Below are 57,671 nucleotides of genomic sequence, written 5' to 3' on the forward strand. Positions count from 1 at the left end.
ATCTTGCTGTTATATTTGTGTTTATTTGTCGTTACTGAGTTGAATTTTATTGATTAAAAATATTAATGTTAAGCGCTTTATCAAAACTAGTGGTTCGTTAGATAAATAAAAAGGCCTACATATATAATGCAGGCCTTTTAGAGTTAGCTCACTTTGGGGCTAAGTCCACTTCAAAAACTTAGCAAGCCCAAAGACGACAGAGACTAAAATTGGTTCATGGTGTTGTCTTTACCTGATGCTTTCAGTGCTTGGTCACCAGAGAAGTACTCTTTGTGATCGTCACCCATGTCTGAACCAGCCATGTTCTGGTGTTTAACACACGCGATGCCTTGACGGATCTCTTTACGTTGAACATTAGCCACGTAACCCAGCATACCTTGGTCACCGAAGTACTCTTTAGCCAAGTTATCAGTAGATAGCGCAGCTGTGTGGTAAGTAGGTAATGTAATCAGGTGATGGAAAATACCCGCTTCACGTGCAGCATCTGCTTGGAAGGTTCTAATTTTCTCATCAGCTTGAACCGCAAGTTCTGTTGCATCGTAATCAACACTCATTAGTTGGTCACGGTTGTAAGCTGAGACATCTTGTCCTGCCTCTTGCATTGAATCGAATACTTGCTGACGGAAGTTTAGTGTCCAGTTAAATGAAGGCGAGTTGTTATAAACAAGTTTGGCATTTGGAATGGTTTTACGGATCTCATTAACCATGCCGCCAATCTGAGAAACATGTGGTTTTTCAGTCTCAATCCAAAGTAGATCCGCGCCATTTTGTAGCGATGTAATACAATCAAGAACACAACGCTCTTCACCTGTACCAGCACGGAACTTAAACAGACCATTTGGCAGGCGTGAAGGCTTCACTAGTTGACCATTTTGCTGGAACACCACATCACCGTTGGCAAGGTTTGCTGCATCGATAGCTTCTACTTCTAGGAATGAATTGTATTGGTCACCTAAATCGCCAGCTTCGTTAGTTACGGCAATTTTTTGTGTAAGACCGGCGCCTAATGAGTCGGTACGCGCAACGATTACGCCATCATCAATACCGAGCTCTAAAAATGCATAACGGACAGCGTTAATCTTTGCTAAGAATTCAACGTGCGGTACGGTCACTTTACCGTCTTGGTGACCACACTGTTTAACGTCAGATACTTGGTTTTCAAGCTGAATACAGCAAGCTCCGGCTTCAATCATCTGCTTCGCCATTAGGTAAGTCGCTTCTTCGTTACCAAAACCGGCATCAATATCAGCAATGATTGGTACTACGTGAGTCTCGAAGTTATCTATTTTTGCTTGAATTGCGGGCTTGTCTGCAGCGCTAGCTGTATCTAGCTGGCGAAATAAGCCGCCAAGTTCTCGAGCGTCTGCTTGACGAAGGAAGGTGTATAACTCTTTAATCAGCGAGGCTACAGAAGTCTTCTCGTGCATAGATTGGTCAGGAAGGGGACCAAACTCACTGCGAAGTGCTGCAACCATCCAGCCTGAAAGATATAAGTATCGACGTTTAGTGGTAAGCAGGTGCTTTTTAATCGAAATCATTTTTTGCTGACCAATAAAGCCATGCCAGCAACCAAGAGACTGGGTGTACTGCGATGAGTCTTTATCGTAGTTATCCATATCTTCGCGCATAATCTTTGCAGTATATTTAGCGATGTCTAACCCTGTTTTGAAACGATTCTGTAGTCGCATACGGGCTACTGATTCTGGGTTGATTGCATTCCATGCACTACCTTCTGCATTAATCAAGGTAGCGGCTTCATCGATGTTATTTCTGTAGTTTGTCATGTGTATATTCCTTTAACAATATGATTAGCGGCGATTGATTACGTTGAAAATATTAGTTAGATTTGGTTAAATAAGTCTAATTTATAGTTTTTATTCTCGGTATTTATTTTATGAATATATCTCGTATTGACCTGAATTTGTTAGTTTATTTAGATGTACTGTTACGTGAACGAAATGTTACAAAGGCAGCGGATCAGCTTGGGATCAGCCAGCCAGCCATGAGTAATGGTTTAAAAAGATTGCGGACATTGTTTGATGATCCCTTGTTGATAAGGACTAGCCAAGGGATGACGCCCACCGAAAGGGCGCAAGAGTTACAGCCAACAATAAGCGAATTAATTATTGGGTTAGAAAAAGCAGTACAGCCACGAGCCAAATTCAATGCTGCTGAAAGCGAACAAGTGTTCCGTGTAATGGCAAGTGATTATGCTGAAGCGACGCTAATTCCACCGCTTATTGCAAAACTTCGTACTGAAGCGCCAAATGTAATTTTAGACATCATGACCCCAAGTGATGTGAGTTTCCCTGATGTAGAACAAGGAAGAGTCGATATGGTTATTAACCGTTTTGACAGTATTCCACAATCGTTCCACCAAAAAGTACTCTGGAGTGATGACTTTAGCTGTTTGATTAGTAAGACTAATCCTGTATTAGAAAAGTTCTCACTCGATAGTTACCTTGAAGCAAAACATGTTTGGGTCAGTAAAACAGGGATGGGAGTCGGGGTAGGTATGGACCCGGCTGACGTGCAACGTTTAGGCTGGGTTGATGAAGCATTAACTCGCATCGGTGTACAAAGGCGAATTACCGTATTTACCCGACATTACCAAGCAGCGTGTTTGTTGGCAGAGCAACAAGATTTGATCGCAACCATACCAAGTAAAATGGCAAGACAGCATGAACATAACGACAGGGTTAGCATCGTTGCTCCGCCTTTCATTATTCAACCTATAGCACTAACCATGGCCTGGAGCCCGCTGCTACAACACAATCCAGCTCATAAGTGGATGCGACAGCTCATTACCCAAACGGCGGATAGCTTTAGTCGCGGCAAAGTGTAAGTTGAACAATTTGTACCAAAGTGATGTTTTTTTACACCAAAAAGCCACCAGTCATAAGCGTGGTGAATATCGAGCATTGCTGTTATAAATTAGATAAATGAAGCTTGCTTGATATAGGCTAAAGAATATAACGCCAATTAGGTGTAGTTAGTAAGTGGACTCGAGTGTTCAGTCGGACTTTGCAAAGGATTAAGAGGGACAACAAATGACTAAGTATATTCAAATTGGTGGCTTAAAGGTTGCTTCAGAGTTAGCGGAGCTGGTCGAAGAAGAGATTTGCCCTGGTATTGGGTTCTCCGCTGAAACCGTATGGACAAAGTTTGAAGAGCTTGTCGCTGAATTTGCGCCTATTAACCACAAATTGTTGCAAAAGAGAGAGCAACTACAACTTCAACTTGATGAATGGCATCTTGGTCATAAGGGTCAAGACTTTAACTTAGCGGCGTACAAAATTTTCTTAACCGATATCGGTTACCTAGTTCCTGAAAGAGAAGCTTTCTCTATTAGTACCGAAAACGTTGATACTGAAATTACCGAGCAAGCAGGCCCACAACTCGTGGTGCCCGTTAAAAATGCCCGTTTTGCTCTAAACGCTGCAAATGCGCGTTGGGGTAGTTTGTATGACGCGTTATACGGTACTGACGCGATTTCAGAGTCAAACGATGCAGAGCTAAGCAAAACTTACAACCCCCAGCGCGGCGCTAAAGTGATTGCGTTTGCGAAGCAGCACCTAGATACGGCAGCACCATTAACTCAAGGCTCTCATGCTGATGTAACCGCATATTGGGTTGAAGGTGATCAATTAAAGATATCCCTTGAAAATGGATTAGCAACGCAACTTGTTAACCCCGAACGTTTTGTGGGTTATATGGGGGCGGCTAAAACACCTAAAGCTATTTTGCTTAAGAATAACGGTCTTCATATTGAGATCCAAATTGATGCTGGGAGTCTAATTGGTAAAGGTGATAAGGCAGGAGTTAGCGATCTTCTCGTTGAGGCCGCTGTGACCACTATTATGGATTGTGAGGACTCTGTAGCGGCCGTTGATGCCGAAGATAAAGTCGAGATCTATCGTAATTGGCTTGGACTAATGCAAGGTAACTTAACCGCAACGTTAGCTAAGAACGGCAAAGAAATTGTTAGAGAGCTTAATGACGACAGAAATTATAAAGCGCCAAATGGTCAACACTTTGTGTTACCGGGTCGTAGCTTATTATTTGTGCGTAATGTTGGTCATTTAATGACAATCAATGCCGTATTAGATAAGCAGGGCAAAGAGGTACCTGAAGGGCTGTTAGATGGCATGTTTACCGTGCTTGCCGCGCTACATGATATTAAAGGTCATAATAACAAGCGTAGTAACAGCCGTAAGGGCTCGATAAACATCGTAAAGCCTAAGATGCATGGGCCTGAAGAGGTTAAGTTCACTTGTGATTTGTTCACTAGTATTGAAGATGCGTTAAAGCTTGCCCGAAACACGATAAAAGTCGGCATTATGGATGAAGAGCGCCGTACTACAGTCAATTTAAAAGAGTGTATTCGTGAAGCCTCTGAAAGAGTGGTATTTATTAATACAGGATTCTTAGATCGAACCGGTGACGAGATCCATACCTCGATGCAAGCAGGTCCATTTGTTGCTAAATCGACAATGAAACAGCAAAAATGGATTGCAGCTTATGAAGATTGGAATGTTGATATTGGTTTAGAATGCGGTCTGCAAGGACGTTCACAAATTGGTAAAGGTATGTGGCCTATGCCTGATGAAATGGCTGCAATGCTTGAGCAAAAGGTTGGCCATCCGCAGGCTGGCGCCAATACTGCTTGGGTTCCATCTCCTAATGGCGCGGTTTTACATTCGACGCATTATCATAAAATTAATGTAGAAGATGTGCAGAATGAACTGAAAAATCGTGATAGAGCGAGTTTAGATGATCTACTCACCATCCCACTAATGCCTAATCCATCAAAGCTATCTGCAGAGTTAAAGGCTTTTGAATTGGAGAATAATGCACAAGGCATATTGGGGTATGTCGTACGTTGGATTGATCAAGGTGTAGGTTGCTCCAAGGTACCCGATATTAATAATGTAGGATTGATGGAAGATAGGGCAACGCTAAGGATCTCTTCTCAACATTTAGCCAATTGGCTTACACACGGAATATGCACTGAAGAAGAGGTCATGACCGCGCTTAAAAAGATGGCTGCGATTGTTGATGAGCAGAACAAGGGTGATAGTAGCTACATTAATATGTCTCCTAGTTTCGATGGCATCGCATTTAAAGCGGCTTGTGATCTTGTCTTTAAAGGAACCACGCAGCCTTCTGGGTACACTGAGCCTTTATTACATGCTTATCGCATTAAAGCTAAAGCTTTAGCGCATCATTAAGCTAAAATAAAAAGCCTTAACAGCGAGCTGTTAAGGCTTTTCTATGAAAACAAAATATCTGTGTTTTACTTATACCAATCAGTATAAGAATTATTCATCGCTGTAGTCAGTGCCATAATAGCTTGCAAGTAAAACCTGCTTTAGCTCGCTAATCAATGGGTAACGAGGGTTAGCTCCGGTGCACTGATCATCAAATGCATCTTCGGCGAGTTCGTCTAGTTTTGCGATGAAGTCGGCTTCGTTGACGCCTGCTGCTTGGATTGAGCTTGGAATGCCAATCTTCTCCTTGATGACATCAATTTCTTTAAGTAGAGCCTCGACTTTTTCTTCATCTGTAACGCCTTCACCGATGGTGCCTTCAAGTTTTAAGTACTCAGCTATTTTTGCATAGCGACATAATGCTTTAGGTCTATCGTACTGACTAAAAGCCGCCTGCTTAGTCGGCATGTCAGTTGCGTTGAAACGAATAACATTACTAATAAGCAGTGCGTTAGCTAGACCGTGTGCTAAGTGGAACTCTGCACCTAGCTTATGTGCCATAGAGTGACAAATACCGAGAAATGCGTTGGCAAATGCGATACCCGCAATTGTTGCGCCGTTATGTACTTTCTCGCGGGCTAATGGGGCATTGGCGCCATGCTCGTAAGAATCTGGTAGATGGGTGAATAGCAGATCGAGTGCTTGTAATGCTTGGCCGTCACTGTACTCGTTTGCCATTACACTCACATAGGCTTCTAATGCGTGAGTTATTGCATCAATACCACCGAAAGCGGTTAGTGATTTTGGCATATCCATCACTAAATTCGGGTCAACAATTGCCATATTCGGCGTCAATTCATAATCTGCGATAGGGTACTTCATACCCGTTTTTTCATCTGTGACCACTGCAAAAGGCGTGACTTCTGATCCAGTACCTGATGTGGTGGGTATCGCAACCATCTTGGCTTTTTTCCCCAACTTAGGGAACTTGTAGATACGTTTACGAATATCCATAAAGCGTAAAGCAAGGTCGGCAAAATCGACATCTGGATGTTCGTACATAACCCATATAATTTTTGCTGCATCCATTGGTGAACCGCCACCTAACGCGATGATGACATCTGGCTGAAAGCTATGGGCTACTTTAGCGCCTTGCTCAACGATTTGCATCGTTGGATCAGCTTCAACATCATAAAATACTTCGGTTTCTAACCCTTGGATCTTGAGGATTTTTATTGTCTCATCACAGTAGCCATTGTTGAACAGGTACTTGTCGGTGACGATAAGCGCACGTTTCTTGTCTGATAGCTCTTCTAAAGCAATGGGCAAACTACCACGACGGAAGTAGATAGATGATGGAAGTTTATGCCACAACATATTCTCAGCCCTTTTAGCGACCATTTTTTTGTTAATAAGATGACTTGGCCCAACGTTTTCTGAAATAGAATTTCCGCCCCAAGAACCGCAACCGAGTGTTAAAGAGGGAGCGAGTTTGAAGTTATAAAGATCGCCGATACCACCTTGTGATGCGGGCGTATTTATTAGAATTCGTGCGGTTTTCATTCTAAAGCCAAATGTTTTTACACGTTCAACTTGAGTATCTTGATCCGTATACAAGCCAGATGTATGACCAATACCACCAAGAGTCACTAATGCTTCAGCTTTATCCATTGCATCTTCAAAATTATCAGCGCGATACATGGCTAAGAGTGGCGATAGTTTTTCATGGGCAAAGGCTTCTGCTTGGTCGATATTACTGACTTCGCCAATTAGCACCTTAGTACTGTGATGAACCTCTATGCCAGCCATTTTCGCGATGGTAGCAGCGCTTTGGCCAACGATATCAGCGTTCAAACCACCATTTTTAAGGATTACGTCTTGCATTGCAGCCGTTTCAGCAGCGTTCAGTACATAACCTCCATGGCTGGCGAAACGTTCTTTGACGACATCATAGATCTCATCAACAATGACAACGGCTTGTTCTGACGCACAAACCACACCATTATCAAAGGTTTTTGACATTAATATAGAACTAACAGCACGCTTTATGTCAGCCGTTTCATCAATGACTATCGGCGTGTTTCCAGCACCAACACCAATAGCCGGTTTTCCTGAAGAGTAGGCGGCTTTGACCATGCCTGGACCACCAGTAGCCAAAATAAGGTTGATATCCGCATGGGTCATTAATTGATTTGAAAGTGCGACAGAAGGCTCATCAATCCAGCCAATAATATCTTTCGGCGCACCAGCAGCGACAGCGGCTTCTAGCACTATTCTAGCTGCGGTTGTGGTAGAGTTTTTAGCTCTTGGATGCGGTGAAAAAATAATGCCGTTACGGGTCTTTAAGCTAATTAAGGCTTTAAATATTGCTGTGGATGTTGGATTAGTGGTTGGCACGATACCGCAGATCAGGCCAACTGGCTCAGCAATGGTGATGGTACCAAAGGTAGGATCTTCAGATAAGATCCCACAGGTTTTTTCATCCTTGTATTTGTTGTAGATATACTCTGAGGCGAAATGATTTTTAATGACTTTGTCTTCAAGTACGCCCATTCGGGTTTCAGTAGCAGCCATTTTGGCTAGCGAGATCCGGGCATCTGCTGCAGCAAGTGCAGCAGCTCTGAAGATCACATCGACCTGTTCTTGGCTATAATCGGCAAATTGTCGCTGAGCTTCAACGACTCTGCTTACCAGATTATTGAGTTCCTGTTCATTGGTAACTGTCATAGTGTGTATCCTAAAAAAATTTAGCAAAATTGGATTTTGCTAACCTTTCTCACAACTAGAATTGAATCCATGGAGAAAAATTACACTCAAATGGCCTTGTTCACTGTGATCAACTCCGCAAAAATGTTGCTATCTGTAATAAAATAACTATCTTAGCAACAAGGTGTTACATTTATGTAAACATCAGCTTTAAAAATCGATTAATAAAATTTATTCAAAGTTGTGATTTCGGTTAGAAAATCTCATTTTTGGATTTTGGATAGTTGCGTTAGAGTAGCGCAACTTTTTTATTACCAATATAGACGCGCTAAGGCGCAGAGGACAAGACGTTGGATTTAACTCTTTATGTAAAGTTTTTCTTAGGGTTAATTGCGATCATCAATCCATTTGGACTGCTGCCGGTGTTTGTAAGTTTAACTAGCCACCAAACTGAAGTTGAACGTAATCAAACCGGTAAAATCGCAAATTTTGCGGTTGTTGTGATCTTGCTAGTCACTATTTTTGCTGGCCAACATATATTAAATCTGTTCAGTATCTCTCTATCTGCCTTTAGGATAGCCGGCGGCTCACTTATTTGTATTATTGCTATGTCGATGTTGCAAGGTAAATTAGGTGAGGTTAAGCGCAACAAAGAGGAAGACCGTGAAGCATCTGGAATGGAATCGGTTGCGGTCGTGCCGTTAGCGCTGCCGTTGATGGCAGGTCCAGGCGCCATTAGTTCGGTAATTGTTTTTGCAGCTGAGCACAATAGCTTTGAGAACCTGATTGGCATGTCTATTACGGTGATCCTGTTTGGTTTGTTAAGTTTCTCACTGTTTAGAATGGCGCCGCTAATTTTTAAGGTGCTGGGTAACACAGGCATTAACGTCATTACTCGTCTTATGGGCTTGTTGATGCTTTCGATTGGCATCGAGGTTATTGGCGCCGGAATTAAAGGTCTATTTCCTGGTGTGATGGCTTAGCTGGCTCTAATTAAATAAGAAAAGCACCGTTAGGTGCCTTTTTTGTATATACCTGCTCGGTTTAAGAAGGTTAACTCACTAAAGTTCTCGATTTAACTCAATCATTGATCCTGATTTGGGGCTGAACAGGTGTTGATGCAGCCTAGCTGCAAACTCATCTGTCATCCCTGAGATATAATCCGCTATGACGCGGTGACAGTTAAGCCCTTTTTGCTGTGCTTCTTTCCAGCGCTCTTGAGTATTTGTCGGCAGTAATCGCTCTGGATCAGAGATAAACGCTTCAAACAATTCCATGACTATTTGTTGGCCTTTATATTCAAGCATCTGTATTTCGGGTTTTCGAATAACGTATTGATAAACAAATTGCTTAAGGACCTCTAATGCCTCATCAAAGTCGCTCTCAAGTGCCGCATTATATCTAAGTAAAGGCTCATTGAATTCTAAGTTTTCAACAATGGAAATAGCGGTTACAAAACCATTCACTAGGGTACCTATGGCATCTTTTCTTAAATGATGTTTACTAGAGAACAGTCTTTCACCTATTGTCGTGAACTCGTTTTTTATCCAATTATCTTGGCTCAGTTTTAGCTTGCTCTCTACATCATTAGTCCACTGCTCTCGGGTAACGATCCCCATAACAATCGCGTCTTCTAGATCATGAACCGCATACGCAATATCATCTGCCAGTTCCATAATTGAACAGTCAAAAGATTTATATTGGGTTCTGCGATGGACGGACCCAACGACAAGCTGATGAGAAAGAAACAATGCTTTATCTGCTGCCGATAATGGCGCTAATACCCAATCTAAGATCTCTAGGTCATCATCAAACAATCCTTTAACAGGAGGCCATTGAGAGGGTTTTAACTGTCTAAAGTGACTGACTTCCTTTTGTGCAAGGCTCCGATTCAGTAGGCTGTAGGGAGCAGGATACTTGAGTACACCGAGTAGTGTACGTCGGCAGAGATTCATACCATAATATTCAGTATAAGGTTCGATTCTGGTTAAGATCCTAAACGTCTGCCCGTTGCCTTCAAAACCACCATGACCGCGCATCATATAGTTAAGTGCAACTTCACCACCATGACCAAAGGGCGGATGGCCAATATCGTGAGCTAGGCACAAAGATTCTATCAAGCTCATGGAATCAAGTAATGCATCTTGTTGTGGGTGTTTTTGTTTTAGCTGAGCACGGATCCCTGTGCCAATCTGGCTCACTTCTAGCGAATGAGTCAATCGAGTGCGATAGAAGTCGTTAAGGCCGACACCAAGCACCTGTGTCTTAGCTTGCAACCGCCTAAAGGCCGCTGAGTGCAGTATGCGAGCACGATCTCGTTGATAGGGACTACGATGATCGTTGCGTCTGTGTTTGTCTTCAATTAAACGTCTCTCATGCCAAGGGGTAATATCCATGCGCCTTCCTTTGTCAGACTTATAGCAACTTATTGATATCATCTAAATCGAGTGTGAAGCTTGGGATGAAACATTCAATGAAATAGTTTACGGCTGGATTAGGATCATTTTTAAGACTCTGCTCTAATCGCTTCTGCGCGGTATTAAATTCAGTATTACCAGCCCGACGCTCTTCTAAGCATTTTAAATATGCACAAAGTGTGTCAGCTGACTTTACTAATGTCTTATATTGGCTGTCAGCATACTCACTGGTTAACAGTGCCTGATAGTCTTCTTTAAATTCTTCGGGCACCATCTCCAGTAAACGATGCTCTGCAATCGCTTCTATTTTTTTGTACTCCGCTTCTATCTCTTTATTAAAATATTTGACTGGAGTTGGCAGATCACCGGTAAGTATTTCGCTCGCATCATGAAAGATAGCAATCGTTGCTGCCTGGGTAGGGTCATAATTGCCATCAAATTTTTTGTTGCTAATGATTGCAAGGGAATGCGCTACCATAGCGACTTGAAGCGAGTGTTCTTGAACGTTTTCTGTTCTAACGTTGTACATAAGTGGCCAGCGTTGAATTAATTTCATTCTAGCTAAGTGGGCAAATAAATGGCTCATTAGTTTCCTTACATCATGTGAGAGCTTATTGAGATTATCACAATCACTTCAATAAAAAACGACCCTAAGGTCGTTTTATCGATAAAAGTAGTTCTCTCCTAGAAACGAAAAAATTTATTGTTTATATCCATCGAGGAACTCACCAAACTCACCCAGTGCTTTGGCTAATTCATCTTTATAAGGTAAGAAGACAACGCGTAAGTGATCAGGTTCAGGCCAGTTGAATGCAGTACCTTGAACTAAAAGAATCTTTTTCTCTTTTAGCAAATCGAGCACTAAACGCTCATCATCGCGTAAATTGAATTTCTTTTGATCCAGTTTTGCGAAAGCATAAAGGGCACCTTTAGGTTTTACCACGCTTATGCCTGGGATCTGATTCAGCATCTCTACACAGGTGTCTCGTTGTTCTCGCAGGCGTCCACCAGGTTGTACTAACTCTTGGATACTTTGATAGCCACCAAGCGCGGTTTGTATTGCATGTTGATTTGGTACGTTGGCACACAAGCGCATTGATGCCAACATGTCTAAACCTTCAATGTAGCTTTTTGCTGACTTTAAATTTCCTGTTAGCATCATCCAGCCAACTCGAAAGCCTGCAGCTCGGTATACTTTTGAAAGACCATTAAAAGTCACTGTTAATATGTCAGTTGACAGGCTTGCTGACGGAATATGCTCGGCGTCGTCATATACGATTTTATCGTAGATCTCATCACTGAATAGAATCATGTCATTTTGCCTGCACAATTCGATGACTTCTAGGATCAGTTCTTTTGAATATACGGCTCCGGTGGGATTATTCGGGTTTATCAGCACAATCCCTCGCGTACGCGGAGTAATTTTACTTTTAATATCATCGATATCTGGAAACCAATCTGACTCTTCATCACAGCGATAGTGTTGTGCCTTACCACCTGACAAATGGACTGCAGCGGTCCATAGCGGGTAATCTGGTGAGGGGATAAGCACTTCATCATCACTGTTTAATAAGCCTTGCATCGCCATAACAATCAGCTCAGATACACCGTTGCCGATATAGATATCTTCAATATCGACTCCGAATATGCCTTGGGATTGATAATGCTGAACGATCGCCTTTCTGGCTGAAAAGAGTCCTTTGGATTCACAATATCCCTGAGCACTTGGTAGGTTTAAAATGACATCGCGAACTATCTCTTCAGGGGCTTCAAATCCAAAGGGGGCTGGGTTACCAATATTGAGCTTTAAGATCCGGTGACCTTCATCCTCTAATCTTCTCGCTTCTTTATGCACTGGGCCACGAATATCGTAGCAGACAGAGTCCAATTTATTGGATTTGATAATGGGGCGCATCAATACCTCGAAAATGCTTTTAAAATGAGTCTATTGTCTTAACGACATCATGGAATGAACAATAACTAAAATGATTCTACAAAGATAGTGTTAAATAAGGCTGCTGTTAGCTGTTTGCACTACTGGGGGTGTTATTTTCGTACGGTATTGGAGGATAATTCTGTGGCTGTGCTCCTGGGGGAGTGTTATGTATTGCTTAGGCGTCTGTTCGCCGATTATCTTAATTAACCTTACAGTGTCAAAAATGCGTAAATGAATACAATTTATATTTGTGTAGGCCGTAATCTAGACAATAAAAAGCCAACCTCGCGGTTGGCTTAGATGAAACGCGTTTAAGCTTAGACGCGTTTCTTAAATTCGTTTGTGCGAGTATCGATTTCGATCATATCGCCAGTTTTAACGAAATCTGCAACACTTAATGTGCTTCCGCCAGCAATAGTAGCAGGCTTCATGACTTTACCTGACGTATCACCACGTGCTGAAGGCTCAGTGTAGGTCACTTCGCGGGTAACGATAATCGGTAACTCTACAGAAATCGCTTTCTCTTCGTAGAAAGTCACCTGGCAAACATCTTCCATACCATCAGTAATGTAGGCTGCAGCATCACCTAAGTTTTCAGCTTCAACATCATACTGATTGTATTCTTCATCCATAAATACGTACATAGGATCAGCAAAGTATGAATATGTACAATCAAGGCGATCTAGCACGATAACGTCTAGCTTATCTTCACCCTTGAATGATGTTTCAGTTGTAGAGTCAAGCAATACGTTCTTTAGCTTTAACTTTACCACTGCAGCGTTACGGCCTGAGCGACTTGTTTCAGTCTTTAGGACAACCCATGGGTTGCCATCTAACATGATCACGTTACCAGGACGGACTTCATGAGCAGTTTTCATTACACAATTTCCTATTTTAGGTTTTTTCTATTTCAACGCAGTATCTTAGCTATTTTTGACGAATTGAACTAGTCGAGAAGCAAGATCTGTATCATTTAATGTGTTAATTGGCCATTGTTTGGCGTTTTTAGTGAGTTCGGGCAGGGTACCAGTCAGACTCTGCCATGCTTTTTGCGTGTCTTGTGGATTTCCCATATTAAACGCGATATTCAATTTTTTATATATTTTGGAGGTATCATCAGCCAAGTCACTGCAGTACAACTTGAGAAATGCATCTAATTTAACCAGATGATAGTCATCCTCTTGCGGATAGATATGCCAAATAAAAGGTTTTGCCGCCCATTGGGCTCGTAAAAAGGAGTCTTCACCACGTACAATATTAAAATCACAGCTCCACAACAGCTCATCAAAGCCTTGTTGATCTGTCATCGGCAAAATATGCAAGGTTAGCTGACCATGTTTTATCTGTTGCCCAGGTTTAAGATCAGTTATAGAGCAGGGCAATAAGGAGTGTAAACAATTTAGACTACGCCCTTTAGGTATGAGTGCGTGAACGGGCTTTTTACTTTGCATCCATAAATTGCACAACGCTGGTAATGCCGGAGTTTCATAGCTAAATACACTGACGACGGTATCACTACTCGCAATTCCTATAAGGCCGAGTTTATCAAACAGTTGTTGACGACAATCTGGGTTGCTTTGCCAGCGTGCTCGTTTAGCTAGGGTGTCTTTTTCACAAATTAGACCGCCAGTCTTTGCGGTAAATCCCGGGAAATAAAAATTCTTATTCAAACCGTTAGCTTGCATAGAGGGCAGACCGTGACATCCCTCTACCCACGTTTCCGCACTAAGGTATTCAAGGTTTAACCAAGCAGGCGCTTTAGTGTTGCTAAGATTATTTTTATACGCTTGGTGCTGGTTATACATGATTTGCACAACGTGTTCAGGTAAGTCACAGGCAAATGCTTCAATGACGACATCTGGGCAGTTAAAGCTAACAGGTAATGGGTTACTCCAAAGGTTTATTTTTACCCCATTCAGTATTTGGCTGGTAAGCTTTGGGTCAAGACAAGGCAGTATATGGGAGAAACTCTTTAAGTCATCGACCCATAAAGTGACGTTTATCTGGTATTCATTAGTAAGTTGCTTAGCAAGACGCCAGGTGACGCCAATATCGCCATAGTTATCGACAACAGCGCAAAATATATCCCAGTGAGCCAAAGGGTTATCGGCTTCAACCATACTTGTCATTACTAATTGCTACCTAAAAATCTTTTATGATCACTACAAACACAAAAAACGGCATAAATGCCGTTTTTGTTTTAAAGCTTAGTAATCCTAATGGACTATTAATCTTCTAATTCTGCTAAGCACATCTCTTCATAGATCTGCTTGACCCAAGCGTCAACACGCTCTTCAGTTAGTTCTGGTTGACGGTCTTCGTCAATGCCTAGTCCGACAAAATGTTTGTCATCAACTAAACCTTTAGACGCTTCAAAATCATAGCCTTCGGTTGGCCAGTGACCGATAACGATACCGCCGCGACCTTCAACAATCTCATTAACCATGCCCATCGCATCGAGAAAGTATTCAGCGTAGTCTTCTTGATCACCACAACCGAAAATAGCGACAAGCTTATCTTCAAAGTTGACTTGCTCAAGTTCTGGGAAAAAATCATCCCAATCACACTGTGCTTCACCGTAATACCATGTTGGGATCCCGAAAAGAAGCAGATCATAATCTGCTATCTGTTCTTTGGTACTTTTGGCGATATCTTTCACCTCAACCATTTTTTTACCCAGTTTTTTCTGGATCATTTTGGCGACGGCTTCGGTGTTGCCTGTGTCAGACCCGAAAAAAAGACCTACTGTAGCCATTGTTGTTCCTTTAATATCTAGTTCGCTTTAAGGTATTTATGCTGCAGAAGCATTTAATCGTTTACAAGCTTCTGCAGTATTGATTCTATTAACTGACTGCGGCTGATGTTACTGGCCATTGCCTGTTCATTCAAGGCGTCATACAAATCTTGTGACACCTTTAACTCTATTCGCTTTAATCCGTTCGCTCTGTCGCGTTGGATCTGATTTCTTTTATTAATTTTTAGTTGCTGGTCCCGCGGCAGTGGGTTGCTGCGAGGACGACCACGTCGTTTTTCTGTTGCGAACAGATCAATGGTGGTTCTATCTGATGTTTCTTTTGCCATTGAGTTCGTATTTAACTGATGCCTGAGCCTTCCCAAGTCATCTGTATAATCCCTTTTGCTATAAACCCGGCACAGCCGAGAAATAAAACTAACCAAACAATGTATTGACCAAATTTAGGGACTTTACCCTGCTTTAGTACATCGTGTATGGCCATACCGATAAAAAAGAAAATGGCTGCAAAAAACAGGTTTAAGCCTAAAGCTTCAATCTGTTCCATATATTGCATTAACATCTACCATTCCTTCTGGCCAAAAAAAGTGGCGCGAATATACCACATAAGTTTTAAAGCGGCTAGACGATTTACACCTTAATCGTGCAATTCTAAGCTCATTAATCGGTAATAAATTCTTTAACTATACGGTTAAAAATGCTGGCTTTTTGAGCATGTAACCAGTGACCCGCACCCTCAATAGTTTTCGCTTTAACTGTTGGGAATTGTTCAATTATAGCGCTTCGGTGTGCCGACGTAACATAGTCTGAGTCGGCGCCTCGTATAAATAGACAAGCACCTCGGTATGGTGTTGTGAATGTCGGCCAACTAATTATGTCGTTATAGCTTTGTTTTAAGCCTTGTAAATTCATCTTCCATTTAAATCCTTCATCACTACGTGCAAGTGATTTTAGTAGAAACTGCGCTGTACCTTCATCGATGTTGTGTTCAAGCATATGTTTCAATGCATCGCGTCGATCTTTTATTTGGCTTAGCGGCATGCTTTCAAGTGCTGCAAAGACCTTATCGTGACGACTGTTATAAGTCACGGGGGCAATATCAGCTACCACCAGTTTACTAACCAGCTCTGGGTAAGACAGCGCCGTCGCCATCGCAATTTTTCCACCCATGGAGTGGCCGATCAAAATCGCATTGCTGATATTGAGGCTTTCAATGAGCTGCTTGATATCTTCAGCTAGCGATAGATAAGTCATAGAGGTGACCTGTTTGCTATTGCCATGGTTGGCGACATCTACTCTGACGACGGTAAAGCTATCTTCTAAACTTTTACCAAGTGCTTTCAGGTTATCAAGATCACCAAATAGTCCGTGGATTAGAATCACAACCGGTCCATTGCCATTGGTCGTATAGTGCATTTTATGTCTACCTCTAAGAACAATTGAGCCAGATTGTGCCTGTATCATTAAAATAATCCAAGTCAGGTCACTAAATTGTCATCTCTTTGGTGCATTATTGAGCGCTTAATAGGATTAACTGTCACTCTTTTTTATGCGGATCGCAGTTTTCAATTATTGGTGCTTTATCAAGGCTCTAAACCTCGTTACACTGAGGGGATAATTCGGGGCTGTAATATAGTCATTAATAACACCGGAACCAGTTTTCTACGTAAGGAAGATAAACGTTATGAAATATATCGAGGTTGATGAAGAGCTTTACCGTCACATTGCCAGCAAGACTGAACATATTGGCGAGAGTGCTTCTGATATTTTACGTCGAATACTTGGGCTGCACGTTGATGCAATTGCACAGACAGAGCCTGAAACCATTAGCCACCCAAGCTTGGAAGTCAACAAGGAAGTGGTTGAAGCAGAGGTAGAACCTAAAGTCGTGCAAGAAAACCCAACATCAGACTTCATTGAGCTTATAGATGCAGATCTGCTTACGGCTCAAAAGGGAGCGGTAGGACGCTTTCTGTTTATCCTCGATACGGTTTACCAATCGTCTAATAGCCAGTTTCAGCAAGTATTGCAGATCCAAGGTCGCGACCGTTTGTATTTTGCTACTTCAAAGGATGCATTACTGAAAGCCAGTAAATCGGCGAATCCTAAAGAGATTGGTACCAGCGGTTTTTGGGTGACGACTAATAATAACACTGCTAAGAAACGCACTATTTTGTCAGAAGTATTAACGCAATTTGGTACCGATGAAGAGCAAGTTGCAGCCATCACCAGTAAAATTTAATATATAAAATATAACAGTAACTAAAGGAGCTAGTTTTTGGCTATACATGAAAGAGCAGGGCAGATTGCTGAACAAAAGGATTTGGTCAACACTTCTAAACTAATCAGCCTATATTATCGATTGAGCCCGAATGTAGCAGAGGTTACTGAGCAAGTGACCTTTGGCACTTCAGGACATCGTGGCAGTGCAGCTAAACGCAGTTTTAATGAGGCGCACCTGCTCGCTATCGCACAAGCTGTTGCAGATTACCGCCTTCAAGTAGGTATTAGCGGCAAACTGATCTTAGGTATCGATACCCACGCTTTATCTCAGCCAGCAGCAATATCGGTTATTGAAGTATTAGTCGCAAATGAAGTTACCGTCGCAGTACATGAGAATGATGGCTTTACCCCAACGCCCGTTGTTTCACATGCCATTGTTTGCGCAAATAAAAATAGAGAACGGGATTTAGTCGATGGGCTGATTGTTACTCCGTCGCATAACCCACCTCAAGATGGCGGTATTAAGTATAATCCTCCCCATGGCGGACCAGCTGAAGGTGATATCACTCAATGGATCCAACATCGAGCCAACGAATACTTAGCGAATGGTTTAGTCGGCGTTAAACGCTGCGATTATACCCTGGCGCTACAGTCTAAATTTGTTAACCAAGAAGATTTTATTACGCCTTATGTAGATGATTTGGCGAACGTTATAAACTTGCCAGCTATTGCTGATGCTAAGCTACGTCTAGGCGTGGATCCGCTAGGTGGCTCAGGTATTCACTATTGGCAACCAATCGCTGAGCAATATGGCTTAGACATATCAATTGTTAATAACAACATTGATCCAAGCTTCAGCTTTATGCCGTTAGACAAAGATGGCAAAATTCGCATGGATTGTTCATCGCCTTACGCAATGGCGGGCCTGCTTGCCCATAAAGATAATTACGATCTCTGCTTTGGCAATGATCCTGATTATGATCGTCATGGAATTGTGTGCCCAGGTACAGGTTTAATGAACCCTAACCACTTTCTTGCCGTTGCCATTGACTACTTGGTAACCCATAGGCCTGATTGGACCGACAACATGCTAATAGGTAAAACATTAGTGTCGAGCGCCATGATTGATAAGGTCTGTGACATGCACAGCAAACGTATGTCAGAAGTCCCGGTCGGCTTCAAATGGTTCGTGGACGGTCTTGCCAACAGTACTTTTGCTTTTGGCGGGGAAGAGAGTGCTGGAGCAGCTTTCTTAAGACTTGATGGTAGCACTTGGTGTACCGATAAAGATGGCTTTATTCTGTGCTTATTAGCAGCGGAAATACTCGCTGTTACCGGTAAAACACCACAGCAACGTTACCTTGAACTTGAAGCTGAATTTGGTAAAAGTTATTACCAGAGGATTGATAGCCCGATTAGTTTAGAGAACAAGGCTAAATTTAGTCAGATCACTGTTGAGTCGATATCAGCGACAACTCTCGCTGGCGATGTTATTAGCCAACGACTCACCCATGCGCCAGGCAACAACGCAGCAATTGGTGGTATAAAAGTCTCAACCGAGAATGGTTGGTTTGCAGCTCGACCGTCAGGGACCGAGGCGTTATTTAAACTTTATGGTGAGAGCTTTGTGAGTGAACAACATCTGCAGCTTTTGTTAGCAGAAGCGCAGCAGATAGTTGAACAAGCTCTAGCGGGTTAGTATCAGATTTATTAATAATAAAGGCGCCGAATGGCGCCTTTATTTTGTGGTTTTTTTATTGAAAACTTTAAGAGTTAATCGTCAGAAATGAACAGTGTTCTCTACCCAGTTTAGAAACTAATATGACAGCTCGGTAGATTATTCTTAGCTAAATAGTCCTGATGATAAGCTTCTGCTTCATGGAACTGCTCGATAGCAACAATTTCGGTCACGATTGGCTTATTGCCCCACTTTTTGCTGTCTATGACTGCTTGTTTGGCAATCTGTGCTTGTTTTTGTTGTAATGCGTCGTGAAAAAACACACTACTTCGATATTGATCGCCGACATCTTCACCCTGCTGGTTTAGCGTCGTCGGATTATGGTTTTTCCAAAAGATCTCAAGCAGGGCATTGAAAGAAACCTTGTTAGGGTCGTATTCGACTTGTACAACTTCAGCGTGACCGGTAATTCCTGCTTTCACGTCAGCATAAGATGAATATTTGTCGTTTCCACCCATATAGCCACAGACACAGTTAGCCACACCGTCTACTTGCTTGAAAAAATATTCAACACCCCAAAAACAACCTGCACCGAATGTAGCTAAAGCCATGTCGACTCCTTAAATATTGTTAGCCGTCTAAATGGCTAGATGTCTTCATTGTGTTTTAAGTTTAGTTGCAATGCAAGTACAAATTAATCTAGCTGATTACTTGTTGAACTAAGACGGCAAATTCGATGCCTTCTGTAGCTGCATTTCGTGCTAATATCCAGAGCATTAGCGCCGAAGTAGCTTGGTTTAAATGGATAATCATTCTTACCACCTGCGCACTGACAAGTATAAATAAGGAGTGATTTGTGTTTCATGAATTGAAGCAGTCTAAGGATTTTCTCGCACTAACATTGGCTCACCCTCAATATCTCTCTGAGAGCTTTGAATTTGACTTGGGTGAGCATACGCATGTTGAAGTATGGGATACCGGCGTTATTGTGTTTTCGCCAATGCAAGCAAGGCACAGTAAAGATATTGTGCTGTCTTGTGCGGTACATGGAAATGAGACTGCACCGATCGAACTGTGCAATGCATTAATCACTCAAATTTTGTCTGAAGAGTTAATGCTCACGCAGCGGGTCATGTTTCTCATTGGTAACCCTGCTGCTATTCACAATGGTACCCGTTTTATTGATGAGAATTTAAACCGCTTGTTTAATGGCGCTCATTCACGTGATGAAGGTTTGTGTAATCCAGAGCGCGTTCGTGCTCATAAGTTAGAGCAATATGTCGATAGGTTTTACGCTTCACAGTCCGGTGAAAGACACCGTATACACTATGATTTGCATACTGCTATACGCGGCTCGAAGCACGAAAAGTTCGCTATCTATCCTTATCGACCTGGCCGAAAGTACAGTAGAGAGCAGATAATGTTCCTTGAATCTTGTGGCGTAAATACCATTTTATTTCATCATGAACCAACAACAACCTTCAGTTACTTCTCATCTGAGAATTATCGAGCTGATGCTTTCACCATCGAGTTAGGCAAAGTATTCCCAATGGGCCAAAACGATATGACACGTTTTATCGCCATGAAAGAGATGCTGACCTTGTTGATGACCGGTAAAGATCTACAATTGCCTGAGTTTGACCTTAAACGATTAAATCTCTATCAAGTCTGCCGTTCTGTGAACAAACATTTTGACGATTTTGAATTTAACTTTACTAATGATGTCGAAAACTTTACCGCATTTCCTAAAGGTTATACGTTAGCGAAAGAGGGCGGTAAGGCGGTTAAGATTGAGCATGAGTTTGAGTCTATTGTATTTCCTAATGCCAAAGTGCCTGTGGGTCAACGTACGGTACTGATGTTAAAGACTGCAGACGACAGTAATTTAGACTAAATTCAAACTGAATAACTGTGCATGTAAACCAATATATACATGGAAGGAAGCGCTTAGTTGTCTTTTGAGTGATGGGAAGTATTGAGAGTTAGTTTACGTTAACGTAATGTTCTTCCCGCGTATTAGAATAGATAGATGTTTCTTTTTGACATTTGGAAGCATCATAAATAACAAGAGCACATTATGAGCAACGCAACAACAAATGCTGAGACTGTCCATCGTGTAAGTTTTTTAGATAAAAATGCTATCGCGATCCCCATCCTTAAAGTATTACAAGCAGATGGTACAGCCTATGAGGGCGCAGTATTGCCCGTCATAGATGAAGATTTAGCGAATAAGATCCACGATACTTGCGTATTTACGCGGGTTATTGACGAGCGTATGTTGGGGGCGCAGCGTCAAGGTCGAATTAGCTTTTATATGACATGTACAGGTGAAGAAGCCTCTATTATAGGCAGCACCGCTGCGCTTGATGACGGCGATGTTATTTTAGCCCAGTACCGTGAACATGCAGCGCTACGCTACCGTGGGTTCACAACTGAACAGTTTATGAACCAAATGTTTAGCAATGAAAAAGATTTGGGTAAAGGTCGTCAAATGCCGATCCATTACGGCAGCGAAGCTCTTAACTATCAGACCATCTCTTCACCGCTAGCGACACAAATCCCTCAGGCAACAGGCGTTGCTTACAGTTTGAAAATGCAAAAAAAGCGTAATATCGCTATTTGTTATTTTGGAGAAGGTGCAGCCTCTGAAGGTGACTTTCATGCGGGTCTTAATATGGCCGCAGTACTTAACTCGCCAGTAATCTTTTTCTGCCGTAACAATGGTTATGCTATTTCGACGCCTACAGAAGAGCAGTTTTCAGGTAATGGTATAGCGAGTCGTGGTCCAGGTTACGGCATGCACACTATTCGGGTAGACGGCAATGATATGCTCGCAGTGTTAGCGGCGACGCAACAAGCGCGGGCTTACGCGTTAGATAACAATGCACCAGTACTCATTGAAGCGATGACTTATCGTTTAGGCGCACATTCTTCATCAGATGACCCTTCGGGCTATCGCTCAAAAGATGAAGAAGCAAAGTGGCAGCAGCATGATCCTGTGAAACGCTTCAAGTTATGGATGATCAACAAAGGTTGGTTAAACGAGAAGCAAGATGCCGATCTTTATGTCAAATACCGCGAAGAGGTGTTAGCGGAACTTAAAGTTGCTGAAAAGGTGCCGTTACCGCACTTAGATGAACTGATTCAAGATGTGTATGACAAGCCAACACCAATCCTAGAGAAACAGTTAGCTGATCTTAAGTCACACATTAAAAAGTATCCAGAAGCCTATCCAAAAAGCGCAGGGAGAATCTAAGCTGTGGCAGAGATGAATATGTTGCAAGCCATTAACGAAGCCCTGAGCTCGGAAATGGAAGCTGATAAAAAAATGATGGTATTTGGTGAAGACGTTGGTCATTTTGGCGGTGTTTTCAGAGCGACTTCTGGCTTGCAAGAAAAGTTTGGCCGTGACCGTTGCTTTAATACCCCTCTAACCGAACAAGGTATTGCTGGTTTTGCTAATGGCCTGGCATCCAATGGCATGACTGCTGTTGCCGAAATTCAATTTGCAGATTATATCTTTCCGGCGATCGATCAGATAGTCAACGAAAGCGCTAAATTTCGTTACCGTAGTGGTAATGAGTTTGACGTTGGTGGATTAACCTTCCGAACACCTTATGGTGGCGGTATTGCAGGTGGTCATTATCATTCGCAGTCGCCTGAAGCCTATTTTACCCAGACTCCAGGACTTAAAGTGGTTATTCCGCGTAACCCTGAGCAAGCTAAAGGTCTATTGATTGCTTCTATCCGTGACAAAAACCCAGTGATATTTTTTGAGCCTAAGCGGCTTTATCGCGCATCTGTTGGCGAAGTTAGAGACGGTGATTTTGAAATAGAACTGGGTAAAGCTGAAGTTGTCCGCCAGGGTACAGATATCACCTTGTTAGGCTGGGGCGCTCAGATGGAAATTATTGAAAACGCCGCAGATATGGCGGCAAAGAAAGGCATTTCATGCGAAGTCATCGATTTGCGCACCTTATCACCGTGGGACGTTGATACAGTTGCTGCATCAGTTAAAAAGACTGGTCGATTACTCATTAACCATGAAGCACCTTTAACCGGAGGTTTTGCCGGTGAAATAGCGGCTACGATTCAAGAAGAGTGTTTTTTATACCTTGAATCACCTATTGCCCGCGTTTGTGGTTTGGATACACCTTATCCGTTAATCCATGAAAAAGAATATATGCCGGATGCTTTGAAAACGTTTGAAGCGATTAAAGCATCGGTTAAATTTTAGGAGCTCGCCATGATTAAAGAATTTATTCTGCCTGATATCGGTGAAGGCGTTGTTGAATGCGAACTCGTTGAATGGTTAGTGCAAGAGGGTGATGTTGTCACTGAAGATCAGCCAATAGCTGACGTAATGACAGATAAAGCGCTAGTACAAATTCCAGCACCTTACGCCGGAACCATAGCAAAACTGCATTACGCTAAAGGTGAAATTGCTATAGTGCATCAACCTTTGTACTCGGTTGATGTTGGTGGTTTAGCAGCACCTATTGTTGAAGAGGTGAGTGAGCAGCCTCAAGAGACTGAATCTGTTTCTGTCGCTTCTACTGGTGTGACTATCGAAGAGTTTCTATTACCAGACATTGGTGAGGGGATTGTTGAGTGTGAACTGGTTGAATGGTTAGTTAGCGAAGGCGACACTGTGGTCGAGGATCAGCCGATTGCTGATGTTATGACTGATAAAGCACTGGTTCAAATTCCAGCAATTAAAAACGGTAAAATCGCCAAACTGCATTACCGTAAAGGTCAGTTAGCTAAAGTGCATGCACCGTTGTTTGCGATTGAAGTTGAATCTCACAGCACGACTAATGCACCAGCAGAGAATACAACAACTGCTGAGTTGAAAAACACACCTGTTAGTCAGAATGTTGAGCCTGTTGCACAAGGTAAAGCGCTTGCAAGTCCAGCAGTGCGTCGTTTAGCGCGCACTCTCGATATCGATATCGCTTCGGTTAAAGGTACTGGTAAGAATGGTCGTGTATTTAAAGAAGATATAGAACGTCATCAGTCGCCTGTTGCCGTACCAAGCCAACAAGAGCAAGGCGTTTCGTCGACGGCAATCGATAAGCCTAAAGCTGTTACTGCTGATCGAGTAGAACCAATTAAAGGTGTACGTGCTGTAATGGCAAGAATGATGACAGAATCAGTGTCTACCATTCCACATTTCACCTATTGTGAAGAGTTTGACCTAACAGAATTGGTTGCGCTGCGTGAAAGCATGAAGAAGAAGTATTCAACTGATGAGTTAAAGCTCACTATGATGCCATTCTTTATGAAATCAATGTCACTGGCACTGACTCAATTCCCTGATATGAATAGCCAAGTTAATGCTGACTGTAGTGAACAGACATTCCTAAGTAGTCATAACATAGGCATGGCAGTTGACTCTAAAGTAGGATTATTAGTACCGAATGTAAAAGACGTACAAGATAAAACTATTCTAGAGATTGCTGCAGATATTACTCGTTTAACCACAGCAGCTCGAAGCGGACGTGTGTCGCCTAGTGATCTTAAAGGTGGCAGTATCTCCATTTCAAATATTGGCGCATTGGGTGGTACTGTTGCAACACCTATCATCAATAAACCTGAAGTGGCAATTGTAGCACTTGGTAAGTTGCAGGTATTGCCAAGATTTAATGCTGCTGGCGAAGTTGAAGCGCGTAAGATCATGCAAGTGAGCTGGTCGGGCGATCACAGAGTGATTGATGGCGGTACGATTGCACGTTTCTGTAATTTATGGAAGCTATACCTAGAGCAACCTCAAGAGATGCTGTTAGCCATGCAGTAATTTTTATATTGAGTGTTGAATGTGAAAAAGGTGCTGACTAAAGCACCTTTTTTGTATTTGGTTATTGGCAATAGCAAACCCCATTCAGTATAAAAATTTACTCCTTTAGCGAGAGCTTTGAAGTTTTAAAATAAATGAATGATTGGACTAATAGAATAAGGATAAAGAGTTTTAAATTTGTGAACTATTCCGTATAATTCCGCTAATCTGTTATTGCCTTTGGTTGTTGTATGAGCGCGTTCGTCCCAAATATTGAATCTATTGACTACCCATTCCCGCCTAAACCTATGCCTTTATCTGATATAGAAAAGGATCAATCAAAAGCGCGTATAAAGCAGCTGCTTAAAGAGCGAAACGCGGTACTGGTCGCTCATTACTATACCGACCCTGAAATTCAAGCGCTTGCCGAAGAAACTGGCGGTTGTGTGTCAGACTCATTAGAGATGGCTCGTTTTGGGCGAGATCACCCTGCCAAAACACTTATCGTCGCTGGCGTTAAATTTATGGGTGAAACTTCAAAAATATTAAGCCCTGAAAAAACAGTCTTAATGCCAACACTGGATGCTACCTGTTCGTTAGATATCGGTTGCCCAATCGAAACCTTCAGCGAGTTTTGTGATGCACACCCAGATCATACTGTTGTGGTTTATGCCAATACATCTGCTGCAGTTAAAGCACGTGCAGATTGGGTGGTAACATCTAGTATTGCGCTAGAGATTGTTGAACACCTTGATAGTGAAGATAAAAAGATAATCTGGGGGCCAGACCGCCATCTAGGTAGCTATATCGCCAAAGAGACTGGCGCTGACATGTTGATGTGGCAGGGCGAGTGTATTGTACATGACGAGTTCAAAGCTAAAGCATTAACTGAACTGAAAAAACAACACCCAACGGCAGCGATTTTAGTTCATCCAGAATCTCCAGCAAGTGTGGTTGAGTTAGCAGATGCCGTCGGTTCTACCAGTCAATTGATAAAAGCTGCTCAGACAATGGACAATGATAAGTTTATCGTCGCAACTGACAGAGGCATTTTCTATAAAATGCAACAAGCTGCACCAAATAAGCAGCTTATTGAAGCACCAACTGGTGGCAATGGTGCAACATGTAAGAGCTGTGCACATTGTCCTTGGATGGCGATGAACGGTTTAAAAGCGATAGAAAGTTCGTTAGAGGTTGGCGCACAACAACAGCATGAGATATTTGTTGATGAAGAGCTGCGGCTTGATGCGTTAAAACCTTTAGATCGAATGTTAAATTTCGCAAAAGAACTAAATATGAAGGTCAAAGGCAACGCTTAACAATTGTTAAGATATGTCACAGTAAGTTTATTTTTTTGATCTGGATCGCTTCAGGTTGATTGATGATTAAAAAGTCTGCAATAGCAGGCTTTTTTTATGTAAATTTTTTCAAACGTCTGTTTACCTTATGCTTGTATAGTTTATCCTAGCGACTAATTTGATTTTACAACTTAAAGGCACTCGAATGAGATGGAACTGGCTCGGCAACCTTTCGTTAAAATATAAATTTTTCATCGTTATCGCTCCTTCTTTATTTGCATCAATTGTCTTTGGTGGGCTTTATGCCTATGAACAATACAAATTAACCAAGCAGTTAGACCAAGTATTAGTGCTAAGCGAACTTGCAGTCGCTAATAGTAGTTTGGTGCATGAACTGCAAAAAGAACGCGGCATGAGTGCCGGCTTTATTGGCTCTAACGGTAAAGCTTTTAGTGCAACGTTACCTGCCCAGCAACAAGATACTGATGAACTTCTTGGTACTTTTACGTTATTTCTAGCAAGTAATACATTGCCTGAAGAGTTTACCGCTGAGATCCGTAAGGCTAAAGCCCTGATAAGCCAAATCCCTGATATAAGAAGACAAGTACAAGCCCTGTCTATCAGTGTTGCGGATGAAGTCGCTTTCTATACTGAATTAAACAAAGAGTTATTAAGTATTGTCGACCTTACAGCTAAACAAGGTGCTAATCAGCAGATAGCAATTAAGGCTGCAGCATTCTCGGCTTACTTGCAGATGAAGGAGCGCGCAGGTATTGAAAGAGCGGTACTTAGCTCAACCTTTGGTAACGATACTTTTAAAGTTGGTGCTTATCGACGCTTTGTCACCTTGGTGTCGGAGCAAGAAGCATATCAAGAACGTTTTCTAGCGTTAACAGAGCCACAAAATTATTCTTACTACCATCAGCGACTAAACAATCAAGCATTCAAAGAGGTTGCAGAGTATAGAGCGATAGCTTTTGCTCAGGACCCACAACAGTTAAAGCAGCAGCAACCAGAAAGATGGTTTCAGACATCTACAAAGCGAATAGAACTGTTAAGCCAGTTTGAACAGGGCTTATCTAATCAATTAATGGCAGTAACTAAGGCCAGACTCAATGTTGCAACTAAGCACCTTTATATAACGCTAACCGTATTACTCTTAGTTGCAAGTTTGGTTATTTTTGTTTCGATGTCAGTGATGCGTTTTATTCATCAGAGTGTGGCAAACGTTCAACGCAGTATGACCTTAGCGAGAGAAAATTTCGATTTAAGTGTCAGAATTGTCCAGCATAGCGATGATGAGTTTGGGGTATTAGCGAAAGCATTTAACGGAATGATGATCGACTTCGAAAAAGTGATTGCACACGTTAAAAATAATTCAAACGTATTATTTCAGGCGATTGAAAAGTTGGAACAGCACTCTACTCAGCTAAAAAGTGATGTCCAACTAGGGCATAGTGAAGCAGAGCAGGTCGCATCGGCGATGACAGAAATGAGTGCGACTGTTGCTGAGATTGCCGAGAATGCCGAAAATGCTTCTAATGCTTCCACTGAAGCTAACCTTGAAGCCCAGGAGGGTAATGAAGAGGTTGGACGTTCGAGTGTGGCAATTAGTTTATTAGCAAATGAAATCAATGATTCCGCAACTGCTCTACAGGCGTTAGAGCAAGATATTCAAAGAATTGTTGCAGTATCTGATGTGATAAGCGGTATTGCCGAACAAACTAACCTTCTAGCGCTCAATGCAGCTATTGAAGCTGCTCGAGCCGGGGAGATGGGTCGTGGCTTTGCAGTAGTTGCCGACGAAGTGAGAAGCCTAGCCCAACGAGCTCAAACTGCAACTGGTGATATTAAGGAGATGACTGAAAGGTTGAGCTCTGGCGCTAATGTTGCGGTTAATGCAATGGACCGCGGAACAAAGCAGGCTGGTGATAGCGTAACTGAAGCTGAAAAGGTGAGCGCCGAATTAGAAAAGATCGTCAATCATGTCGGTGTGATCGACAGCATGAATGAGCAAATAGCAGCCGCAACACACGAACAAAGTGCTGTAGCAGAAGAAGTAAACCAGAACGCACTGAAAATAAGTGAGATTTATGTACAGACTCATACAATTGCAGATGAGCTACAGCTACTCACTAACGAATTAGTCAATGGTTCAAACGATGTGGCAAAAGAGGTCAGTAAATTTACGCTTTCTTGATGTGATATTGTGCGCTTAGCTCAAATGTGGCTAGCAAGTATGCAAACACTTGAACTAGTCACAAATACGCTTGACGCACTTAAGGCTTTTGCGTAAAGTAGCGCTCCGTTGGCAGCATAAGTGCTTTCAGCTATTGTGATGATTAAACACATAAAAAGAATCAATTGGTGAGCTGGCTGAGTGGCTGAAGGCGCACGCCTGGAAAGTGTGTTTAGGTTAATCCCTAACGAGAGTTCGAATCTCTCGCTCACCGCCATATACTAAAAAGCCCGTTATCGAAAGGTAACGGGCTTTTTGCTGCGTGTATATAATTTAAGATGCGTAACTAAAGAATTTTCGTTGCTCTATCCCTGCTGCATTTGAGTTTACTTTGTTTGGGTGTTTGTACTCTTTCCAGCAAGCGACTTTCTTACCTACATTTAAGTGCGGGAATTTTAATCCCTTATTGTTATTCAAACCGATAAAGGTTAATAGTTCGCTCAAACTGTTCTCTTTACTAATATCGATACTCAACAGATCATTTCGCCCTTTAAAATAACTGTGGACAGCTTGCTTATGCTGTTGATAGCACTCTATTAGATGCTGTTCATTATCGGGTGTAGCCGTCGTTGATAATTTAAATGTCTCGTTGAAGGTTCGTTTTAGTACAGGATTAAATACTCCAGTTTTAAGGTCTAAACTTGCTGCCATTTTATTAATCAACATCTGCATAGAAGGTACCCAAAGGGACAGCTCTCTTTCTAAGTAGACAAATTTCGAATCAGGGAATAACGTGTCTAATTGTTGGTAATCGCAAAAACAGGGAGAATCTGAGATAACGTCTGCTAACTCGAAGGCTCTTTTTGTATAAGCGGTGTGAGCGACAGTGAATCCATAGTCTAATAGTGCCACGCTAATACTGGTTGTTCCGGTTCTTGGAAGACCAATGATAAATAGTTTGTTCATGATATTTAAACCAAGGGATGTATAAACTGAATGGGAGTTAGCTACTGATGTATTGGTACTACAATAGCGGACTAAATAGGTAAAAAGTACGCTCAGCTATCCGACTTGCAAGCGATCTGTTCGCCCAGTCGTCAGGACAAACCTGAATTGACTCTGTAAGGTAGCTTTGTTGAACTTTTTGAAGATCTTGTGTAAAGGTTAGGTTGTCTACCGCGAGTGTGACTTCAAAATTTAGCCATAAGCTGCGCATGTCGAGATTAACGGTGCCTATTAAACAATGATTTTCATCGATCACTACCGATTTAGTATGTAATAAGCCGCCCGTAAAGCGATGAATATTGACGCCAGCATCCAGTAGTTGAGTGAAAAAAGCACGACTGGCCCATTCAACCATGGTTGAATCATTTTTGTCAGGGACGATAATGTCCACTTGTACGCCTCTTTGAGCGGCAATGACCAGTGCAAGCTGCAGGTTTTCGCTGGGTACAAAATAGGGTGTTGTAATGACAATACTTTGTTGTGCCTGATAGATACTTTGCAATAACACTTGATGGATTATCTCTTCGCGCATGCCGGGACCTGAAGGGATCACTTGTACTAAATCTGTTATCTCATGTTCTTTATGGGGTAAACACTCAGGTAATTCTGGCAAGGTACGATCGTTGGTTTCTACTTCCCAATCCCATGCGTGGATACTATTGAGTACAGGCACAGTTGTGCCAGTGATCCGCACCATTACATCAATCCACTCTCCAACCCCTGCATCCTGATTGAAATATTTAGGGTCAACGAGGTTCATCGAACCGGTATAAGCAATGGCATTATCTATTACCACGATTTTCCTGTGTAGACGTAAATCAAGTCGACGGAAGAACATCCTTAATGGCGATACAGCGAGCGCTTTAACCACAATAATTGATGATTTTCGCAGCATTTTAGGCCAGTGGCTTTTAAAAAATAGCCGACTTCCAGCAGCATCTAAAAGTAATTTAACTTTGATCCCTTTTGCTGCAGCATTTATTAGCGCTTGCGCAACCTCATCAGCTTTGCCGCCGGGCTGCCATATGTAAAACTCTAAATGGATTGATTCTTTTGCCTGATCGATATCTTCTATTAATTTATCTAAGATTTCGCTAGTTTGGTTTAGCAGTGTCAGCTGGTTATCGGCTAGTGCCGGGATACCTATTTGCTTCTCACATATAGCACTTATCGATTGGCCATAGAGGCTTGATACATGGGGTGTGTATTGGCGAACTTTATAGAGATTGGAGAACCATTTTTCGTAAGGGCTGAACATTGCCTGAGCGCGCTCCGCTCGCTTTTTACCGAGATTTAGCTCGCCAAATAATAGATAAGCAAATGCACCGCCTAAAGGTACGATATATATTATCATCAACCAGGCTAAAGAAACGCCAATAGCGCGCCTTTTCACTACGACTCTGACAGTGATACCTGCAATAAATAACCAATACAAAAATACGCCGGCAATGGTCAGCAGTTGATAAAATTGGTACATATTCTCTTTGATAGTATAGGCCTCAATGGAAATAGGAGTTTCAGCTACATTCATTATGGTTGACGTAATGCCGTATACCATTAATGTTTCTGCCACATGCGCTTAAAAGCTATTATAATGAAAAGATTACTGCAAATCTAAATTAGAAGCCGAATACCTGACTATGCTTAGAATTATACGAAAGCTGATTTTGCTTTTGCTTTTACTAGCAACATTAGTGATGCTTTACGTCTACCAAAGTACCGTAATTCCTCAGCAAGATACATTATTGACTAACGACGCTAACAGTAGTGCTGGTGTTCAATGTGTAACACACAAAACATTAGCGTCGCTAGATAGACACGGTAAACTTGATATCGCTATTTGGAATATTCATAAGCAAAAAAATAATGGCTGGCAAAGTGTATTAAAACAGCTAACGGAAAGAACCGATTTGTTATTGTTACAGGAGGTCACTGCGTCACAGGATTTTCAGTCACTAGTCGATGAGCAGTCAGAGAATTGGGTAATGACAAAAGCATTTTTATTTTCGGGCGACCCAGTCGGAGTAATGAACCTTTCTAGAGGTTATCCCTCTAGTAGTTGCTCATTCAGGTACAAAGAGCCATTGATCCAGTATCCCAAATCATTATTAGTTTCTTATTACCAATTGTCAGACGATAGCCAGCTATTAGTGTTTAATATTCATAGTATCAACTTTGCTGTTGGTCTTGATGAGTATCGCGCTCAAATGAATGTGGTAACTGAAGCGATGAAAGCACATTCTGGGCCTATCATATTAGCAGGCGATCTGAATACCTGGAGTGATAAACGCGGAGAGTATATTGCAGCTGTAGCCTCAAGTGCAGGCTTATCAGAAGCGGTACCTCGCGTTGATTCAAGAACGCGATTTTTCGGTAAAACACCAGACCATATATTTTACAGAGGCTTAGAACTTGTAAATGCAGAATCGATTGTTACTGATAGTTCAGATCACAATCCACTTAAAGCCTACTTTAGATTGATCAAAACCATTCCTCAGTAGCTCAATAGAAGCAAACTTCGATAGGATTATGCATGCACAATGCTAACGCATTACTCAAACAGTACTTCGGTTTCAACGCATTCAGACAGGGCCAGGAACAAGTCGTTAACAATGTATTTAACGGTTTCAGCGCAGCAGCAATTTTCCCTACGGGTTCAGGGAAGTCTCTCTGTTATCAATTACCAGCCACTGTGCTGCCTCACTTAACATTAGTCGTGTCTCCACTACTGGCGTTAATACAAGATCAACTGGTGTTCCTAGAAAGCCGTGGTATATCCGCGGCTTCAATTGATTCAACTCAAACTCCAGAGCAAACAGCATCAGTGCTTGATGGCGTCGCTAATGGCAGTATTAAGGTACTGATGATCTCTGTCGAGCGCCTTAACAATGAACGCTTTCGACGTTTTATTAGTGACATAGATATTTCATTGTTGGTTATTGATGAAGCTCACTGTATTTCAGAGTGGGGTCATAACTTCAGACCTGACTATTTAAAGCTACCCAATTATCAAAAAGAGTTAAACATTCCCCAAGTATTGCTACTTACAGCCACAGCGACGTCTAAAGTCATAGCCGACATGAGCAAGAAATTTGCTATTGACCCTAAATGCGTCACATTAACCGGATTTTATAGGCCTAACCTACATCTACAAGCGATAGGAATTAAAGAAGGCAATAAAATGGATTATCTTACTCAATGGCTAAAGGGCAGACAGCAAGTCAGCGGAATTATTTATGTTACGCTACAAAAAAGTGCGGAAAAAGTAGCAAGTGAGCTTCAAAGGCAAGGCTTTAGGGTATTGGCATACCATGCAGGAATGGATAGCGAACAGCGTAAACAGATCCAATCAAAATTCATGGCTGGCGAAGTGCCAATCATTGTCGCTACGATTGCGTTTGGTATGGGTATTGATAAAAGTGATATTCGATTTGTAGTGCATTATGACCTGCCTAAATCGATAGAAAATTATGCTCAGGAGATAGGTAGGGCAGGCCGAGATGGTAATGACTCCGAATGCGTAGTATTGGCCAATAAAGATAATTTAAACGTGTTAGAAAATTTCGTATACGGAGACACACCAGAACTAAGCGCAATTTGTAATGTTATAGAACAGATTAACATGCAGACTCAGCAAAGTGGCCAATGGGAGTTAATGTTAAATCAACTTTCAACTGCTTCAAATATTCGACCATTAAGTTTAAAAACACTGCTAGTTTATCTAGAGATGCAAGGGGTTATTAAACCGAAATATAGCTATTTTGCAGAGTATAAGTACAAGTTACTGACCACCGTTGACACACTGTTAAGTCGCTTCGACACTGATAGACAACAGTTTTTAACTGCAATCATTGATTCATCTCAAAAAGCTAAAATTTGGCACACTGCTGATTTTGAACACCTACAGCGCTTATTTCCTAATAGCCGTGGTAGAGCAATAAAGGCTTTAGATTATTTAGACCAAAAACAACTTATTGAATTACAAAGTAAACAGCTAACCCAAGTATACGAGGTTAACCTACAAGCATTGCAACTACCTGGACTGGCTGACAATCTTTATCAACAGTTTAGTACTAAAGAAAAAAGTGAAATCGAACGGATTAACTTTTTGGTAGCCTTTTTTGGCAGTGACCAATGTTTAAGTCTGCAGTTAGCGCAGTACTTCTCAGACCCCAATGCCATCAATGTTTGTGGTCGTTGTTCTGTTTGCTTAGGTCATGTTGCTTGTTTGCCAGAGCCAAACGGTCTTAAAGATATAAATGCTTTTGACTATGATGCAACCTGCACCGAAGCCATTGAAAAATTAAAGTCAAATTACTCTTCGGTTTTGCTCTCTCGGTTTTTATGTGGTCTAACAACGCCTCTGTTTACCAAGTTGAAGATGAGACAAACTTACGGATTTGCCAAATTTGAACATTATCGATTTAAAGATATTCTTCATTGGGTAGAGAAACATAATGAAAAGTAGAACCAGCTTATTTAGCTTATGCATAAAACGTATCTACTTATGCATTATGTGTAACGAAAACTTTCAGAAAAGAGTTTGTTAATGTAAAAAAGTTTAGAACATGCTTTACTTACTGCCAATTTATCGCGACACAGATTGCGAGAAACAAAAATTAAGGGAATATTAATGAAAAAAGCCGCGCTTACACTTGCTATCGCATTATCAATTTCAGGCCTGACAGCTTGTCAAAGTCAAACGACATTAGAAGCTAATCCAATTGAGTTAACTGAACAGAGCCTAAGCTTTCAACAGTTTAGCCAACAGTTCATAGATGACTTGTGGGTTGAATCACCGACTTGGGCATTATATAGCGGTTTCCATAAATATGACGGTGTGCTTAAAGTACCTAACGAGCAAGCTAGGCAAGCGAGCTTAAACTTTGTTAACAAGCAGTCTGCTTTACTAGCTAGTTTTGACAAAAATAGCTTACCTGCAGGTTTGCTTACTGATTACCGCCTGATTGAAAACCTTATAGGCGAAATGCGTTGGAACATAGAGACTTTTAAATCATGGCAATGGAATCCTGCTAGCTACAATGTCTCTGGCGGGTTTGCACAGATTATTAATGAAAATTTCGCTCCTCTAGATGAACGTCTACTTTCAGTGCTGTTAAGGATGGAGAATGTACCGGCCTATTATGAGGCCGCTAGAGAAAATATAAGTAACCCGACCCTTGAGCATACTCAGCTTGCCATCATGCAAAATGAAGGCGCTTTTTCAGTATTCAATAATGATTTATTAGACAAAGTTATTGGCTCTAATTTATCAAATGAACAAAAAGCTCAGTTTGTCACGCGTTTCAATAAAGCGACCATAGCTATTAAAGAGCATATAGAATGGCTTAAAGCACTTGAAACCAAGCTTAACAAAGAAGGAGCGCGTAGCTTTAGGATTGGCGAAGAGCTGTACGAACAGAAGTTTGCTTTTGACATCCAAGCTGGAATGAGTGGTAAAGCGTTATATAAAAAAGCGCTACAAGATAAAAATCGCGTCCAAGCAGAGATGACCAAAATCACTGAAAAATTATGGCCAACCTATTTTGATACAGCCATGCCAACCAATAAGAAGGTGGCCATTAAGCAATTGATCGATAAATTGTCTGCCAAGCATGTAAAACGCGATGATTTTGTCGATGAAGTAAGAGCGCAGATCCCCGAGTTAATCGCCTTTGTTAATGAAAAACAATTAGTCACCCTTGACCCAAATAAACCTTTAGTGGTGCGTGAGACTCCCGCATACATGCGAGGTTATGCTGGTGCTTCTATTAGTGCACCAGGTCCTTACGAAAAGTCAGGAAATACATACTATAACGTTACTCCGTTAGACGGAATGAGTGCAGAATCAGCTGAAAGTTACTTAAGAGAATATAACCATTGGATTTTGCAAGTTCTCAATATCCATGAAGCGATACCTGGCCATTACACGCAATTAGTTTACTCAAATGAATCTCCGAGTTTAATTAAAAGCCTATTTGGTAATGGTGCAATGGTCGAAGGTTGGGCGGTGTACACCGAGCGGATGATGTTAGAGGAAGGCTATGGCGATTTTGAACCAGAAATGTGGTTAATGTATTACAAATGGAATTTACGAGTGATATGTAACACAATTCTTGACTATAGCATTCAGGTCAAAGGGATGACTGAAGATGAAGCACTAGACTTGATGATGAATGAAGCATTCCAACAGCAAGCAGAAGCCCAAGGCAAGTGGCGTAGAGCAACACTAAGCCAAGTACAATTAACAAGTTACTATTCTGGCTATCGTGAAATATACGATTTCAGAGAAGAGTATAAAGTGTTAAAAGGGGATAAATTTGACCTCAAGGCTTTCCATGAAGAGTTTTTGAGTTACGGTAGCGCACCAGTCAAATATATTAGGGAACTGATGCTCGCAAAGTAGTTTTCTACTAAAATCTTGTACATGTTTTAACGTAAAGCCAGGAACCTAAGGTTGCTGGCTTTTTTATACTTAAACAATTGTATTAATGTGAAGTAAGCCAAGAATTTGTTGTAGCTTATTTATGTGAGTTGATGTAATCTTAATGATAATGGTTCGTATTTAGATTTTGATAAATGAAAAATGTACTCGTAGTGGATGATGATCTTGTTATACAAAGCTTATTAAAGAGTTGTTTAGAAGCTGAGGGCTACGCTGTTTCGCTAGCCTCTAATGGCAATGAAGCTCTGGCTAAGTTGAAGCTGTCTTCGATGGATATCATTATCTTAGATATCAATATGCCGTCGTTAGATGGCATAGAGGTGCTTAAACTTCGCCAAGATAAAACGCCGGTTATTGTTATTTCATCGTTAGATACTGAACAAGATCGAGTCAATGTCTTCGAGCTAGGTGCTGATGATTTCCTGAGTAAGCCATTTAGCCAACGAGAGTTGTTGGTTAGAATAAATGCAATAAAGCGCAGAATTGCTTTAGTGAGAAATGAGCACTATCTCAATGACGATCTAGCAATGGATGTATTATTTGATGACAGTAACTACAGTGTATCAATATCCGCAAAAGAAGTTTGTTTTACTCAAACCGAGTTTAAATTATTTAAGTATCTATTTGAACGTAAGGGAAATGTTGTTGCAAAAGATGAATTACAACTTAGGGTATTACAAAAGGAATTAGGTCAGTTTGACCGAAATCTAGATATGCACATTAGTAATACTCGTAGAAAACTTGCTGCGACCCAGTTACCAAAATCTCTAATTAATACAGTAAGAGGTAAAGGATACAGTTTTGCAGAGCAGTAATTAGGCTATGATCAAAAAAGGGAGCAACTAGCTCCCTTTTTTAATTTCTAATCTTGATTGACTACTTAAGTAAGATAGTCGGTTCTACAAACTCAAGATTGAGTGCTTCGGCAACTTCAGCGCAAGTGATCTTACCGTGCATAACGTTCAAGCCGTTTAACAGGTGCTTATCTTGCAGCAACGCTTCGCGGTAACCAAGTTGTGCCAACTTAATAATGTAAGGCAAAGTTGCATTGTTCAACGCAAATGTAGAAGTACGAGCCACTGCGCCAGGCATGTTCGCCACACAGTAATGAACTACTTCATCGACGATATACGTAGGGTCTTGATGTGTAGTGGCATGTGACGTTTCAATACAGCCACCTTGGTCGATAGCTACGTCAACAATTGCAGAACCAGGCTTCATTGCAGCAATATGTTCCTTGGTAACCAGCTTAGGTGCAGCTGCACCTGGAACCAATACGCCACCAATGACAAGATCTGCTTCAAGCACGTGCTTTTCAATTGCATCAGCAGTTGAGTAGATTGCTTTAACTTTATTATCGAATTGTGCATTAAGGCGACGAAGCGCATCAATACTACGATCTAGGATGACAACGTCTGCACCAAGACCAACGGCCATTTGCGCAGCGTTTGTGCCTACCATTCCGCCGCCAATAATAACGACTTTAGCTGGCTCAACACCCGGAACGCCACCAAGCAACATACCGCGTCCGCCCATCGACTTCTCAAGTGCCATAGCACCTGCTTGAATTGACATACGGCCAGCAACTTCTGACATTGGCGCAAGCAGCGGTAGCGTACCGCGGTCATCGGTAACTGTTTCATAAGCAATACAAACAGAACCACTTTTAACAAGATCTTCGGTTTGTGGTAGATCTGGCGCTAAATGTAGGTAGGTAAATAGAAGTTGGTCTTCTCGTAACATCGCACGTTCTACAGCTTGAGGCTCTTTCACTTTTACAATCATTTCTGATTGAGCAAAAACTTCAGCAGCAGTAGCTAGGATTTTAGCACCTACATTAACGTAATCTTCGTCTGAAAAACCAATGCCAGAGCCAGCACTTGTTTCAATAAAAACCTCATGACCACGTAGAGTCAATTCACGAACACTAGAAGGTACCATGCCTACACGATATTCGTGGTTTTTGATTTCTTTTGGAACACCAATAATCATCTTATAGCCTCAATTTCGCATAAAAACCCATTTTCTATGGGTGTAATTGTTATTTTAAATTGCCTGAACGTGAATGTTTCAGGGAAATCTAGTATAGTATTCCTTCGGTAGTTTATGCTGCTGAAGTTTATCTAAACACAGTGATTAATTTGGTTATAGATGCAATTCAAGGTTAAAAATATGGTTAATAATAAAAAGAGTCCTATAAAAGACTTAGATCGTATAGATCGAAATATACTCAACGAGTTACAAATTGATGGACGGATTTCAAATGTCGAGCTATCAAAGCGTGTAGGGCTGAGTCCCACTCCTTGTTTGGAAAGAGTTAAAAGACTTGAAAAACAAGGGTATATCAAAGGATATACAGCATTAGTTAATCCCCATTATTTGGGTGCATCTCTACTTGTGTTTGTTGAAATTACGCTAAATCGAGATACAGCAGAAGTATTTGATAAGTTCAATAATGCTGTGCAACTACTTGATGATATACAAGAATGTCATTTAGTCTCAGGCGATTTTGACTACTTATTGAAGACGCGTGTTTCTGATATGTCTGCTTATAGACGTTTATTAGGAGAAACATTACTTAAACTGCCTTCAGTCTCTGATACACGCACATATGTGGTGATGGAAGAGGTCAAGCAGACAAATCGTGTAGCTATTAATATAATCTCCGATATGTAGTTTCGTTGTTTTATCGAACAGGAAGGGGGTCAGTCGACCCTCTTTTTTTTATACAAAATACAATTGATACAAAGTGATGCAAAATTATTAAACTGCATAACTATGCAGTTTGCCGATGTCGTTCCAAACGCTGCAAAATAAACTCATTTCTGGTATCTTACTGACATTATCGTCTTTTTTATTGTAGGTTTGCGATTGTCTAAGGCAAATAGTGTAAAAACCCTTTCCGGCGTCCAACGACTATTAGAAGGTAGTCTGATCATCTGTTGCATGATTGCAACTTACATCCTTATTGCATTAAGTAGTTTTAGTGCATCCGATCCTGGCTGGAGCCAATCAAACTTCGATGGTGACATCAAGAATCTTACGGGGGCCGTTGGTGCATGGTTGGCTGATGTACTGTTTTATATATTCGGTTATACCGCCTACATTATCCCCGTTATCATTGCTTTAACCGGTTGGTTGCTATTTAAACGAACACACAAGCTATTAGAAATTGATTACTTCTCGGTTGGATTAAGGCTTATTGGTTTTCTACTGATTGTTTTCAGCTTAGCGGCTCTTGGCAGTATGAATGCCAATGGGTTATATGAATTTTCGGCAGGTGGGGTTGCTGGTGACGTTATAGGCCAAGCTATGCTGCCGTACTTCAATCAACTAGGAACAACACTACTTTTATTATGTTTTGTCGGTGCTGGATTTACGCTGCTTACCGGTATTAGTTGGCTAACAGTTATTGATATGACCGGTTTTGCTACCTTATGGTGTCTAAAAGCACTACGCGACCTACCGGCTAAACTAACGCCTGATAAGGAGGAGACGGAAGATACTCGCGGTTTCTTATCTGTAGTAGAACGTTTTAGAGAAAAGCGCAGTCGTGAGCAGGCGGAAGAAGAGTATCAAGATCATGAAGAGCATCTTGAAGTTGTTAACGAACAAATCGAAGCCAACACTGCTTCTCGTATAGAGCCCCAACTAACCCAGTCGGAACCGTTAAAAGAACCTACTATACAGGCGCCCTGGGTTAATGAGGATAAAGAGGAGCTCGAAACCATCGATTTTGATTCAAAAGAATCAACCGGCGCTGTTAATGCGAGTAAACGCATTAAAGATGATAAGGCCAAAATTGTAGATGGAATTGTCATTCTCCCAGGGCAAGATGAACAAACGCTATCAGCGCCTATGGAACCTTTACCGAGTATCTCGTTACTCGATGTCCCCAACCGCCAAAGTAATCCAATAAGCCAAGAAGAGTTAGATCAAGTAGGAAAGCTTGTAGAGGTAAAGCTTGCCGATTTTAATATTACCGCCAAGGTGGTAGGCGTGTTTCCAGGACCTGTCATTACCCGCTTTGAGTTAGAGTTAGCGCCAGGTGTTAAAGCGTCAAAAATTACCAATTTGTCGAAAGACTTAGCACGCTCGTTACTTGCTGAAAATGTGCGGGTTGTAGAAGTGATCCCCGGAAAAGCCTATGTCGGGTTGGAGTTACCAAATAAATTCCGTGAAACAGTATTTATGCGTGATGTACTCGACTGCAAAGAATTTAGGGATAACCCATCACATTTAAGTATGGTGTTGGGCGCGGATATTGGCGGTAAACCTGTCATTGTCGATTTGGGCAAGATGCCTCACCTTTTAGTCGCGGGTACAACAGGTTCTGGTAAGTCAGTTGGGGTGAACGTAATGATCACCAGCCTGCTGTATAAATCGGGGCCGGACGATGTACGCTTTATCATGATAGATCCAAAGATGTTGGAGCTATCAGTCTACGAAGGGATCCCACACCTATTATGTGAAGTTGTTACTGATATGAAAGAAGCTGCCAACTCACTACGATGGTGTGTTGGCGAGATGGAACGTCGTTATAAGTTGATGTCAGCACTGGGTGTTCGTAACCTTAAGGGTTATAACGCTAAAATCAAGCAAGCTAAGGAGTCCGGAGAGCCTATCTATGATCCACTTTGGAAATCATCTGACAGCATGGAGCCTGAAGCCCCAGAGCTAGATAAGCTACCTTCGATAGTGGTAGTGGTTGATGAATTTGCTGACATGATGATGATAGTTGGTAAAAAAGTTGAAGAGTTGATTGCACGAATCGCTCAAAAAGCCCGTGCAGCAGGCATACATTTGATACTTGCAACTCAAAGGCCATCTGTCGATGTTATTACAGGTTTGATTAAAGCTAATATTCCAACTCGTATGGCCTTCCAAGTATCCTCTCGAATTGATTCTCGAACGATTCTAGACCAGCAGGGTGCAGAGACATTATTGGGTATGGGCGATATGCTTTACCTACCACCAGGTACCAGTGTACCGAGTCGCGTTCATGGGGCGTTTATTGACGATCATGAGGTTCATAAAGTCGTAGCCGACTGGCACGCGCGTGGAAAGCCTCAATATATAGAAGATATTCTTCAAGGGTCTGCAGAGGGTGAACAAGTCTTACTTCCAGGCGAAGCAAGTGAAGCCGATGAAGATACAGATGCGCTTTATGACGAAGCTGTTGCATTTGTAACTCAAACGCGTAGGGGTTCTATTTCAAGTGTACAGCGTAAATTTAAAATTGGTTATAATCGCGCCGCTAGAATTATTGAACAGATGGAACTCCAAGGCGTAGTGAGTGCCCAAGGTCATAACGGCAATCGAGAAGTCTTAGCACCCCCACCACCTAAGGTCTTCGATTAACGCTTTTTGTATTAAGGCTATCGTGGTGGAACAAATTAAAAAGTTAAAAACAGTGTTGGTCAAAGACCAACTCGGAGAACTAGATATGAACAAATTGATCGCTTTTGCGATGGCAAGCATCCCACTTTTTGCTCCTTTTTCGGCTCATGCAGATGCATCAGAGTTACTAAAAGTTAAGCTTGCAGAAATAGACAACCTAAAAGCTAATTTCAGCCAGACTGTCACAGATATAAATAAAAAGGTCATTCAAACTGGCGAAGGTGTTTTTGCTCTTGCTCAGCCGAACCAGTTCTACTGGCATTTAACTGCACCTGATGAATCTTTGATTGTTGCCGATGGCACAGACGTTTGGATCTATAATCCATTCAATGAAGAGGTGTCTGTGATGGATGTTAATCAAGCTATAAGTGCATCACCCATTGCATTACTTGTGCACGATGATGTTCAAACTTGGTCACAATACAAAGTGACCAATAGTGATCAGTGTTTTGCTATCAGTCCTATTGATAAAGATGCTGGCGTCTCTGAAGTTGAAGTTTGTTTTAATGAAACAACATTAACTGAGATGATCTTAAAAGATCAGCAGGGTAATACTAGTAATTTTTCACTTTCTGAACAGAGCAAAATTGCTGAAAATGAAAGGGATTTGTTTAAATTTGTCGTACCTGAAAACGTTGATATTGATGATCAACGTTTAAAGTCACCTAATTAAGAGTATGTCGTGAGCAGCTTTAGTTTTGATTTCGCTCCTGATTTTAGGCCGCTTGCGGCAAGAATGCGCCCAGAAACTTTATCGCAATATATCGGGCAACAACATTTACTGGGAGAAGGGCAGCCATTAAGGCAAGCATTAGAGGCTGGCAGAGCCCATTCTATGATGTTCTGGGGCCCGCCGGGGACAGGGAAAACCACACTAGCAGAACTGGTAGCCAGTTACGCCAATGCCCATGTCGAGCGGATTTCAGCGGTGACATCAGGGGTGAAAGAGATCCGCAGTGCCATTGAACACGCAAAAAGCGTGGCTCAATCAAGAGGGCAGCGAACGTTACTTTTTGTCGATGAGGTACATCGATTTAATAAGAGTCAACAAGATGCTTTTTTACCATTTATTGAAGATGGCACCGTTATTTTTATCGGTGCAACCACTGAAAACCCTTCATTCGAAATAAACAATGCTTTGTTATCTCGTGCGCGAGTTTATCTGATTAAACAGCTCACTATTGAAGAGATCTGTCTGATAGCTCAGCAAGCTTTGCTGGATGAAGAGCGTGGCTTAGGCAAACGTAAGCTGATTTTGCCACCAGATGTAGCTTTAAAATTAGCAAAAGTTTGTGATGGTGATGCGCGCAAGGCGCTTAACCTTATTGAACTTATCAGTGACATGCTCAAGGATGGTGACGTTTTTACCGAAGAGATGATTATTCAGGTTGCCGGGCAGCAGCTTGCAGGCTTCGATAAAAATGGCGATCAATATTACGATTTAATTTCTGCAGTACACAAGTCAATACGGGGTTCCGACCCTGATGCAGCGCTTTATTGGTATTGTCGAATGCTTGAAGGTGGCTGTGATCCTCTTTATATTGCAAGACGCTTGTTAGCGATTGCGTCTGAAGATATTGGTAATGCAGACCCAAATGCGATGACCGTTGCAGTGAATGCTTGGGAATGTTTTCACCGCGTAGGCCCATCGGAAGGTGAGCGAGCTATTGCACAAGCCGTTCTATATTTAGCCAGTGCACCTAAGAGTAATGCTGTTTACACTGCCTTTAAGGCAGCGCGTCAATTAGCAAGAGAAACTTCAAATGAAAGTGTGCCTGAGCATTTACGCAATGCACCAACTAAACTGATGCAAGACATTGGTTATGGTGAAGGTTATCGCTACGCTCACGATGAACCCAATGCCTATGCTGATGGTGAAGTCTATTTGCCAAAATCTATCGCTGGAAATCAATTTTACTTCCCAACAGAACGTGGGTTTGAAAAACGTATAAAAGAGAAACTTGCAAATTTAGCTGAGCTAAATCTTAAAAGTAAGGTCAAAAGATATGAATAATGTCCTTTTTGTTGCGCTGGGTGGATCTATCGGTGCAGTTTTACGCTATCTTATCTCAATATTGATGCTTCAGGTATTTGGTAGTGGTTTCCCTTTTGGTACACTAATGGTCAATATTTTGGGTTCATTCTTAATGGGCGTGGTTTACGCTCTTGGACAAGTCAGTGAAGTGAGCCCAGAAATAAAAGCATTTATTGGTGTGGGCATGTTAGGTGCTCTTACCACGTTTTCTACTTTTTCCAATGAGTCTTTGCTGTTGATGCAGGAAGGTTATTTGGTCAAAGCGATTTTGAATGTTGTTGTCAATGTCGGCGTATGCATATTCGTCGTCTACTTAGGACAGCAATTGGTATTTTCTCGTTATTAACTATTAAGATAATAAGACATGTTAGATCCAAAATTTTTGCGTAATGAATTAGAAGTAACCGCTGAACGTCTAGCCACTCGTGGTTTTATTTTAGATGTCGATCGTTTAGGCAAGTTAGAAGAAAAGCGCAAGTCGCTGCAAGTTAGTACTGAAGAGTTACAAGCTTCCCGTAATGCTATTTCTAAATCTATCGGTCAAGCAAAAGCTAAAGGTGAAGATGTTGCACCGATAATGGCAAAGGTTGGCACCTTAGGTGCCGAACTCGATGCAAAAAAAGTTGAGTTGGCAGCACTTTTAGAAGAACTGAATGCCATAGCAATGAGTGTACCAAATTTGCCTGATGAATCAGCACCTATCGGTGCAGATGAGTCTGAGAATGTTGAGATTCGTCGCTGGGGTACACCTAAAGAATTTAACTTTGAAGTTAAAGACCACGTTGAACTTGGCGAAACACTAGGTGGACTTGACTTTAAAAACGCAGTAAAACTTACTGGTTCTCGGTTTATCATAATGAAAGGTCAAATAGCACGCATGCACCGTGCTTTAGCACAGTTTATGCTAGACCTACATACCACAGAGCACGGTTACACTGAAGCTTACGTGCCACTGTTGGTGAATGAAGACAGTTTGTTAGGTACCGGTCAGCTGCCAAAGTTTGGTGAAGATTTATTCCATACCAAACCAGCGACGGAAGAAGGGCAAGGTTTAAGCTTGATCCCAACGGCTGAAGTGCCACTGACTAATATCGCTCGTGATTCAATTATTGATGAAGATGACTTGCCAGTCATGATGACAGCACACACGCCATGTTTCCGTAGTGAAGCTGGCTCTTATGGCCGTGATACTCGTGGTCTTATTCGTCAACACCAGTTTGATAAGGTAGAACTCGTACAGCTAGTTAAGCCTGAAGATTCTATGCAAGCACTTGAAGCGTTAACAGGTCATGCTGAAACTGTGTTGCAGAAGTTGGGCTTACCGTATCGTACAGTTGTACTGTGTACCGGTGATATGGGCTTTGGAGCTGCTAAAACGTTTGATATTGAAGTATGGCTTCCAGCACAAGATACATTCAGAGAGATCTCATCATGCAGTAACATGCAGGACTTTCAATCGCGACGTATGCAAGCTAGATTTAAAGCTAAGTCAGCTAAGAAGCCAAGCTTACTTCATACGTTGAATGGTTCTGGCTTAGCAGTCGGACGTACTTTGGTCGCCGTGCTAGAAAACTATCAAAATGAAGACGGTTCTATCACTGTCCCTGAAGTATTACGTGCTTATATGGGTGGCTTAGAAAAGATCGGCTAAGCAGCTAGTTATATTAAAAGCCTCTACTTATGTAGAGGCTTTTTTTTATCTGAGATTTGTTAGTGAAAGCCATTATTAAATACTAGATTTACTGAGGCTTGTATTGAATTTTGTTTATATTTTTCGCAGCAAAATTAGATAATGTAAGTTAGATCAACAATATTCGCTTTTAGTCAATAAAACTCACTTTCTACATCGCTGCTTCAGTGGTATAACTACAGCCGAACCCCCTACAAAAACTCTATTTAGGAAAGCAGTCATGATATTTTCCCAGGTTGAACTTGCCCCAGCCGATCCAATTCTAGGCCTTACAGATGCATTTAAAGCCGATACTCGTGAGGGTAAAGTCAATTTAGGCGTTGGGATCTATAAAGATGAATCTGGAAAAACTCCTATTCTAAAAGCGGTAAAACTAGCAGAAGAAAAGCTACTTGCAACGGAAAAAAGCAAAAGCTATTTAGGTATGGAAGGTGTCGAAGCTTATAACCGTGCAGTACAAACATTACTGTTTGGAGCGGATCATACCGTAGTTAACAATGCTCGTGCGTTAACAGCACAAGCGCCAGGCGGAACAGGCTCACTGCGCGTAGCCGCAGAGTTTTTAGTTCGCCATACTCAGGCTGATACTATTTGGGTTAGTAACCCGACATGGGCTAACCACCATAATATTTTCAATACAGCAGGCTTAAAAACTCAGTCTTACGGCTATTATAAAGCCGAGACTCATGGTCTAGACTTTGATGCAATGCTAACCGACCTTGAAGGTGCTAAAGAGGGCGACCTGGTGTTATTGCATGGCTGCTGTCATAACCCAACAGGCATTGATTTAAACAAGGAACAATGGCAACAGATAGCCGAACTGTGTTTAAACAAATCATTGGTTCCACTATTCGATTTTGCTTATCAGGGTTTTGGTGCTGGTGTCGAGGAAGATGCTGAAGGCCTGCGTATTGTCGCTAGTATTGTTCCAGAGTTAATCGTTGCTAATTCATTCTCTAAAAACTTCGGGCTTTATAATGAGCGTATAGGCGCTATTACTGTCGTAGCAGGTAATGATGCAGAAGCAGTGAATGCGTTTAGCCAGATAAAGAGTACCATTCGTGCTTCATACTCAAACCCGCCGGCACATGGCGCGCTAATCGTAAGCACGATTTTAGAAGATGATGCGTTAAGACTGATGTGGCAGCAAGAGTTGCAAGAGATGAGAGAGCGTATCGCAGAGATGCGGGCTTTATTTGTTCAATCTTTAAAAGACAGTGGCGTAAATCAAGATTTTGATTTTATCTCTACTCAAAATGGAATGTTTAGTTTCTCTGGATTAAACAAAGATCAAGTATCACGATTGAAAAATGAGTTTGGGGTTTATATTGTCGGCTCCGGGCGAATTAGTGTCGCTGGGATGACAAAAACCAATATGCCTATCATCTGTAAGGCAATTGCAGCTGTTCTATAAAGCATTTTGGCTGTAAAAAAGGACCCTAAGGGTCCTTTTTTTATGCGTCTTCTAGCTGTGTCAGTTTGTCAGGGATCATTTCAGCCAATGCGGTAGCTAAGGCTCTTTTGTCATGTAAACCACGGTGGTGGCTACTTCTTAACGGGTAGTAGCTGATATAACCGTCTTGTGATGGTGTATCCGCATGGCGCAATACTTTATCGATTATCTTTAGGCCCAACACTTGATGACACCAGTCAAGTTTTTGCGCTAAACCACAGTTAGCTATCGGTGACGGCTCTTCAGTTAGATTATCGATTAATATCACTTCAGCATTTGACTCAGCCAGAGCCTTGGCTATTTTAGGTAGCAGCAAAGGCGGCATAATGCTGGTTAAAAAACTACCGGGCCCGAGAATGATAATGTCAGCTTCCCTTATTGCTTCACAAGCTTCGCAGGTTGCTTGAACTAAAGGGTCAAGCGATAGAGCAATCGGGGTATCTTGCATTTTATCGACATTAATCTCGCCAAAGACACTGCGTCCACACGCTTCCATGGCGACAAGATGAGTCGGCTCCTCTGACATCGGGATTAAACGAGTTTCAATATTTAAAAACTGGCGGACTAAATTGATTGCTTCAAGCGGTCTAACGCAAAGCTCATCTAATGCAGTTAGCATCAAATTACCTAGATTATGGCCATTGAGCTCGCTTTCACCATTAAAGCGGTATTCAAACATCAGTGAGCCAACTGATGGCTTTTTAGATAGCTGAGTTAGGCAGTTACGTAGATCACCCCACGCGATGCAGTCTTTTTCCGCGCGCAGTCTTCCCGTAGAACCGCCGTTATCCGTAGTAGCGACAATCCCTGTTAATTTCGGGCCTAAAAATGACAATGTTGAGAGAACGCGACCTAAACCATGTCCGCCACCAATGGCGACAACATGTTGATATTGATTAAGTGCATTGTTCTTCATAAGGGTCTCCTTCCTGAATACCCAGGTATTTTATTTCTTATCGACATTATAACGACTTAAACAGAATTTTACGCGATGAAATCTGATTCTAGCTGTCATATAATACAAAATTAGACATTTTGGCAAAATATATTTTGTATATTAAGAGGATGCGCAGTGAAGACAGGTAAAGTGGGTTTGTTTACCATCGCTTTTGGCGTTGTTATAGGTGGTTTTTTACTTGTTAGGCTGACACTGATCCCTGCACAAGAAAGTGAAAATGCTAGATTAGGTAAAGCGATTAAAAACTCAGCGGTAGAGAGCAAGGTGCCAAATTTTAGTGAAATAAAAGACATTAAAGCAAAGAAGAATGCTTTTTTTGATTTTTTACGCCCATCCGTTAAACACCAGAATGCGGTTATCGAGGCTGAACGCGAGTTTCTACTTGGTATAAAGTCACAGATAGAAAGTGATAAACATCTGACTGATGCCGACGAATTCCGTTTACAACAAATTGCTGAAAAGTATCAATACACCTCAAGGCGTATTAATAGTAACACCATTGATAAATTACTGGTTCGAGTTGATGTCGTCCCTGAGCAGATGGTCTTAATTCAAGCTGCAAATGAGACGGGTTGGGGCAGTTCACGTTTTGCTAGAGAGGGGCTTAATTTCTTCGGTCAGTGGTGCTTTAGAAAAGGTTGTGGATTGGTGCCACAATCACGTACAACTGGACTATCACATGAAGTCGCCGTGTTCAAAACTGTTGAAGATTCAGTCGCTTCTTATATGCGCAACCTAAACTCAAACGCTGCTTATTCTGTGTTTAGGTCAATTCGAGCAGACATGCGCGCCGATAACCAAGTGCCTACTGCTGAAAAACTAGTTTATGGCTTAGTTAATTATTCAGAAAGACAAGAAGCTTATATCGATGAGTTGCTTGAAATGTTACGTCAAAATCAACCATATTTAGTGGAAAAAAATGAAAAAACACCTGCTGCTTAGCCTTATGTTCCTGAGTTGTTCTGCGGTACACGCTGAACCGATTTCACTAGAGTATCAAGGCTTCTACCAACGCTTAAAACAAGTTAACAAAGGTAATTACCAACTCGTTGAAGTCGCTTTTTCTGTTTCTAAAAAAAATGACTGCAAAGTGATTGATGGCTCGATCACTACAGAGAAAGAGTCATACCCGCTCACCATAACCCAAGATCAAAGAATATTTTTACCTTACGATGTGAAGTTAAAATCTGATCGGGCTTTAGTCAACCTTAATGTAGATGGCGATGCCAATTCTTGTGCTATTGCGATGCAGGTAAGAGCCAAAACCACGAAGATGGCTTATGACAGAACGGAGTTATTGCAAATACAGACTGAGATGGATGCTCTATTAAACCAGATGCAGGGGTTTCCTATGCGGTACTTCGCATCAGACATCGCGGGCCTTAACCTAGAGTTCGATACTGATGTTGTCATCACTTTAGATGGCAAACAGATACCGGTAAAAGGTACTTATCGGCTAGCAAGGAATGTCATTGAACAGTTACAGTCTATTGAGTTTACTCAGGCACCTAAGGTTATTAGCCCCTGGACAGCGAATGAGTAACTGATGCAGTAACAAAAAGCCCTCTTCATAGAGGGCTTTTTCATGGATAAAATGTGCTTAGCTGTTCGGGCTATAAGTACTGACTACATCGATACGGGCAGCTTTATCCAAATCGATATGGCCATTGTTAGCGATATCGACGAAGTCAAAAGCGGGTAGGTCGGACTCAGCCACATCGCCTTTTAAAGGCGCATCAGCATTACGTTCTAATGCTAAGAAATCAAATTTTTCTCTATCAACACCTTGCGATGGAGCTGTATTTTGCATGGCTGTAAATATAGTTTCAATACGGCCAGGAAAATCGCGGTCCCACTGGATTAACATCTCTTTTACTGCAGCCCGCTTGAGGTTTTCCTGCGAGCCACAAAGATTACAAGGGATAATTGGGAACTGCTTTAATTGGGCATATTCTGCAATATCTTTCTCTCGACTGTAGGCAAGAGGGCGGATCACCATGTTGGCGCCATCGTCAGACAGTAGCTTTGGCGGCATTGCTTTCATTTTACCAGCAAAGAACATGTTCAAAAATAGGGTTTCGATGATGTCGTCTCTATGGTGGCCAAGGGCAATTTTAGTCGCACCAATTTTTTGAGCAAAACCATAAAGAGTGCCACGGCGTAGGCGTGAGCATAACGAGCAAGTCGTTTTACCTTCAGGGATTTTGTCTTTTACGATCGAGTAAGTATCTTTTTCTAAGATATGATAAGCCACGCCGAGCGTATCCAGGTAAGCAGGTAAGATCTCTTCAGGAAAGCCTGGTTGTTTTTGGTCGAGATTAACGGCCACTATCTCAAACTTAATTGGAGCACGTTGCTGAAGGTTAACCAGAATGTCGAGCATAGCGTAACTATCTTTACCACCGGATAAGCAGCACATGACACGATCGCCTTCTTCGATCATGTTGTAATCGGCTATTGCTTTGCCAACTTCAGAGCGCAAACGCTTCTGCAGTTTATTGCTTCGAGTGATCTGTTCTGGTGTTAATTCTTCGGACATAAAAAAACGCGCCTAGTACACAAATGTTCAGGGCGCGTATTATTCCAGCTAATCAGCTCTGGGTAAAGTCTATTAGCGGTTATGATTCATCAAGCGGTGATTTATAGCCGTCTGGTTTAACAGCGAGTAGATCACAGTTGATGCTGTCGATCACATGTTCAGCTGTATTGCCGATTAACGCCGCTGAAATTCCTGTTCTACCTACAGTACCTAATATAACCAGTTCCGCGTCGAGTTTTTCAGCCAGTTCTGGAATAACATCTTCAGGCAAACCTTCTCTTACGTGACAGAAGTCTGAAGAAATATCATAGGCATTGGCAAGGTAGGTAATACGTTCTTCATGCTGGTTACGAATTGTTTCACTGTAAGAATGTGAATCAAAGTCTGGCAGTTCGATTGCTAGGTTAACTGGAGTGCCAGGGTAGCCATTTACAAGATGGACCTGGGCGTCAAATTGTTTAGCTAGCTTCTTAGCATGGTTAATTATTTTAACGTTAAGAGATTGATTGGTTTCATCTTCAGAGCTTACATTAATCGCACAGACTATTTTTCCGGCAACGGGCCAGTCATGGTCTTTGACCAGCAATACAGGTACTGGTGCTTTTCTTAAAAGGTGCCAATCGGTAGGCGTGAATATCACTGATTTGAGTTTATCGTGTTCATGAGTTCCTTTAACGATAACATCATATTGGCCACTAATAGCGTGCTTGATGATGCTCTCGAAAGGTCGATTGTGCCAGACAACTTCAGTTTCAATTGCAACGTTATCAGTCTTAAACGGTTCAACTATGTCGTCTAACCAAGCTTTACGCTGGGCTACCACGCCTTCGCGCATGGCTTCACGCTCTTGGCCTGACAAGATTGAAGTCATTTCATAAGAGAAATCGAAGATAGATAAAAAGACGGTAATACTCGCATTGTTTGCAGAAGCGAGCTTAACAGCACGTGCTAATGCGGCTTGTTTATCTGTGGTTGGGTCAACCACAACAAGGAGTTTTTGATAGTCCATCATAACTTTATCCTTATCTAATGTTGTATTACCATCTTGCGCCAAATTGATGGATATTCATTGTTTTAGATCAATTGAATTGTCGATATTCATTATCGAGCGATATTACTGTTTCCTGCTAAATTACTCAAAGCATCTATGTCGAGAATGGTAATGTATTTACCTTTAACTTCAATCAGTTCGGCTTTCTGGAAGCGACCTAATAAACGACTAATAGTTTCAACGGTAAGGCCGAGGTAATTGCCGATATCACCACGCGTCATGGTCAAACGAAATTCTCTTGGTGAAAATCCTCGGCTGCCAAAACGCTTTGCAAGATTGCTAATAAATGCCGCCAATCTCTCTTCAGCATTTTTCTTACTTAATAGCAAAATCATTTCTTGATCGCTTTGGATCTCGTTACTCATCAAGCGCATCACTTGTTGTCTTAGTTTTGGCATTTTGCCAGTAAGATCATCAAGTGTTGTGTAGGGGATTTCGCAAACCATAGACGTTTCTAAAGCTTGTGCAAAGCTTTGATGGAATTGTGAATGAATTCCGTCAAATCCTATTACATCACCAGCTAAATGAAAACCAGTAATTTGCTCATCGCCTTGTTCAGTGATGGTATAGCTTTTGATAGTGCCAGAGCGGATGGCAAAAAGGGATTTAAGCTGGTCACCAGACTTAAAAATTGCCTCGCCTTTTTGAATAGGTTTTTTACGTTCAATTATTTCGTCTAATTGATCTAATTCATTAGCATTCAGCGTGAAAGGGATACACAAGGTACCCATGCTGCAATCATGACAATGAATCGCACAGCCTGATGCCATTTGACGACGATTTTTGTTGTTATCTACGCTCATTATCTATCTCAGTTCTGTATTCACTTGCTATGTTAAACTAATTTGATAATTGGGGCTAGTTTAGCTGCCCAATAGCCACATATAAGGTTTGTAATCCAAAGCCGATAAGCAGCATACCACTTACTTTTTTTACCGCACTTTTTTGCACCCAACGACTAAAAGTACTTGCAGCAACACCGGCACTAAGCAGTGCTGGAAGTGTACCCAAACCAAATGCCGCCATAATTAATGCGCCGTCTAGGGCATTACCCGCTGCAACGGCCCAAGTCAGCATGCTGTAGACTAATCCACAGGGTAACCAACCCCACAATCCGCCAGCTATAAAAGCATGAGGTTTGCTCTTAATGGGGATAAAGCGGTTAGCAATGGGAGATACTAATTTCCAAAGGCCTTTACCTAAACGCTCTATCTGTACAACACCGGACCAAATTTGTGCGATATAAAGTCCGGTAATAATCATCATTATTCCGGCAATAATCCGTAACACTAATAAGTATAGGTCAACGTCAAAAAGCAACCCTAAAGCATTTGTGCTAAGACCAACAAGTGCACCTGCAGAGGCATAACTGATGATACGACCACTGTTATAGCTAAAAAGGTAACCGAGTTGGTTTACGAGCGTATTGCTGCCACTTTTTTGCGGGATGTTTGCTGACAATGCGCCCACCAGGCCGCCACACATACCAATGCAATGGCCAGCTCCCATAATACCTACAAGGAAAGCACCGACTAAGCTGTAATCATTCACTCGGTGTGTTATTCCCGTTATCTTTACGGGGCGTTATTGTCGGCTTATCTGATGACTTTGCGGAGTCACCTTGGGTGTTATCATCTTCAAATAAAATAGAGACACTTTGCTTTTCTAGGTCATCAAATTGATCAGAACGAACGGCCCAAAAGAAAATCCCTACTGCAACGAGCACAAATAACATGGCGATGGGGATCAAGACATAAATAATGCTCATACACGTACCTTGAGTAGTCTTAAGCTATTGCTTACGACGATGAGTGAACTGGCAGACATACCAATAGCAGCAATATAAGGAGCAACATGACCACTAACAGCAAGGGGAATTATAAACAGGTTATAAGCTAGCGCCCAGAATAAATTCTGTTTGATGATGAGTCCGGTTTTCTTAGCAACTTTAACGGCATCAGAGAAACGTGAAAGATTATCACCAAGTAGAATGATATCAGCGCTATTTTTACTGATAGCAGCGCCGCTTCCCATAGCAACTGAAAGGTTGGCACCTGCAAGCACCGGAGCATCATTAATGCCATCACCAAACATCGCCACTTGTTGGTTTTTTTGCAAGGTCTGAATTAGTGCCAGTTTGTCTTCGGGCAATAGACCTTTATGCCAGTTTTCAATACCGAGTCGTTTGGCTAGGGTTGCTACTTCGCCTGAGTTATCGCCACTTGCAATACTCATATTACAGCCTAACGCTTTAAGCGCGGTAACGGCTTGCGTGGTATCGGGCCTAATTTCATCTGCAAGTGTTATCTTCGCTTGAACAACATTATCTATGCTTAACCAAACAATGACCTCTTGCTCGACTTCATTGCTACCATTGATAAATGACTGGCTACCGATTTTTACTAAATGACCATCAATAACACCTTGCAACCCGTTACCGACAAAGCTTTGTTTATCTAAAACTTTGATTGTTTGATTTGAATATGGCTGAAAAGCTCGTGCGATAGGGTGTAATGAACTGGCTTCAAGCGCAGCTGCATATTGCATTAGTTTCTCTTTAGCCACACTCTCTTGACCGGTTGCGACCATCTGAATATCTGTGATAGATAACGAGCCCAAAGTGAGTGTGCCAGTTTTATCAAATACTATGTGGTTGAGCTTAGGAAGCTTCTCAAAAACCCCAGCTTTGCGGGTAATAATACCAAGTTTTGTTAAAATCGCAGTGCCGCAAGTAACCGCGGTAGGGGTGGCTAGCGCTAAAGCACAAGGGCAGGTAGCGACTAACACCGAGAGTGTTACCCAAAAAGCATCTTCTGGGGAATAAAAATACCAAAATATATAAGTGGCTGTTGCAATCAATAAAATTGCTGCAGTGAAGTAATTAGAAAATCTATCAGCATAAAGGGCAATTTTGGGTTTACTATTTGAAGCGATCTCTTGCAGCCTAATTATCTCCGCAACAAGTTGATCTTGCCCTAATGCGGTGACTTTCACTGTAATGGGTTGTTCTATATTGATTGTGCCAGCAAACACTTGTGATTTAATAGACTTAGCCACAGGCATTTGTTCACCGGTTAACATGGCTTCGTTTATCGATGATTTTCCTTCAATAATAATGCCGTCGGCAGCAATGACATCACCGGGTTTCACTAGAATAGCATCGCCAATGATGAGTCTTTTAGCCGGGACTTCTTCGATACTGTTTTCAGTTTTTAAATGAGCGGTTAACGGCACCAATTTATGTAAGTTACTTGAGCTGACTGAGGCTTTTTGACGTGCATTTTGTTCAAAGAAGCGCCCAAGCAATAAAAAGAAGGTAAACATTGAAACAGATTCGAAATAGACCTCGCCCGTGCCATTAATGGTTTCAATACAACTGGCAATATAGGCGCCGCATATAGCGATACTAACCGAAACGTCCATATTCAATCGACCCATTAACAAGGACCTTATGGCGCTAAAGTAGAACGGTTGCGCTGAGTAAAATACCACTGGGGCAGCAAAAAGCATGCTCACCCAACGGAAATAGTCTCTATATTCGGTATCTAAATCGGTAAAGTAACCAGAGTAGAGGGCGAGGGCAAACATCATCACTTGCATGGTTGCAAAACCCGCTAAGCCTAGACGGACTAAAAACTGGCGACTGTCTTTTTTGCTCTTTGTTTCTTGCTCATCGATCTGGAAAGGGGCGGCTTGATAGCCAATAGCGCCAATTTTATTGAGTATTTCACTCAACTTAACCTGATCGGCTTGCCATGCAATGAGTGCTCGCTGAGTGGTAGAATTAACTTGTACACTAACTACGCCACTGAGCTTCTTAACTTGGTGCTCAATTAACCAAGCGCAGGCTGCGCAAGTAATGCCATCGATAGTCAGAGACACCTCATTGAGGTCATCTCGATGTTGAATAAAGTCTTGTTGTACTTCAGGCAGATCATAGGCACTAACACTGGCCAATTCTTCAGGAACTAACGCAGTTTGCTTGCTACCAGGCTCGGTACGAAACTTATAATAATTAGTTAAACCCGCATCGATAATCGCTTGTGATACAGCTTGGCAACCCGGACAACACATGGGTTGCTCTAGATTTTGGATCTGCGTGGTAAACTGAGTACCGGTGAGTACGGGTTCACTGCAATGATAGCAACTGCTCTGGCTCATAGATTTGGGTTCATACTAATTATTCGAATTGTTTTGATAGGTTATTAGTTTAGCCAGTACTGCTGGTCGTCTACTAAAGTGACGCGCTGCTGAATGCGCCAAGTCTGATCGAAACCTTCAATACGTACTTCCCAAGGCCCTGAAATTGGCTGGGCTATTTCAATGCGGTAGACACCATTTGCATCTGCTGTCACTATCTCATTAAAATCTTTTTCAGCCATTGTAGGGTGAAAAAAGCCAACACTAAGTGCGGCTTGATAATTCTCGCCACCTTGCTGGGACAGTTCTACGTATTCATCATCAAACTCAAGCAGATAGTTCATCCCTAATTGCTTAGCATGTTTGATTTTTCGTAGGTCCATATTAATGCCTTTACCTTCTTTATAGTAATCCTCTGACACTAATGAATCTTTGTTGGAAATGGCAAGGTATAACAAGTTAACGCTCGCAACGACTGCACAAAGAGGAAGAATGATTAAAAACCAAGGCCAGAATTGTTTATACCAGGGTTGAGGAGTTGCCATTTTTTACACCTATTATTTACAGAGAATGATGTTTTTAGATTCAGTATTTTACAGTTAAAACTGTGATTTAGCACTTAAAAAAAAGGCCTCGTGAGAGACGAGGCCTTAATATTTCGTTTATTGTTACACTAGTGTAACTACTTGTTTGACAAGCTATAAACGTATGCTGAGATTACGTGAACTTTCTCTTCACCTAATACATCTTTCCATGCAGGCATTACGCCACTGCGACCATTCTTAATCGACTGTTGAATCGCGCCACGGCTTCCGCCATATAGCCACGCATTGTCAGTTAAGTTAGGTGCGCCCATGAATTTGTTACCTGTACCGTCCATACCATGACAAGCAAAACAGCCCTTCATGAATGAACCTTGACCTTGAGCGGCTAGTGCAGCGTCATGTTCACGGCCAGACAACTTAACAACGTATTCAGCTAGACCTGGTAATTCACTATCTTCGATTGGTAGACCACCTTTAGGCGGCATCATACCGTGACGACCATTCATAATGGATGTCTTAATCGTTTCTAGTTCACCGCCATATAACCAAGCACCATCGGTGAGGTTAGGGAAGCCCTTGCTACCGCGAGCATCACTACCATGACACATTGCACAGTTCTGTAAGAACAAACGACCACCAACTTTCAGTGCTTCTTTGTTATTAACTAACTCTTCCAATGGCGTATCAGCGTATGCTTTAAAGATAGGACCAAACTTTTCGTCAGCATGGATGACCTCTTGGTCATACTGAACCCAACGACCTTCTTTTAAAGCATCTTGAACAGCTGTTTTAGATTCTTCAAGTGTACGAACGCTTTGGTTCGAACTTGTCCAACCTAATAGGCCCTTAAAGCTACCCATACCTGGATAAAGTGCAAGATAGATGACACTAAATACGATAGTAATGTAGAACATATAACTCCACCACTTTGGCAGTGGGTTATTCAATTCTTCAATACCGTCGAAGCTATGGCCCATTGATTCGCCTTCTTCTACGCCCGTGTCGTTCTTAGAACATGCACGTAGTAGAACAATACAACCAATGATTACCACAGACGAGAGTACGATAATCCATATACTCCAGAAGTTTGTCATTACTTTGGCTCTCCTGAGTTATTCGCAACTGGGCTTTGCTCTTCATCAGAGAAAACAAGATTAGCTGCATCGTCGAATTGCTTTTTGCGACTCGAGCTATATGCCCAAGCAAATATACCGATGAAGGTCACCATTACTACGATGGTTATAATTCCTCGTAATGTGCCGTAATCCATAATTTGCCTCCTTATTTAAGCGCGTGGCCAAGTGATTGAAGATAAGCGATCAATGCTTCCATTTCCGTCTTATCTTTCACAGCGTCTTTTGCACCAGCAATTTCTTCATCGGTATACAGCTTATGTGTAGGATGAAGATTGCGTAAGATATCCATTTTCTTGCCAGTTAACTCGCCATCAAGCTTGTTTTCTGCCAACCATGGGAAACCAGGCATATTAGACTGTGGTACTACGGCGCGAGGGTCAATTAAATGCACCTCATGCCATTTATCACTGTAACGACCACCAACACGTGCTAAATCAGGACCTGTACGCTTAGAACCCCACTGGAATGGGTGATCCCATACAGATTCACCAGCTACAGAGTAATGCCCGTAGCGTTCTGTTTCTGCACGTAAAGGACGGATCATCTGGCTGTGACAGTTATAACAACCTTCACGAACATAGATATCACGACCTTCAATCTGCAAAGCAGTGTAAGGGATCTGACCTTCTAGCGGCTCAGTCGTGTCTTTTTGGAAAAGTAGGGGAGTGATCTCAACCAAGCTACCAAAGCTGATTGCGATTACAGTAAATATCCCTAATAGACCGATGTTTTTCTCAACTAACTCATGATTAAATTTCATCGAATCTACTCCTTAAGCTGCTTTTGCATCAGCAATTGCTGGCAAAGAATCTTTAGGGGCCTTAACAGTACGGAACACGTTGTATGCCATTAAGAACATACCTGTCAGGAAGAAAACACCACCTAAGAAACGAACAAAGTAGAATGGGTAAGAAGCTTCTAAGCTTTCAACGAAGCTATAAGTCAATGTACCGTCAGAGTTAACTGCGCGCCACATCAGACCTTGCATTACACCAGAGATCCACATTGAAACGATATAAAGAACAGTACCAATTGTTGCCAACCAGAAATGAACGTTAATTAAGTTTGTGCTGTACATGCGACCATGGTTAAACAGAAC

51 protein-coding genes and 1 tRNA gene (1 of these 52 only partly in view) are annotated in these 57,671 nt (G+C 41.8%); 25 read left to right on the forward strand and 27 right to left on the reverse strand.

The annotated features are described in order from the left end of the window. Nucleotides 1-203: 203 nt before the first annotated feature. Nucleotides 204-1,784 (reverse strand): isocitrate lyase, encoded by a 1,581-nt coding sequence (locus tag AB4135_RS06770; protein ID WP_371991436.1) that lies wholly within the window; start codon nt 1,782-1,784, stop codon nt 204-206. A gap of 110 nt (nt 1,785-1,894) precedes the next feature. Here AB4135_RS06770 and AB4135_RS06775 point away from each other — a divergent pair, with 110 nt between their 5' ends. Beyond that, on the forward strand, nt 1,895-2,845 hold the full coding sequence (locus AB4135_RS06775) for a LysR family transcriptional regulator (protein ID WP_371991438.1): 951 nt from the start codon (nt 1,895-1,897) through the stop codon (nt 2,843-2,845). A 205-nt stretch (nt 2,846-3,050) separates the two neighbouring features. Further along, nucleotides 3,051-5,231: a malate synthase G gene (locus tag AB4135_RS06780; protein ID WP_371991440.1), complete on the forward strand. Its 2,181-nt coding sequence runs from the start codon at nt 3,051-3,053 to the stop codon at nt 5,229-5,231. Between the two features lie 90 nt (nt 5,232-5,321). Here the strand turns inward: AB4135_RS06780 and adhE are convergent, their stop codons facing one another. Beyond that, the gene (adhE, locus tag AB4135_RS06785; protein WP_371991442.1) at nt 5,322-7,937 is read right to left on the reverse strand and encodes a bifunctional acetaldehyde-CoA/alcohol dehydrogenase; all 2,616 of its coding nucleotides are present in this window, start codon (nt 7,935-7,937) and stop codon (nt 5,322-5,324) included. Nucleotides 7,938-8,266: 329 nt separating this feature from the next. Between adhE and AB4135_RS06790 the strand changes: the two genes are divergently transcribed. Then, complete coding sequence (locus AB4135_RS06790; RefSeq protein ID WP_371991444.1) at nt 8,267-8,899, forward strand: YchE family NAAT transporter; 633 nt, start codon at nt 8,267-8,269, stop codon at nt 8,897-8,899. A gap of 78 nt (nt 8,900-8,977) precedes the next feature. Here AB4135_RS06790 and AB4135_RS06795 read toward each other — a convergent pair whose 3' ends face one another. From AB4135_RS06795 to AB4135_RS06835, 9 genes are all read right to left on the reverse strand, one after another. Further along, on the reverse strand, nt 8,978-10,312 hold the full coding sequence (locus tag AB4135_RS06795) for an anti-phage deoxyguanosine triphosphatase (protein ID WP_371991446.1): 1,335 nt from the start codon (nt 10,310-10,312) through the stop codon (nt 8,978-8,980). Between the two features lie 19 nt (nt 10,313-10,331). Beyond that, complete coding sequence (gene yfbR / locus AB4135_RS06800; protein ID WP_371991448.1) at nt 10,332-10,919, reverse strand: 5'-deoxynucleotidase; 588 nt, start codon at nt 10,917-10,919, stop codon at nt 10,332-10,334. Between the two features lie 114 nt (nt 10,920-11,033). Continuing rightward, entirely contained in the window at nt 11,034-12,248 is a 1,215-nt protein-coding gene (locus AB4135_RS06805; RefSeq protein ID WP_371991450.1) for a pyridoxal phosphate-dependent aminotransferase, read from the reverse strand. A 338-nt stretch (nt 12,249-12,586) separates the two neighbouring features. Further along, complete coding sequence (gene efp / locus AB4135_RS06810; RefSeq protein ID WP_371991452.1) at nt 12,587-13,147, reverse strand: elongation factor P; 561 nt, start codon at nt 13,145-13,147, stop codon at nt 12,587-12,589. Between the two features lie 45 nt (nt 13,148-13,192). After that, complete coding sequence (gene earP, locus AB4135_RS06815) at nt 13,193-14,398, reverse strand: elongation factor P maturation arginine rhamnosyltransferase EarP (protein ID WP_371991454.1); 1,206 nt, start codon at nt 14,396-14,398, stop codon at nt 13,193-13,195. Nucleotides 14,399-14,496: 98 nt separating this feature from the next. Next, nucleotides 14,497-15,024, reverse strand: a complete 528-nt coding sequence (gene fldA, locus AB4135_RS06820; protein ID WP_020912708.1) for a flavodoxin FldA — start codon at nt 15,022-15,024, stop codon at nt 14,497-14,499. 53 nt (nt 15,025-15,077) lie between these two features. After that, on the reverse strand, nt 15,078-15,350 hold the full coding sequence (ybfE, locus tag AB4135_RS06825) for a LexA regulated protein (protein ID WP_371991456.1): 273 nt from the start codon (nt 15,348-15,350) through the stop codon (nt 15,078-15,080). Between the two features lie 11 nt (nt 15,351-15,361). Then, entirely contained in the window at nt 15,362-15,583 is a 222-nt protein-coding gene (locus AB4135_RS06830) for a DUF2788 domain-containing protein (protein WP_248976127.1), read from the reverse strand. A 98-nt stretch (nt 15,584-15,681) separates the two neighbouring features. Further along, nucleotides 15,682-16,437 (reverse strand): alpha/beta fold hydrolase, encoded by a 756-nt coding sequence (locus AB4135_RS06835; protein ID WP_371991458.1) that lies wholly within the window; start codon nt 16,435-16,437, stop codon nt 15,682-15,684. Between the two features lie 268 nt (nt 16,438-16,705). Here AB4135_RS06835 and seqA point away from each other — a divergent pair, with 268 nt between their 5' ends. Then, nucleotides 16,706-17,263 carry a replication initiation negative regulator SeqA gene (seqA, locus tag AB4135_RS06840; RefSeq protein ID WP_371991460.1) on the forward strand — a complete coding sequence of 186 codons (558 nt, stop codon included), beginning with the start codon at nt 16,706-16,708 and terminating at the stop codon, nt 17,261-17,263. Between the two features lie 36 nt (nt 17,264-17,299). Continuing rightward, nucleotides 17,300-18,943 carry a phosphoglucomutase (alpha-D-glucose-1,6-bisphosphate-dependent) gene (pgm, locus tag AB4135_RS06845; protein ID WP_371991462.1) on the forward strand — a complete coding sequence of 548 codons (1,644 nt, stop codon included), beginning with the start codon at nt 17,300-17,302 and terminating at the stop codon, nt 18,941-18,943. A gap of 110 nt (nt 18,944-19,053) precedes the next feature. Here pgm and msrA read toward each other — a convergent pair whose 3' ends face one another. After that, entirely contained in the window at nt 19,054-19,533 is a 480-nt protein-coding gene (gene msrA / locus AB4135_RS06850) for a peptide-methionine (S)-S-oxide reductase MsrA (RefSeq protein WP_371991464.1), read from the reverse strand. Between the two features lie 245 nt (nt 19,534-19,778). Between msrA and astE the strand changes: the two genes are divergently transcribed. The 7 genes from astE (at nt 19,779) to AB4135_RS06885 (ending at nt 28,452) form a co-directional block, all read left to right on the forward strand. Next, nucleotides 19,779-20,816, forward strand: coding sequence for a succinylglutamate desuccinylase (gene astE, locus AB4135_RS06855; protein WP_371991465.1), 1,038 nt, complete (start codon nt 19,779-19,781; stop codon nt 20,814-20,816). 183 nt (nt 20,817-20,999) lie between these two features. Next, the gene (locus AB4135_RS06860) at nt 21,000-22,178 is read left to right on the forward strand and encodes a thiamine pyrophosphate-dependent dehydrogenase E1 component subunit alpha (protein WP_020912699.1); all 1,179 of its coding nucleotides are present in this window, start codon (nt 21,000-21,002) and stop codon (nt 22,176-22,178) included. A gap of 3 nt (nt 22,179-22,181) precedes the next feature. After that, entirely contained in the window at nt 22,182-23,159 is a 978-nt protein-coding gene (locus AB4135_RS06865; RefSeq protein ID WP_248976134.1) for a transketolase C-terminal domain-containing protein, read from the forward strand. A 9-nt stretch (nt 23,160-23,168) separates the two neighbouring features. Continuing rightward, complete coding sequence (locus AB4135_RS06870) at nt 23,169-24,719, forward strand: dihydrolipoyllysine-residue acetyltransferase (protein ID WP_371991467.1); 1,551 nt, start codon at nt 23,169-23,171, stop codon at nt 24,717-24,719. A 230-nt stretch (nt 24,720-24,949) separates the two neighbouring features. After that, a complete protein-coding gene (gene nadA, locus AB4135_RS06875; RefSeq protein WP_371991469.1) occupies nt 24,950-26,017 on the forward strand; it encodes a quinolinate synthase NadA in 1,068 nt (355 codons plus the stop codon). A gap of 184 nt (nt 26,018-26,201) precedes the next feature. Next, on the forward strand, nt 26,202-28,196 hold the full coding sequence (locus AB4135_RS06880; RefSeq protein WP_371991471.1) for a methyl-accepting chemotaxis protein: 1,995 nt from the start codon (nt 26,202-26,204) through the stop codon (nt 28,194-28,196). Nucleotides 28,197-28,362: 166 nt separating this feature from the next. Beyond that, nucleotides 28,363-28,452, forward strand: a tRNA-Ser gene (locus AB4135_RS06885). Between the two features lie 56 nt (nt 28,453-28,508). On the opposite strand, the gene AB4135_RS06890 is transcribed toward AB4135_RS06885, so the two are convergent. Further along, nucleotides 28,509-29,141, reverse strand: coding sequence for a sulfotransferase (locus AB4135_RS06890; RefSeq protein WP_371991472.1), 633 nt, complete (start codon nt 29,139-29,141; stop codon nt 28,509-28,511). A gap of 58 nt (nt 29,142-29,199) precedes the next feature. Beyond that, nucleotides 29,200-30,657 carry a cardiolipin synthase gene (gene cls, locus AB4135_RS06895; protein ID WP_371991562.1) on the reverse strand — a complete coding sequence of 486 codons (1,458 nt, stop codon included), beginning with the start codon at nt 30,655-30,657 and terminating at the stop codon, nt 29,200-29,202. A 163-nt stretch (nt 30,658-30,820) separates the two neighbouring features. Here cls and AB4135_RS06900 point away from each other — a divergent pair, with 163 nt between their 5' ends. The 4 genes from AB4135_RS06900 to AB4135_RS06915 all read left to right on the forward strand — a co-directional run bounded on the left by AB4135_RS06900 (nt 30,821) and on the right by AB4135_RS06915 (nt 36,440). Then, nucleotides 30,821-31,681, forward strand: a complete 861-nt coding sequence (locus AB4135_RS06900; protein ID WP_371991474.1) for an endonuclease/exonuclease/phosphatase family protein — start codon at nt 30,821-30,823, stop codon at nt 31,679-31,681. A 32-nt stretch (nt 31,682-31,713) separates the two neighbouring features. Continuing rightward, on the forward strand, nt 31,714-33,648 hold the full coding sequence (locus AB4135_RS06905; RefSeq protein WP_371991476.1) for an ATP-dependent DNA helicase RecQ: 1,935 nt from the start codon (nt 31,714-31,716) through the stop codon (nt 33,646-33,648). Nucleotides 33,649-33,813: 165 nt separating this feature from the next. Continuing rightward, nucleotides 33,814-35,586 (forward strand): DUF885 domain-containing protein, encoded by a 1,773-nt coding sequence (locus tag AB4135_RS06910; protein WP_371991478.1) that lies wholly within the window; start codon nt 33,814-33,816, stop codon nt 35,584-35,586. A gap of 173 nt (nt 35,587-35,759) precedes the next feature. Then, a complete protein-coding gene (locus AB4135_RS06915; RefSeq protein WP_371991480.1) occupies nt 35,760-36,440 on the forward strand; it encodes a response regulator transcription factor in 681 nt (226 codons plus the stop codon). Between the two features lie 61 nt (nt 36,441-36,501). Here AB4135_RS06915 and ald read toward each other — a convergent pair whose 3' ends face one another. Next, nucleotides 36,502-37,617 carry an alanine dehydrogenase gene (gene ald / locus AB4135_RS06920; RefSeq protein WP_371991482.1) on the reverse strand — a complete coding sequence of 372 codons (1,116 nt, stop codon included), beginning with the start codon at nt 37,615-37,617 and terminating at the stop codon, nt 36,502-36,504. 180 nt (nt 37,618-37,797) lie between these two features. Between ald and lrp the strand changes: the two genes are divergently transcribed. The 7 genes from lrp (at nt 37,798) to AB4135_RS06955 (ending at nt 46,164) form a co-directional block, all read left to right on the forward strand. Next, complete coding sequence (lrp, locus tag AB4135_RS06925) at nt 37,798-38,301, forward strand: leucine-responsive transcriptional regulator Lrp (protein ID WP_371991484.1); 504 nt, start codon at nt 37,798-37,800, stop codon at nt 38,299-38,301. 195 nt (nt 38,302-38,496) lie between these two features. After that, nucleotides 38,497-40,986, forward strand: coding sequence for a DNA translocase FtsK 4TM domain-containing protein (locus AB4135_RS06930; protein ID WP_371991486.1), 2,490 nt, complete (start codon nt 38,497-38,499; stop codon nt 40,984-40,986). 85 nt (nt 40,987-41,071) lie between these two features. Beyond that, nucleotides 41,072-41,698: an outer membrane lipoprotein chaperone LolA gene (lolA, locus tag AB4135_RS06935; RefSeq protein WP_371991488.1), complete on the forward strand. Its 627-nt coding sequence runs from the start codon at nt 41,072-41,074 to the stop codon at nt 41,696-41,698. Nucleotides 41,699-41,707: 9 nt separating this feature from the next. Further along, complete coding sequence (locus AB4135_RS06940) at nt 41,708-43,039, forward strand: replication-associated recombination protein A (protein WP_371991490.1); 1,332 nt, start codon at nt 41,708-41,710, stop codon at nt 43,037-43,039. Then, complete coding sequence (gene crcB, locus AB4135_RS06945) at nt 43,032-43,406, forward strand: fluoride efflux transporter CrcB (RefSeq protein ID WP_020912683.1); 375 nt, start codon at nt 43,032-43,034, stop codon at nt 43,404-43,406. Before AB4135_RS06940 ends, crcB begins: the two co-directional genes overlap by 8 nt. 18 nt (nt 43,407-43,424) lie before the next feature. Next, a complete protein-coding gene (gene serS / locus AB4135_RS06950; RefSeq protein ID WP_371991492.1) occupies nt 43,425-44,711 on the forward strand; it encodes a serine--tRNA ligase in 1,287 nt (428 codons plus the stop codon). 259 nt (nt 44,712-44,970) lie between these two features. Beyond that, nucleotides 44,971-46,164 carry an amino acid aminotransferase gene (locus AB4135_RS06955; protein WP_371991494.1) on the forward strand — a complete coding sequence of 398 codons (1,194 nt, stop codon included), beginning with the start codon at nt 44,971-44,973 and terminating at the stop codon, nt 46,162-46,164. 40 nt (nt 46,165-46,204) lie between these two features. On the opposite strand, the gene yvcK is transcribed toward AB4135_RS06955, so the two are convergent. Then, nucleotides 46,205-47,119 (reverse strand): uridine diphosphate-N-acetylglucosamine-binding protein YvcK, encoded by a 915-nt coding sequence (yvcK, locus tag AB4135_RS06960; protein WP_371991495.1) that lies wholly within the window; start codon nt 47,117-47,119, stop codon nt 46,205-46,207. A 156-nt stretch (nt 47,120-47,275) separates the two neighbouring features. On the opposite strand from yvcK, the gene AB4135_RS06965 reads away from it, so the two are divergent. Both AB4135_RS06965 and AB4135_RS06970 read left to right on the forward strand, forming a co-directional pair. Beyond that, complete coding sequence (locus tag AB4135_RS06965) at nt 47,276-48,103, forward strand: glucosaminidase domain-containing protein (RefSeq protein ID WP_371991496.1); 828 nt, start codon at nt 47,276-47,278, stop codon at nt 48,101-48,103. Then, nucleotides 48,081-48,704: a DUF2987 domain-containing protein gene (locus tag AB4135_RS06970; RefSeq protein ID WP_371991498.1), complete on the forward strand. Its 624-nt coding sequence runs from the start codon at nt 48,081-48,083 to the stop codon at nt 48,702-48,704. Before AB4135_RS06965 ends, AB4135_RS06970 begins: the two co-directional genes overlap by 23 nt. A gap of 57 nt (nt 48,705-48,761) precedes the next feature. On the opposite strand, the gene ttcA is transcribed toward AB4135_RS06970, so the two are convergent. The 11 genes from ttcA to ccoN all read right to left on the reverse strand — a co-directional run. Beyond that, nucleotides 48,762-49,700: a tRNA 2-thiocytidine(32) synthetase TtcA gene (gene ttcA / locus AB4135_RS06975; RefSeq protein WP_371991500.1), complete on the reverse strand. Its 939-nt coding sequence runs from the start codon at nt 49,698-49,700 to the stop codon at nt 48,762-48,764. A 79-nt stretch (nt 49,701-49,779) separates the two neighbouring features. Further along, nucleotides 49,780-50,712, reverse strand: a complete 933-nt coding sequence (gene uspE, locus AB4135_RS06980) for a universal stress protein UspE (RefSeq protein WP_371991502.1) — start codon at nt 50,710-50,712, stop codon at nt 49,780-49,782. Between the two features lie 89 nt (nt 50,713-50,801). Beyond that, the gene (gene etrA / locus AB4135_RS06985) at nt 50,802-51,554 is read right to left on the reverse strand and encodes an electron transport transcriptional regulator EtrA (protein WP_371991503.1); all 753 of its coding nucleotides are present in this window, start codon (nt 51,552-51,554) and stop codon (nt 50,802-50,804) included. A gap of 55 nt (nt 51,555-51,609) precedes the next feature. Beyond that, nucleotides 51,610-52,302 (reverse strand): sulfite exporter TauE/SafE family protein, encoded by a 693-nt coding sequence (locus AB4135_RS06990; RefSeq protein ID WP_371991505.1) that lies wholly within the window; start codon nt 52,300-52,302, stop codon nt 51,610-51,612. After that, nucleotides 52,295-52,519, reverse strand: coding sequence for a cbb3-type cytochrome oxidase assembly protein CcoS (ccoS, locus tag AB4135_RS06995; protein ID WP_371991507.1), 225 nt, complete (start codon nt 52,517-52,519; stop codon nt 52,295-52,297). The genes AB4135_RS06990 and ccoS overlap by 8 nt, the downstream gene beginning before the upstream one ends. Further along, on the reverse strand, nt 52,516-54,912 hold the full coding sequence (locus AB4135_RS07000; RefSeq protein ID WP_371991509.1) for a heavy metal translocating P-type ATPase: 2,397 nt from the start codon (nt 54,910-54,912) through the stop codon (nt 52,516-52,518). The genes ccoS and AB4135_RS07000 overlap by 4 nt, the downstream gene beginning before the upstream one ends. Before the next feature lie 44 nt (nt 54,913-54,956). Next, a complete protein-coding gene (locus AB4135_RS07005; RefSeq protein ID WP_371991511.1) occupies nt 54,957-55,436 on the reverse strand; it encodes a FixH family protein in 480 nt (159 codons plus the stop codon). 137 nt (nt 55,437-55,573) lie between these two features. Further along, the gene (ccoP, locus tag AB4135_RS07010) at nt 55,574-56,530 is read right to left on the reverse strand and encodes a cytochrome-c oxidase, cbb3-type subunit III (RefSeq protein ID WP_371991513.1); all 957 of its coding nucleotides are present in this window, start codon (nt 56,528-56,530) and stop codon (nt 55,574-55,576) included. Further along, complete coding sequence (locus AB4135_RS07015) at nt 56,530-56,706, reverse strand: cbb3-type cytochrome c oxidase subunit 3 (RefSeq protein ID WP_248976159.1); 177 nt, start codon at nt 56,704-56,706, stop codon at nt 56,530-56,532. The genes ccoP and AB4135_RS07015 overlap by 1 nt, the downstream gene beginning before the upstream one ends. An 11-nt stretch (nt 56,707-56,717) precedes the next feature. Beyond that, nucleotides 56,718-57,332 (reverse strand): cytochrome-c oxidase, cbb3-type subunit II, encoded by a 615-nt coding sequence (gene ccoO, locus AB4135_RS07020; RefSeq protein ID WP_020912668.1) that lies wholly within the window; start codon nt 57,330-57,332, stop codon nt 56,718-56,720. A 12-nt stretch (nt 57,333-57,344) separates the two neighbouring features. After that, nucleotides 57,345-57,671: the end of a cytochrome-c oxidase, cbb3-type subunit I gene (gene ccoN, locus AB4135_RS07025; protein ID WP_220736365.1), read on the reverse strand. It continues 1,110 nt past the right edge of the window; 327 of the gene's 1,437 nt are visible here — the last part of the coding sequence; the start codon falls outside the window, past its right edge; the stop codon is at nt 57,345-57,347.

The sequence above is a fragment of the Shewanella sp. 10N.286.54.B9 genome (assembly GCF_041468565.1).
GTDB lineage: Bacteria > Pseudomonadota > Gammaproteobacteria > Enterobacterales > Shewanellaceae > Shewanella.

Bases quoted from the DNA above. Each gene is read 5' to 3' on its own strand.
- ccoS (WP_371991507.1), bottom strand. From the start codon at position 52,519: ATGAGCATTATTTATGTCTTGATCCCCATCGCCATGTTATTTGTGCTC.
- AB4135_RS06830 (WP_248976127.1), bottom strand. From the start codon at position 15,583: ATGTTAATGCAATATATGGAACAGATTGAAGCTTTAGGCTTAAACCTG.
- AB4135_RS06835 (WP_371991458.1), bottom strand. From the start codon at position 16,437: ATGCACTATACGACCAATGGCAATGGACCGGTTGTGATTCTAATCCAC.
- adhE (WP_371991442.1), bottom strand. From the start codon at position 7,937: ATGACAGTTACCAATGAACAGGAACTCAATAATCTGGTAAGCAGAGTC.
- AB4135_RS06770 (WP_371991436.1), bottom strand. From the start codon at position 1,784: ATGACAAACTACAGAAATAACATCGATGAAGCCGCTACCTTGATTAAT.
- AB4135_RS06910 (WP_371991478.1), top strand. From the start codon at position 33,814: ATGAAAAAAGCCGCGCTTACACTTGCTATCGCATTATCAATTTCAGGC.
- lrp (WP_371991484.1), top strand. From the start codon at position 37,798: ATGGTTAATAATAAAAAGAGTCCTATAAAAGACTTAGATCGTATAGAT.
- msrA (WP_371991464.1), bottom strand. From the start codon at position 19,533: ATGGCTTTAGCTACATTCGGTGCAGGTTGTTTTTGGGGTGTTGAATAT.
- etrA (WP_371991503.1), bottom strand. From the start codon at position 51,554: ATGAGCGTAGATAACAACAAAAATCGTCGTCAAATGGCATCAGGCTGT.
- AB4135_RS06890 (WP_371991472.1), bottom strand. From the start codon at position 29,141: ATGAACAAACTATTTATCATTGGTCTTCCAAGAACCGGAACAACCAGT.
- seqA (WP_371991460.1), top strand. From the start codon at position 16,706: ATGAAATATATCGAGGTTGATGAAGAGCTTTACCGTCACATTGCCAGC.
- AB4135_RS06780 (WP_371991440.1), top strand. From the start codon at position 3,051: ATGACTAAGTATATTCAAATTGGTGGCTTAAAGGTTGCTTCAGAGTTA.
- AB4135_RS07015 (WP_248976159.1), bottom strand. From the start codon at position 56,706: ATGGATTACGGCACATTACGAGGAATTATAACCATCGTAGTAATGGTG.
- AB4135_RS06915 (WP_371991480.1), top strand. From the start codon at position 35,760: ATGAAAAATGTACTCGTAGTGGATGATGATCTTGTTATACAAAGCTTA.
- AB4135_RS06805 (WP_371991450.1), bottom strand. From the start codon at position 12,248: ATGCGCCCCATTATCAAATCCAATAAATTGGACTCTGTCTGCTACGAT.
- AB4135_RS06900 (WP_371991474.1), top strand. From the start codon at position 30,821: ATGCTTAGAATTATACGAAAGCTGATTTTGCTTTTGCTTTTACTAGCA.
- ccoP (WP_371991513.1), bottom strand. From the start codon at position 56,530: ATGACAAACTTCTGGAGTATATGGATTATCGTACTCTCGTCTGTGGTA.
- nadA (WP_371991469.1), top strand. From the start codon at position 24,950: ATGAGCGCGTTCGTCCCAAATATTGAATCTATTGACTACCCATTCCCG.
- cls (WP_371991562.1), bottom strand. From the start codon at position 30,657: ATGTACCAATTTTATCAACTGCTGACCATTGCCGGCGTATTTTTGTAT.
- earP (WP_371991454.1), bottom strand. From the start codon at position 14,398: ATGACAAGTATGGTTGAAGCCGATAACCCTTTGGCTCACTGGGATATA.
- ald (WP_371991482.1), bottom strand. From the start codon at position 37,617: ATGATTATTGGTGTTCCAAAAGAAATCAAAAACCACGAATATCGTGTA.
- uspE (WP_371991502.1), bottom strand. From the start codon at position 50,712: ATGATGGACTATCAAAAACTCCTTGTTGTGGTTGACCCAACCACAGAT.
- ccoO (WP_020912668.1), bottom strand. From the start codon at position 57,332: ATGAAATTTAATCATGAGTTAGTTGAGAAAAACATCGGTCTATTAGGG.
- AB4135_RS06970 (WP_371991498.1), top strand. From the start codon at position 48,081: ATGAAAAAACACCTGCTGCTTAGCCTTATGTTCCTGAGTTGTTCTGCG.
- fldA (WP_020912708.1), bottom strand. From the start codon at position 15,024: ATGGCTACAGTAGGTCTTTTTTTCGGGTCTGACACAGGCAACACCGAA.
- AB4135_RS06880 (WP_371991471.1), top strand. From the start codon at position 26,202: ATGAGATGGAACTGGCTCGGCAACCTTTCGTTAAAATATAAATTTTTC.
- lolA (WP_371991488.1), top strand. From the start codon at position 41,072: ATGAACAAATTGATCGCTTTTGCGATGGCAAGCATCCCACTTTTTGCT.
- efp (WP_371991452.1), bottom strand. From the start codon at position 13,147: ATGAAAACTGCTCATGAAGTCCGTCCTGGTAACGTGATCATGTTAGAT.
- AB4135_RS06870 (WP_371991467.1), top strand. From the start codon at position 23,169: ATGATTAAAGAATTTATTCTGCCTGATATCGGTGAAGGCGTTGTTGAA.
- serS (WP_371991492.1), top strand. From the start codon at position 43,425: ATGTTAGATCCAAAATTTTTGCGTAATGAATTAGAAGTAACCGCTGAA.
- ttcA (WP_371991500.1), bottom strand. From the start codon at position 49,700: ATGTCCGAAGAATTAACACCAGAACAGATCACTCGAAGCAATAAACTG.
- ybfE (WP_371991456.1), bottom strand. From the start codon at position 15,350: ATGGCAAAAGAAACATCAGATAGAACCACCATTGATCTGTTCGCAACA.
- AB4135_RS06955 (WP_371991494.1), top strand. From the start codon at position 44,971: ATGATATTTTCCCAGGTTGAACTTGCCCCAGCCGATCCAATTCTAGGC.
- AB4135_RS07000 (WP_371991509.1), bottom strand. From the start codon at position 54,912: ATGAGCCAGAGCAGTTGCTATCATTGCAGTGAACCCGTACTCACCGGT.
- AB4135_RS06775 (WP_371991438.1), top strand. From the start codon at position 1,895: ATGAATATATCTCGTATTGACCTGAATTTGTTAGTTTATTTAGATGTA.
- AB4135_RS06795 (WP_371991446.1), bottom strand. From the start codon at position 10,312: ATGGATATTACCCCTTGGCATGAGAGACGTTTAATTGAAGACAAACAC.
- yfbR (WP_371991448.1), bottom strand. From the start codon at position 10,919: ATGAGCCATTTATTTGCCCACTTAGCTAGAATGAAATTAATTCAACGC.
- AB4135_RS07005 (WP_371991511.1), bottom strand. From the start codon at position 55,436: ATGGCAACTCCTCAACCCTGGTATAAACAATTCTGGCCTTGGTTTTTA.
- AB4135_RS06860 (WP_020912699.1), top strand. From the start codon at position 21,000: ATGAGCAACGCAACAACAAATGCTGAGACTGTCCATCGTGTAAGTTTT.
- AB4135_RS06905 (WP_371991476.1), top strand. From the start codon at position 31,714: ATGCACAATGCTAACGCATTACTCAAACAGTACTTCGGTTTCAACGCA.
- yvcK (WP_371991495.1), bottom strand. From the start codon at position 47,119: ATGAAGAACAATGCACTTAATCAATATCAACATGTTGTCGCCATTGGT.
- crcB (WP_020912683.1), top strand. From the start codon at position 43,032: ATGAATAATGTCCTTTTTGTTGCGCTGGGTGGATCTATCGGTGCAGTT.